Below are 57,671 nucleotides of genomic sequence, written 5' to 3'. Positions count from 1 at the left end.
TTTTAAAATAATTATTTTGCATTGAATCAGACATGATCCTCTCTAACTCATGCCATCTTGCTAGATTGACTGGTTTTTCCGATTCTAGGTATTTAAACGCACTCATGATTTTGCTCCGGTTTCACTCTTAGTGACTTATTATATTAAAGAGCAATTTACAGGCCATTTAAATACAAAAAAACAGAAATAAAAACCAATATATTCAGGTAGTTAAATTAGAATATTAAATGGATTTACTTCTCCCATTTCATTCGCATTTTGCAATTCAGTTTGCAATGCAGCTACATTGGCAATGTGAGCGCTTAATCGAGCTTATAAAACACAGATAAGCCAGTTAATAGATACTGACCAAAGCTAATATTAGCAATTGTATATGAGAAAAGAGAAAGCTTTGATAAAATCCTGTTTAGGTTAAGCACCATCTAAATTTAAGAGAAAATAAATAATTTTATGGGGAGGGATAAAAAATTAAATTGGTGGTAGGAACATAAAAAAACGCAGGCAACTATAAATAGTTACCTGCGCAAAAGTCTCTAGTTTGAAAGAGTGTCGTTATTTTCGTTTTTAGAAGCAGTTACATGTTGTGCATAGTTGGTATTTTGCGAGTCAAACGTATTACTCATCAACTGAGCGTTTTCAACATCAGCTTGTGTAAAAGTAATTGGCTGAATATCTGCCAGCGGTTCAATCGAATCGCTACCTCGTAAAACTGTTATACCTATTACTAAAGTGGCAACAAGCAAAATTGACAAAACCATAATTTCAGGTGTTAGTACCCAATTGTTACCTTTAGGCTGTTGTTTGGCTTTTGTGTTTGTTTGCATATTGCACCCCTTAAAAATTTAACTAAATTCGTCTTGATTTGATATTTAATATATTGCGAAAGTCGTGCCAACCAGATAACAACTTTACAAAAAAGTAAAAACCTTACAAAATCATGTCGTTAAAATAAATTAAAGGTATGATTGAGTATTTAAATAAAGTTCATAACATTTTATTTTTATTTTGAATTGCAATTTGCGAATCAAATTAAAAAAACACACACTAAAAACACTCATTAATTACTAAAAAATAAATTTAACTTACCCCTAAAATACTAGGTTAATTTCTCCGTTTATCAAGTTTTATGCAACACAAACCCACTTTTTATATTGTCTGTTGATCTTTGCGGATTAAAATTCGTTCAAACTACAGGCGGTTTAATCGCGGCGCGAGGTTTATAACCTAGCGGGATCGGTAACTGCTCCTGCGTTACCCTACTGACTTACATCGATGTAAGACCGAGCAAAGCTTCCGCGTTCTGCTCACGCCCCTTACCCCTTCCCTACATGCATGTTGGCAACAAAGAGTAAATAGCCCTTAGGAAGAAACCTTTGGGCAGCGCCTGTTTGGCATTAATGCTACGTTATCGCCCATTTATGGAAAATAACCACACTGCATAGGCTCAACTTTGCCTAAATACCAAACACACTGCTACAAACTTAACCCTAAACGTTTAACAAACCCTAGCCTTCATTGCTCAACTCAGCTTTTCCCACACTTGCGCTAAACGAGAGAGCTTTAAATGTTTAGATTCAATAACCTGCTCTGGGGCATATTTATCAAGTAATAAATAAAGTGTCTCACTTACAATTGGCTTAGCTAAATAGTCATTCATCCCCGCGTCTATAAATCGCTCTTTATCACCATGAATCGCATTTGCAGTGAGTGCTATTATGGGGGTGGTTATACCTAACTTTCTGATTGCTTTAGTTGCAGAAATCCCATCGAGTATTGGCATTTGGATATCCATAAAAATAATATCAATTTCATCGTTTTGCGCCTTTATTATTGCCTCTTGACCATCACTAACAATATGTACACGGCAACCTTTTTGTTCTAAAAACTGCCGAATTACAATTTGATTATTCGTATTATCTTCAGCAACTAATACCTTGGTTCCGCTTAACTGAGTTAACCCTAAGGGGCTTTCTAAAGTTTCTTTTTGCTCACGATTGGTAAATATAATATCCAAATGAAACAACTGCTCTTCTAATAAACTAATTGCCCGTAGTACATGGGATACTTTATAAGGGCCATTTAACCTAAGCTCTCTGTCGTTAATATTTTGCGGTAATAAGCTTTTACCTAGCAAATCTAGGATGAGTAAACACGGTGAATTAAGGGAGTTGTATGTATTTATACGCTCGCGTGTTTGGGCTAACATTTGAGGATCAGTTAGTACAATTGCATCAGGAAAACTATCGTACTTGGGTATATCTGGGCATACTTCGTAGTGTTCAAAAGTGATAGAAAACCGAGTGAGCGTATGCTCCAAGGCTGTTTTTAGAATTTCGTGACTTCCTACTATCCATACTTTTGGCTTTTTACTTCGTGCTGCAAACCCTTCTCTTAAAATTGAGTCAGTTGTGTCTATTTGCAGCGGGTAATTAACTATAAACTCGCTTCCTTTATTAAACTCAGAACTAACCGAAATATCTCCACCTACCACATCACAAATTTGCCTACATATCGCAAGCCCTAAGCCACTGCCACCATGCTTTCGAGTAATTGAATTATCGGATTGAATAAAAGGCATAAACATACTGTCAATTTTATTTTTTGCAATTCCCATACCCGTGTCTTTTACAGATATATAAAGGTTTAAATTATTACCTTCAATATGAGTGCACTTAACAGTAACCGTTATTACACCATGTTGAGTGAACTTAATCGCATTGGCTAATAAATTTATGACTATTTGTCTTATACGGGCATGATCACCAATTACTTGAGCTGGTACATCAGGATAAAAATCAAAAATAACCTCAAGCCCTTTTTGTAAAGCGCTTTGGGAAATTATATCTATTGCTTCTTCAATACACGTATCAATACTAAATGGCTGATTATTGAGTGTTATGGCTTGTGCTTCAAAACGTGAGTACGTTAATACATCGTCCAATACACTTAATAGCGCGTCAGAACTTGTTTTAATCATTTGTGTATAGCGCATTTGTTCAGAAGTTAAACCGGTATGATGCAAAATATCTGCAGATCCAATTACAGCATTTAATGGTGTGCGAATTTCATGACTAATATTTGCCATGAATCGGCTTTTTGACTCCGCTAGGGTTTCTGCCTGATGTTTAGCTTCAAGTAATATTTGCTCGCTTTCAATACGCTCTTGTATATCCACAAGTGTCGCAGCAATTGATGATAAATCACTTTCGTAGCCACCAACAATTGGAGTAAGTGTAATTTCGACCCAGTTATTTATACCTTGTGCATTAATTAAACGTATATCAAAGCGACGAATGTCACGCTTACCTTGTTTATAATCAAGTAAAGTGCTACTAATTTTTTCTACATCTTCTTTTGCTATAAACTTAATTATAGGTAAGCCAAGGCTCTCATCTACCTTGCTGTGTAGAACTCGCTGCCATGCTTGATTTATAAATAATAGATTGCCAAATGTATCAAGGCGTAAAACAATATCAGGGATATTATCAACGACAGAGTGATAATTATATTCTATCTCTGCCATTGCTTGTTCGGCTTTAACTCGCTGCGTAATATTAGTTTCTATAGCGATAAAGTGCTTTACTTGGCCTTCATCATCTCGCACTGGGTTTGCATCAATAGCAACCCAATAAATATTACCGTTTTTATCGTAATTTGTAGTTTCAACTTGAAAAGGAAGCCCATTTTTTACGGCATGAGACATGACCTTACGGCTTTTTTCACATGTTTTTGGCCCTTGCAGTAAATGACCAGGACTGGTGCCTATAACCTCATCACAGGTGTAACCTGTAAGTACTTCAAAACTATTGTTAACCCACTCAATTACGCCAAATTTATCTGTAATTATCACTAAGTTATTTGTATGGCTCGCAACAAGCGATAAGCGTTTTACATATTTTTGCTGTTGTGTAAGCAAAAGTTGTGAGTCTTTATGACGTTGAATGTCATAGAGTGAACCTATAAAACCGCTTTTTTCATCATAAACTAGCCTCAACTCAAACCAGTTTAAGAGTCCGTGACTATTTTTTATTTGTATTTCTACACTAGGAGTCTGCTTTCCTTCAAGCAAACAACAACTGTATGCAACAAAATGCATAATATCATCGCAATTCATTAACTTAGTAATATTAGAACCAATTAATGAATCGCTTGAGTAACCTAGTTTCTTCTCCCATGCTTCGTTAATATAGGTAAGATTTAAATGTTTACCACACTCAAAAATACATTCATCTAAAATAGCTAATAGCTTTGCTTGACGTCGATTACTATTGGAGAGCTTTTCGACCAATGCATATTGGATTTGCACTTGTAGTTCATCGTTGTTATCCATGCTCTCTCCAATGCTTAATAAAAGTTTTACTATCACAAACTCGCGCATAAAGAGGAAAAACCTCTTCACAGTAAAAAGTTTGTTCAAAAGGAGTGCGACTCGATGTACAGTCACTTAAAATAGTGACGTTAAAACCAAGTTCAACAGCCGTTCGCGCAGTTGAGTCAATACAAATAGAAGTCACCGTACCGGCTAAAATTACATTAGTGACACCATGTTCTTTGAGCTTTTGCGCTAGAGCAGTATGTGTAAAAGCATTTAAACCTCTTTTCCCAGGCACCACTTCTATAACATTGCTAAAAAAATCTAGCTGCTCAATGGTTTGAGCGCCGTACGAACCTGCTTTAAATGCGCCCACATCTGCAATAGCTTTTAATATGCCAATCGGATTTTTAAGCTCACTGTAGTTTTGTGTAAAATGAATGGGTGTATTAACAACTAGCGCAAAATGCTCTGCACAGGCGGTCAATAAAGAGAGTGTATTTTCTACCACGCCAGTAATTCTTGACGACTCTTCAACTACGTCATACAAAATACCTTTTGGTGAAAAGTAATCATTTTGAAAACCAATCAAAATAAGCGCTGTTTTAGAAAAGTCATGCATCATTGCCACCTTATTAACCAATTTAAGACGCTAATTGCCAAGGTTTAATAAACTTTTCAAGCACTGCTTTGGTCACTGGTTTTTGTAAATAGTGCGTAATACCTTTTTCAAATAACTCAGCTATCTGCTCATCCCCTGTTAGCCCAGTTAAAATAACTTTGGGTGTATCATTATTAGGGGTATTTTGACGCACCAATTGCTGTGCTACGTCACTGCCAAACATTCCTGGCATGCGCTCATCTAAGAGCAGTAAATCAAATGGTTCATTTTGAGCAAGCGTTAAGGCACTAGCGCCATTTTCTGCACATGTTACTAAGCAGCCCAGCATTTCGAGCATCACTTTTGTTGCAATTTGACTTGGTAAGCTATCATCCGCCACTAATACAGATAAACGTGTTTGCGTATGAAATGTTGTTAAAATGGTAATGAGGTCAGTATCAAAAAATGGCCAACCTAATATTTTTTTAGATAGTTTGTTCTCTTGGCTCAGCTCACTAATGTCGCTAATAGTGCATAACTTTATGTGTCTATTTATGCTGTCACCATTTAGTTTATCAGTTAGCGCATCACCACTAAGGTGACGTAAATCCTCAATCTGTACCGTTTCCTTAAAAGTGCTATTGAATAATTTAAAATTTAAGCCAAAGCGCTCATGGGTATTATCCGATGTTATTAAACAACTTTTAAATAACGCCTCACAATCAGTTAGAACGTCTATATTTTGGCTAATATCAAGTGCCAAACTAACAGACTCTTTTGTTGCTAAAAGCCCATGAAAATCCAGCGTGCTTACTTGCTCAGAATCATCAATCTGGTAATGAAGGCTAACCCCTTGTATATTTGCTTCTAGGTTAAGTAAAAAGCTCTGCTTTACAGATGCTAGCGCTGGAATCAGAAATTCCTCGCATTGCGCAATCATTTGCTCAAGAGGGATTTGCAAACAAACGTAGTTACATTGCAACTTGTTAATTAAAGTAACTGAAAAATTTCGATTTTGGGTTTTACAATATTTACCGATTACCCCTTGGATAATTTCTAAAACGTGACTATTAATATTCATAAAGTATTCTCGTTAACCCAATGTATACCTCTTAATCATCAAGTTATGTGCCACAAATTAGTTCTTGTAAACACACTTGCATTCATATACTTAAGTATTAGACAGACAGCGCTTTAGTTTCTCATTCGCATTTTGCAAATCATATTGATATGCAATATATGATTTATAGTTTTTATTAGAATGGTGTAATCGATTTTTTTTGCTTTAAATAATTTTTCAATCATTTAAACTGATTTTAATCAAATTGAGGAGAAAGCTATGTTAACTGTAATTTTTGGCCGTGAAGGTTGTCCATATTGTGTTCGTGCAAAAGATGTTGCGGAGCAACTATCAAATGAACGTGATGACTTTAAATTTCGCTACATCGATATAATTAAAGAAGGCATTAGTAAAGCCGACCTTGAAAAGTCAGCTGGTAAACCTTGCCCTACCGTTCCACAAATTTTTGTGGATCAAAATCACATCGGTGGATTTACAGAATTTGAAGCTTACGCAAAAGAAAACCTAGGCTTGTACAAATAAGCGTTGTATTAAATATGTTAACCAGTTTAATAAACCCCAAATCAAACTGGTTAAATTTCGACCAACATCAAACACATAGAAATTAGTTTCAATTTATACAAGCATTTGCCTCGCGAATCCTATATAATGCGCGCCTCTTTAAATTCGTTGAGGCGTATTAATGTCAGAACCAGTCACGTTTGAATCTCTAAATCTTTCTCCTGCAATTTTGAAGGCAGTTGAAGAGTTGGGTTACAAGACACCATCTGAAATCCAAGCTCAATGTATACCGTTATTGCTAGAAAGAAAGGACGTACTGGGACTAGCTCAAACGGGTACAGGTAAAACCGCAGCATTTGCACTGCCATTACTAAATAATATTGACCCGTCTGTGAAACAGCCACAGATCCTTGTACTCACACCAACACGTGAGCTTGCGATCCAAGTTGCTGAGGCATTCGAACAATATGCTAAACATGTTCGTGGTATTGAAGTATTGGCACTCTATGGTGGCCAAAGCTACAGTATCCAATTAAGCGCACTTCGTCGTGGCGCTCAGGTTATTGTTGCAACTCCAGGTCGTTTAATCGATCACATTAACCGTGGCACTATCAAGTTTGATGCTCTACAAGCACTTGTACTTGATGAAGCCGATGAAATGTTACGTATGGGCTTTATCGATGATGTAGAAAGCATCATGGAAAAAACACCGCGCGAAAAGCAAACATGTCTTTTCTCTGCGACTATGCCTAAGCAAATTCAAAACATCAGCAGCAAGTATATGAATAACCCTGAACAGGTTCATATTTCTGCGCGTAACTCTACAGTATCATCTGTTGAGCAAGTGTTTTGGAATGCAAGCGTACATAAAAATAAAGCAATTGTTCGCTTCTTAGAAGCTGAGCAATATGAAGGTGCTATTGTTTTCGTACGTACGCGTAACGATACAGTACAACTTGCTGAGTTATTAGAGCGCGAAGGTTTCTCTGCTGCTCCACTTAACGGTGACATGAACCAGCAAGCACGTGAACGCACTGTAGATCGCTTAAAAAGTGGCATGCTAAACATTGTTATTGCAACAGATGTAGCGGCACGTGGTCTTGATGTTGACCGTTTAAGCTTAGTTATCAACTACGATATCCCACAAGATTCTGAAGCCTACGTTCACCGTATCGGCCGTACAGGTCGTGCTGGTCGTACTGGTAAAGCAATCTTATTCGTAAAACATAACGAACGTTATTTACTTAAAAATATCATTCGTCATACGAAGTCTGAAATTGCTCAAGTTGAATTACCTACAGCAAAAATTGTTGAAGAAAAACGTATCGAAGCGTTACAAGCAAAATTAACTATTGCGCTTGAAAACAAAGACATCACGTTCTTCAATGAAGTAGCTACTAACATGGCCGAAAAACTTGATCTTCCTCTTGAAAGCTTAGCGGGTGCGTTACTGTGTTTAGCACAGCAACAATCGCCAATTAAAGTTGAAGAAGTTAAGATTCAACCTCGTGAACGTAACGAGCGTAACGACCGCAATTCACGCAACGATCGTGGTGACCGTGGACGTCGTAACGAACGTGGCGGCGAACGTGGTGGTGAACGCGCTGAGCGTAAACCTCGCGAACGTAACAGCCGTGATGCAGGTCCTATGGATACGTACCGTATCGAAGTAGGTCGTGAACATGGTGTTCAGGTTAAAAATATTGTTGGCGCTATCGCTAACGAAGCTGACATCTCAAGCAAGTTTATTGGTGATATTCGTCTACACGACAATCACAGCACGGTTCAATTACCGCAAAACATGCCTAAAGATGTACTTGATCACTTCCAAAAAGTGTTTATTTGTAAACGCCCTATGGGCTTAACAATTACAACTGATCAAGGTCCTGCTGAACCACGTGGCGAACGCTCTGAGCGTCCAGGTGGTGATAAGAAACGCAGCTTTAATAAAGATGACGGCGCACGCGGTGATAAGCGCAGCGGTCCTCGTAAAGAACGTCGCCCTGTAAGCTTCACAGCTAAATAAGCAACGACTCTTTAATAAAAAAACCTTGCCACGAAAGTGACAAGGTTTTTTTGTTTTTAAGCTGCTGCTACAGTGAAAACAAAGTAAACTTTCGCGTCAATTCAATAGCGGCTTGAGATAGTTTTTTTAGCCTGAGTTCGGGTTGCTTAATGCCTATAAATACATTTCTCTGATTTTTAAAATAACAAAAATTCTGTAAACTAGACAAAGGCTATAGTTCACGGACGAATTAAAAATTGAAAAAGATTTACGACAACTTGCTCTTTGTAGCAATAGTACTCCCCATTTTATTATGCATCACTATACCTATTTTAATGGACTTTACAGATCCACCATTCATCTCAAATGAACTATACGACGCTGTTTTCTTTATAACCCTCCCTATTATCTGTTGTGCACTATTTATCTATTTAAATATACTTATATTCAATAAATATAAACGCTGCAGTAAATATAGAGAATCACTTAAATACAATTTCTCAGATACTAAAATAAAATTAGCATCCATTTTCATGTACCCATTATCCCCTTTATTAATCTTTGGAATACTCTATGTTTTTATCTCTGATCCTATTAAATTATGGGCTTACTACACACAAGGCGACTATTGGTATAAAGAATACATCCTGACCGATGTACAAGAGTGTGGCACTGAGTATGAAGATAGCTGTACTCGTTTATACTTCAAAGACCCTAAAACGAATAAGATTCATGATTTTAGGTGGTATGACGATAAGTCTACAATAATGAACAACAAAAATGATTATGTGTATATTGTTGGAGAGGCCAGCTTATTTGGCTATATAGTGAGAGATTTAGAAAGATAACTTAGACTTACTTTTACATTACAGGACTTTTATTTAAAAACCTCACTCAAGTGAGTGAGGTTCATAAAGGTTTAGGCTAAGGCAATGCTGGATAAATGTAGCTTGCATCTAAACCTAAAGGAATACCAAGTGCCCAATAACCTAATAAAAAGATACTCCAGCCAATCATAAAGGCAATTGAGTACGGCAGCATAATAGCAATTAAAGTGCCTATACCGGTGCCTTTGACATACTTTTGACAGTACACCACCACTAATGGGAAGTATGGCATTAACGGTGTAATAATATTAGAGCTTGAGTCACCTACACGATAAGCGGCTTGAGTTAAGTCTGGCGAAATGCCAAGTTGCATTAACATCGGTACAAAAATGGGGCCAAGTAACGCCCATTTTGCTGAACTTGAACCTACAAACAAGTTAACAAAGCCAGTTAAAAAGATAATGCCTACAACCGTTACTGCACTTGGCAATTCCATCGCCTTTAATAACTGCGCACCTTCAATTGCGAGCAGTGCACCTAAATTTGATTTACTAAATGCAGCAATAAATAGCGAACAGAAAAACGCCATGACGATATAATATGCCATGCCGCTCATCGCTTTACTCATAGCATCAATCATATCTTTTGAAGTATTAAAGGTACCTACCGTAAAACCATATACAGTGCCTGGGATCCAAAAAAGTAAAAATATTAGTGGTACAATTGATTGCATTAAAGGAGAGCTAAAATTAGTAAGGGATCCGTCACTACTGCGCATTGCAGAATCGTCTGGAGCAGAGACAAATGCTAATAACGCAAGTCCAGCAATCATCACGGTACTGGCTATATAAAAGGCACGTTTTTCATCACTACGTGCATCTTCAAATACAGGTAAATCCTCTTTAGCACCATCAACTGCTGTTTTTTGTAAACGTGGTTCAATAATTTTATCGGTAATGTACCAGCCTAATGCCACAATAAATAAGCTAGATGCTGAAGCAAATGCCCAGTTATTTAACGGGTTAATTGTTATTGCAGGATTAATTATTTGCGCCGCACTTTGGGTAAAGCTTTGTAGTAATGGATCAATCCCTGATGGAATAAAGTTAGCCCCAAAACCACCACTGACTCCTGCAAATGCAGCTGCAATACCCGCAAGCGGATGGCGTCCTGCTGCATAAAATATAACACCGGCAAGTGGAATAACTAATACATAACCTGCGTCAGTAGCGGTATGGCTCACAATGGCCACTAAAATGATTGAAGGCGTTAATAGCTTTTTAGGAGTAACTTTAAGCATTAACTTAAGGCCGGTATTAATAAATCCCGAATGCTCTGCAACACCGACACCTAACATAGCTACTAAAACGACACCTAAGGGAGCAAAGCCAGTAAAGGTTTTTACCATAGAGGATAAAAAAGTAGCGAGCGAATCACTTGCCAGCATATTATTAATAATAATCGCTTCACCGGTACGTGGGTCTATTGCATCAAAGCTCACGCCTGAAAACCACCACGACAAAAACCAAATTAATAACATTGCAAATAGAAATATTACGGCTGGATCTGGAAGCTTATTTCCTACTCGCTCAACAAAATTTAAAAAACGCGCTACAACCCCTGAAGGTAAAGCGTCTTGATTATTATTCATTTTTATTGTTCCTAAAATTTATTTTAGTAACAATATCGCATAAAAACAAAACAGTAAATTAACATGGGAATGTGCTTTAAAAGTTTTGGGCACAAAAAAACACGATAGTGATAAACAAATCGTGTTTTTTTGCCACTTAGGGTTAAGCGAGGGCTTTAACTTCATCCCACAAGCGTGCAACTAATGCCTTGTCTTCTTCGTTAAGCTCGCCGTTGCGATATGCTTTAACTAAGCTTTGCTCTACAGTTTCATTTAGCTCATCTATACTGATTGTCAGCTTTTCTACTTCGGCATAACCAACTGCAAGATCAAAATGACCTCGTAAATAGCCGCCAGCAAATAACTCATCGTCAGTTGCTTTTATTACTAAATCATCGAAGTACTGCTGGGCTGCATCGATATAGTTCACTAAACTCATTTATTAATCTCCTGGTTTTGCAAAGCACCTGTATTTTCAAGGTTTTGGTGCCCTACTGCATACATAATATGGTCGTTAAATCCGGTGGTTACTTTAATATAACCGGTTAATTCATCATCTAATTCGCCATCGCCTGTATCACAAATAAGGGGGCGACCATTAAGCGCTAGTAGTTTTGTTTTTGTTGCTACTACAATAATATTTTCTTTGCCAATTGCGCGTATAAGCAAAGGACTCAATTGCTGGTTACCACGGCCAAATATATGCCCTTGCCCGCCAATGAGCGTAATGACTAACTTAGTACTTTGATCATGTGTAAGCTCAAGCAATTGCTTAGCCGTTAAATCTTGGGCAACTAAGGTTTGATCTTTTATTAAATCAACACCAAGTAACGTATTTTCAAGCCCCATTTCTTCCATTATGGCTTCAACCGTTGAGCCGCTACCCATAATATAAAATGTGTCTTCATCCATTTGCGATACAACATGCGCTGCAATGTCGGCAAGTACGAGTTCGTCGGTTTCTTTACCGCCATTTTTAACCGCTTGCATATAGCGTACTTCGCTAGGTGTTTGCATTTCGCCGTAGCGTTTGGCTTTTACTGTGCCTTGCCTGAAAGCATCTTCATCTATATCCATTACATCTGCATCGGCTAAGGTAACTAACTCCCCCTTAACCAGCATTTCGACTACGCGCCCTGCAGCCTTTGGCGTGATAGCGTAAACACCAGAATGAATTTTACAACCTGCGGGAATACCAAGTACGGGAATGGTATCCTCTATTGCATGGCAAATGTTACGTGCTGTACCGTCGCCTCCGGCAAATAAGACTAAATCAACACCAGAGTTTTTAAGTATTTTTGCGGCTTGTTCTGTGTCATCTGGGGTTGTTATTGCAGAAGTGTTATATACAACCTCTACATTAAAGCCCAAAGCTTTTGCTGTTTGCTCACCCATGTCACCGTTAACAGTGTAAATGGTTAAGCGTTCTTTATAAGGTAATAGCACCTCAAGCGCTGCTTTTGTTCGGCTATTTGCTTTTGGCTCTGCGCCTAACTCTATTGCTTTTGCCGCTGTGTGTGCGCCATCACTGCCTTTTAAAGCGACTGTGCCACCTAAACCTGCTACAGGGTTTACAATTAAGCCTAATTTAAACGCCATTACAAAGCTCCTTTGGATGTTGCCACTTAAATTGCTGCGCTGTTAAGGGCCACGGTGTATTGTAAAAATCACACACTGCTTTTAAAAGTGACTCTGTACGAGAGTTAAAGCCATTTTCGATTAGCGATAATACCCGTGCATATACTCGCTGCTGAAAATCAAACCGACACGTTTGCTCGCCGTTTAAATTATCCACCGACACATTAAAATTAAACCCTGCTGCTGTGCTTAATAACCACTCTATAGCTTGGGGCTTTATTTCTACCTTTTCAAACTCAGCTTGTTTTTGTTTGTCGCGCCCATCAGGGCAGTACCAATAGCCGTAGTCTTCTAATAACCGACGTGCATCACCGGCCACCAGCCAGTGTGCTATTTCATGTAATGCACTGGCATAAAAACCATGCGCAAATACAACCTGGTGATATGGCACCTGCTCTGTTGCTGGTAAATACACAGGCTCACAATCGCCTTTTATCAGTCGTGTATTGTGACTTTGATAAAAAGTGCGCTCAAAAATTGAAATTAGATCAGCTATTTGATGCATAAAAATTGATTAATTCGTCTCGGTTACAGCGCCATATTAGCGCACTAAAAACGAGACGAATTGTACGGGCTTTTACAACTAAAGTAAAAATAAGGCGTGATAGTAAAATATAAGCGGATTAATCTTTCACTTTATTGATATTTTTAATAATACCTAAACAGTAAAGCGTATTGGCAAGTTCTTTACGCTGTGTTTTTTCACTTGAGGTTTTATTGGCTAAGCTAGTTAACATATCGTACCGTTTACGTAGAGTTAGTATATATCTGGCATGCTTACGGCATTCAAAACAACGTGTACAGTGTGAATCGACCCAAAAATCAAGTACCTCAAACCAATATTGCTGCTCTTGAGCAAAAAAAATAAATGCCTTAGAGCAACTTTCGCACTTCTCTTCAATATCAACATAAAGTGCCCGAGGGTCAATGGCATAGTTTTGCTTTTTTCTATCTGCCAATATTACCGTATTAGGGAAGTATTTAAGCCTCGAGTAACGCCAGTGCGCATTCTCTATCGCCTCTATTGTCACTGAGGTATTGGTAGTTATCGGTTTATTGCCATACCTTGGGTGATTTAGATACATAAGCAGCCTAGTTTAAACTTATGATTTTAAGGCACATAACATGCCATATGAAAAACAATAATTATACAGGCGTTCCTGCTTCATCACACTCTACAATATCGGTTTCGGTTAATGCCTGAGTGATCCATGCTTGCAATACGGGGCAACGCATAACAAAGTCACAATATTGTTGCGCCTCTGGCGATAACGTAATTTGATACGTTTTTAAACGCAATACAATAGGTACGTACATAGCATCAGCAATACTAAAGTCACCAAAAAACCACTCGTTTGGAAACACATCTTGTTGCTGTGCAAATATCTCGTCTATACGGGCTATGTCTTTTAATGCTTCGCTCGATAGGACTACTTTACGGGTAGCTCTTATATTCATTGGCACTTCGCTGCGCAGCGCCATAAAGCCTGAATGCATTTCAGCGCTTAGCGCACGCGCTTTAGCTCTTTGGGTAATATATTTTGGCCATGCAGCGCCTGATAAGTAAGCATCGTTAATATATTCACAAATTGCTAGTGAATCCCAAACCTGTAAATCGCCATCAATTAACGCTGGAACTTTTTGCACAGCAAAGGTCTTTTTTAGTTCACTGTAAAAATCAGGGGTGTCGAGTACCAGCTGGGTTTCACTAAACTCAACATCAAATTTACTCATTAAATACCATGCGCGTAATGACCAGCTGGAGTAGTTTTTATTACCGATAAATAATTGCATATTGTAAATACCAAAGTGAATAGACGCTCCTACCTTACTAGGTGATTAAACAACCAACAACATTTTGTTTAAAGTCTCTTTGCTAACGGTTACTTAAAGCTATTAATTACTCACTTAACTGCTTGTTTAAATGTTTTTTTAATAGTTGTGTATTACGCGTATTAGCTTTAAAAAACGCATCAAATATATCGCCAAAAAACGGCACTAAGCCGCCCACAAAGTCAATGAGCATATTGATAATCATCTTAGTCTTTATACGTTTACTCACACCTAAACGCTGCGCTTCTATAAGCACATAGCTTGATAAAATTAGCCCTGCGGCATCACCTATAACGGGAATTAAACCAATCACAGCCTCTAGGCCTATATTAAATTTAGTAAAAGGAATACCAATGCTGCTATCCGTTAACTTACTGAAACGTTCTAAGCGGGCTATTGCAGCCTGGGCTTTTATTTGTGAGTGTTCATTAATATTATCGTTCATGATTACTACCCTCCTTCTTGCAGTATATAGGACCTACTTGAACAACTCCTGAAAGGCTTTAAACTAAATTACAGACATAAAAAAACGCGGTAATCCGCGTTTTTTATAATTATAAATACTTAAACAGAGCCGTTAATTGGGCCGTGCTGATGATTTACATGCGGATTTTGTCCGCGTTGACGCAGTAAATGGTCCATTAATGTAATAGCCATCATTGCCTCAGCAATCGGGATTGCACGAATACCCACACACGGATCGTGACGACCTTTAGTGATCATCTCAACCGCTTCGTTGCTTGTATTAATGCTGTTACCTGGAATAGTAATGCTCGACGTTGGTTTTAGCGCAATAGAAGCAATAATGTCTTGCCCTGTCGAAATACCCGCAAGTACACCACCTGCATGATTTGATGTAAAACCTTCAGGGGTTAGCTCGTCGCGATGCTCAGAGCCTTTTTGCTCAACCACATCAAAGCCATCACCAATTTCAACGCCTTTAACCGCGTTAATACTCATTAATGAGTGTGCAAGTTCGGCGTCAAGGCGGTCAAATACTGGCTCACCAAGACCAACAGGTACATTGCTTGCCACTACTTTTACTTTAGCGCCAACTGAGTCACCTTGCTTTTTAAGGTCACGCATATATTCGTCAAGCGCTTCAATCTTACTTGCATCAGGGAAGAAAAATAAGTTATTTTCCACTTCATCCCAGTCAAACGTTTCCGCCTTAATAGGGCCAAGCTGACTTAAACATGCTTTAACTTCAATACCATGAAATTGCTTTAAGTATTTTTTAGCAATAGCACCTGCCGCTACGCGAATCGCGGTTTCGCGTGCAGATGAACGACCGCCACCGCGATAATCGCGCAAGCCGTACTTATGCCAATACGTGTAATCGCCATGACCTGGGCGAAATACATCTTTAATTTTGCCGTAATCTTGCGAGCGTTGATCGGTATTTTCAATCAATAAACCAATGCTGGTTCCTGTGGTTTTACCTTCAAAAACGCCTGCTAATATTTTTATTTGATCGCTTTCACGGCGCTGCGTTGTATAACGGCTTTGGCCTGGTTTTCGGCGATCTAAATCAATTTGTAAGTCGGCCTCTGTGATTTCAAGACCTGCGGGAGTACCATCAACAACGCCGCCTAATGCAACGCCGTGGCTCTCACCAAAGGTGGACACTTTAAATAACTGCCCAATGCTATTACCTGCCATTAACTTTCCTCATTCCTAATGACTACCAACAGCCAAGCACAGGGCTTGGCTATTCATTTTTTACTTATTTTGCAAAATACTCATCTAGCTGCTTTTTACTAATTACAAATACACCTAAGCCGCCTTGTTCAAATTCAATCCATTCAAACGGCGCGCCCGGATACAGTGCATCCATATGTACCATAGAGTTACCAACTTCTACAAATAACAAACCGTTATCAGTTAGATGTTCACTCGCTTCGCTCAATATAGTACGGGTTACATCTAAACCATCGTGGCCTGATGCAAGCCCAAGCTCTGGCTCATGATGAAATTCGCGTGGTAAGTCAGCCATATCTTCTGCATCAACATATGGTGGGTTTGCTACTATTAGGTCGTATTTTTGACCTGGTACACCGCTAAATACATCAGACTGAATCGGTAACACGCGATCACTCAACATGTAATCGTTAATGTTAATGTCTGTGACTTCAAGCGCTTCATACGATATATCTACCGCATCAACTTGTGCCTGCTCAAAAGCTTGCGCAAGTGCAATTGCGATACAACCCGAACCCGTACATAAATCTAATATACGGTTTACCGATTGTGGCTCTTCAAGCCACGGCGTAAAGCGGTTACTAATAAGCTCGGCAAATGGTGAGCGAGGTATAAGTACACGTTCATCAACATAAAACGGCATACCCGCAAACCATGCAATGTTTGTTAAGTAAGGTACTGGTGTGCAGTCGTTAATACGTTCTGCAATAAGACCCGCAAGTCGGTTTTTTTCTGTGCTTGTTAAACGCGCGTGCATTAATTCTTTTGGCGCATCAACAGGCAAGCTAAGCGCAGGCAGTAATAAGCTTACAGCTTCATCCCATGCGTTATCTGTACCATGTCCAAAAAATATACTACTACTTGCAAATTGGCTTGTAGTCCAACGTAACCAGTCATGTAAAGTTGACAGTTCTGCAACGGCTTCTTCGAGTGTTGCTTCTTCTATTTGTAAATCGCTCATATATTTTTACCTGTATTAGCTTACTGACTGTTTTGAGTCTTTAAGACGATTGCATTGCCTATCTGCGCTGGGCAAATTACAATTGCCCCTCATTTAAGTATTGTACCGCCTTTTGCGCTGCGTTTTTACGTTTTTTTGTTTAGGTAATAGTTATGAAAAAAGACACTCCATCACATTCGTCCCTAAGCAATGACGACATAAGCTTATTTCGTCAAACGATCACAGGCGCCAAAGTATTTAAACAAGATACTCATCGTTTTGATACAAAGCCTAAGGTGTCACAAGCTAAGCAATTTGCCCAGCAAAAAAAGCAGGCTCAATCTGAATTTTTCTTCTCAGACGTTTATATTCCCGATATAGACACCCACGGCACGGTTAAATATGTAAAACCTGGCCAAGATACTTTCCTAGCTAAACAGCTTCGCCGTGGTGACTTTGCACCCGATTTGACGCTAGATTTACATGGCTTAAATAAAGAACTTGCTAAAGACGAACTCGCTGGACTCATTCACGAATGTAAAAAGCAGCATTATTATTGTGCATGTGTAGTGCACGGTATTGGTGGCGGCGTACTAAAGCACAAAGTGCCTCAGTACTTAGTACAGCACCCTGACGTAATAGCGATGCACCAAGCCCCTCTCGAATATGGTGGAAGAGGCGCTGTACTTATTTTAATTAATTTACCGCAAAGTGATGAATTTAGACGCTAACTTTAGCCATTACTAGGATGTAACTACGTGCATATTTTTTCAATTATTTTTCCGCTCATTTTTATTGTGGCACTGGGTTATGGATGTTGTAAGTTAAAGTTTTTTAACGAACAACACATTGCGGGTCTAAGTAGATTTACTTTTTATGTGAGTTTACCGGCCTTTTTAGTACTAAATATGTCGCAAATAAACTTACAGCAAAGTATTAGCCTTTTTGCATTTTTGAGCTTTTACATACCTGTTTTGAGTGTGTTTGGATTAGGCATTTTAATTGACCGCTTTTACTTAAATAAGCCATGTCTCAATAATAAAGCAATAAATTATCAACAACACAGCGTATTTGGTTTGGCAGGAAGTTATTCAAATATGGTGTTGGTAGGTATCCCAATTGTTATAGCGTCACTGGGTAAAGAGATGATTGCTATTGCATTTATGATCATCACCTTTCATAGCACATTGCTATTTGCCCTGACCTTTTTAATTGGGGCAAAAGGAAGTGCTGAAAACTTCTCATGGTATAACTTTAGCAAGAGTATGGTGCTAAACCCTATCGTACTGAGTATTGGTTGCGGGTTGATCATTAATGTATCTGGGCTTAGCTTATATGACAATTTAGTAAGCAGTATAGATTTACTCGCCAAACCCGCTATTCCGTGTGCTTTATTTGTACTAGGCGCAAACTTAGTATTTTATAAAATAGCCTCAAACTGGCAGCCCGCGCTTATATCTTCATTATTAAAAATTATTATATTACCGGCTGGGGTATTTGTTGCAGCAACTTATGTGTTTGAGTTAGATGAGCAAATAAGAAATGTGCTAGTTCTATTGAGTGCATCACCTGTAGGGGTAAATGCTTACTTAATTGCGTGTCAGTTAAAACAGCATCAAGCAACGCTTGCAGGGACGGTGGTACTTTCTACTATATTGTGTATGTTGAGTTTTAGCTTTTGGTTGGCTATTTTGCTTTAAACAACTATATAACTAACAAAACTGCCATGAGCTATATAATTGTTTAATCAAATTACTTTAAGGCCGCTACAACAGATATTTCTACGAGTAGTGCATCACGTGCCATTTTAGCTTCCACACAGGCACGTGCTGGTGTATAACCCTCGGGTACCCATGCATCCCATACTGTATTCATATCAGCAAAGTATTCCATGCTCTTTACATAAATAGTCGCGCTAAGCATATGTTCTTTTGAACTCCCTGCTTCATCAAGCAGCGCCTCTACTTTAACAAGCATAGTTTGAGTTTGCTCTTTAATACCTTTTTGCGCGTCGGCGCATACCTGCCCACATAAATACACAGTGCCATTATGTTTTACTATGCGGCTCATGCGCGCACCTGTTTGTAAGCGTTCTATCGTCATAATACTTTTCTCAATTATTTAAAGATTTTCTGGGGCATTTATACTTATATAACTACTACGCTGGGTTTGCTCATCATAACTAATAACAGCAACAGCACCTGTATTAAAAATTGGCATATTACCAGGGCTTAATTGGTCCACTAAATAACTTACAATAGGCATGTGTGCCACTATAAGCCATGTATTGCATTGGGGATGAGTAGCAATAAGCGTTTCAAGATAGTCAGCAGCAATTTGAGGTTTGCCTTCGGGGATAATATCGGACGTGGTTTCGCTAAATTTAAATACGTTATTTTTAGCTACACCTGCAGCTGTTTGCTGTGCACGAATGTAAGGACTAACTAACAGTGCATCAGGGCAATGTGCTTTACTGAGCCAAAGGCCCATTTTTTCAGCTTCATCGTGCCCTGCTTGGGTTAAATTTCTACCTGCATCATCAGCCTGCATGGGTGTTGCTTCGCCGTGGCGCATTATTAGGATTGTTTTCATAAAAAATCAACCGATTAAAGAATATAAAACAGTAGCCAGTTTGCCCATTTGTCAGCTATATTAACAACATAAATCTATTTATTTCTAAATAATTCTTTCATGAGATTCAGGTAAATCTTTAAGCTGTATTTCGCTTTCCTGAAGCCATCATCTGTTGTTAACAAGTAAACGTTTAGTTTCAGGAGCATCATTTGAATATCAGCCGCAATGATAACAGAGCATACCGCGCCTTTACACTGGACAATGGTCTAAAAGTACTATTAGTGCAAGATAAAGATTCTACAAAAGCGGCAGCATCAATGGCAGTTAACGCCGGGCATTTTGACGATCCTCTTGATAGGCAAGGCCTAGCACACTTTTTAGAGCACATGCTTTTTTTAGGCACAGACCAATACCCAGATTCAGGCAGTTTTAATAATTTTGTTTCGCAAGCTGGCGGGAACACTAATGCGTGGACTGGCACTGAGCATACCTGTTACTTTTTTGATATTAATAACCAAGAATTTGAACAGGCGCTTACCCAATTTAGCCGTTTTTTTATTGCGCCACTTTTAAATTCAGCCGAAACAGAAAAAGAACGCAACGCAATTGAAGCCGAGTTTAAACTAAAAATAAAAGACGATGGTCGCCGTATTTATCAAGCCCACAAAGAAACGGTAAATCCAGCTCATCCATTTGCTAAATTTTCTGTAGGAAACCTACAAACCTTAGCTGACAGAGAGCGCTGTATTAGTGATGAGCTTCGCGACTTTTTTAATAGTCAGTACCAAGCTCAGTGGATGACTTTAGTTATTTGCGCAAACGAAACATTAAACACACTACAAAGCTGGGCACAAACTTACTTTGGCGCAATTAAGGGTAATAAAAACCTCAAAAAGCCAGAGATCAGTGAGCCACTCTATCGCAAACAAGACATAGGAAAAATACTTCATATTGAGCCGCATAAGCATATGCAAAAACTTATCATAAGTTTTGCTATGCCTAATATTGACGACTTTTATCGCCACAAAACAGTGAGTTTTATTGCCCATTTACTTGGCTATGAAGGCGCGGGTTCTCTTTATTCTATTTTAAAAGAGCAAGGCTGGATAAACGCGCTTTCTGCTGGCGGTGGTATTAATGGCAGCAACTTTAAAGACTTTAATATTAGTTTAGCGCTTACCGATGAAGGTATTGAATACTTCGAAGACATTATTGAAATGGTGTTTGAATACATTTGCTTAATTAACGATAACACCGAAAAATTGCCGCGCTTATACCAAGATAAAAAAAATCTATTACAAATAGCATTCGATAACCAAGAAAAGTCACGCTTGATTGATTGGGTCAGTAATTTAAGCATTAATATGCAGCATTACGACGAAGCAAATTACGTGCAAGGCGACTATTTAATGGAAGGCTTTAAAAAAGCGACCCACGAAATGGCCATGCAGTGGTTAACGCCACATAATATGCGCATCGTACTTATACATCCAGATGTAGAGCCTGAACATAAAACCGCATGGTACAACACACCATATAAAGTAGAACATATTTCACCTAATTGGCTTGATGCACTTAGCGAGATAAATAAACCGCTGAGCGAAATGCTGCTGCCTACCGCTAATCCTTATTTGACAAAAGAAGTGGTGTTATTTGATGTCATAAAACCACAAACGAAACCCGAGTTATTAGTAAAAGAACCCGGTTTTGACTTTTGGTTTAAACAAGACAACACATTTCGTGTTGCTAAAGGTCATTTTTATTTGGCCATGGATTCTGATTTTGCCGTAAAAGATGTAAAGCATATGGCACTCACCCGCTTATTTACAGATTTATTTATGGATAGCGTAGGCGAGCAATTTTATCCTGCAGAACTTGCTGGACTTAGCTACCACTTAACCTCGCATCAAGGTGGATTAACTCTACATACCGCTGGGCTTTCATCCAGTCAGTTAGAGCTTGTTGATCAATTAATAGATGCTTTATTTAATGTAGAAATTTGTGCAAAACGCTTTGCTGAATATAAAAAACAACTTGTAAGGCATTGGCGCAATAGCAACCAAAACAAACCAGTCAGTGAGTTATTTAGTATTTTAGGCGCAAAAATAATGCCTTGGAACCCTCAACCTGGGGAGCTTGCATCGGCATTAAAAAACACCTGTTTTCAGCAATTTAATGAGTTCAGAACAGACTTTTTTAAAGCACTACATGTTGAATCATTTTTACATGGTAACTGGCAGCAAAGTGATGCATTAGCCTTTCAAAAAAAGGTCGCCGAACACCTAAAAAACGCAGCCATAATTGAAGATTTAAGACGCCCCCTTTTTGAAATTAAAAAAGTAACTCGCTACGAGTTAGAACTTCCTTGTAGCGACCATGCCATGGTAGTTTACTATCAGGCGCAAACGGATTGCGTGGCCGAAAAAGTAAAAATGATGGCGTTAAATCATTTAATTAATCAAGATTACTTTAACGAGTTACGAACAACACAACAGCTAGGTTATTTAGTGGGCGCAGGTTATGCACCTTTTAATACTCGTGCTGGAATAGCATTTTATGTGCAGTCACCTAAGTTTGATGCAAAAACATTATTGCATCGTCATAACAGCTTTATTAAAAAATACCTTGATAACATTGATGCACTTGATGAAAACGATTGGCAACAGCAAAAACATGGCCTTAGTACTCATATTGCAGAAAAAGATAAAAACTTGCGTCTGCGCTCACAACGGTTATGGCTTGCTATTGGTAACAGAGATCACGAATTTCATATGCAGCAGCGACTTTTAGATGCCCTAAACGCACTAACACTAAGAGAAGTAAAAGTTTATGCACTAAGCCTATTTGATGATAATAGACCAAGATATGAGCTTTTAAGCTCGGCGAAAGTCAGTAAATCTCAAAATATGCCCGTTTACTCTCAATCTCTTTGACTCTAGGTTTAGCTTGTTTTAAATTATCATTTGTAAATTAGAAGTAATCAAAAAATGATAAAAACAATAATAAAACTAAGCATGTTTGTAGTACTTGCTTACTCATTTGAGCTTTTTGCCTTTGAGTCATCACTTAATTACAACTCAGACAATATACTTATACTAGCAAGCGCCATTATATCGCTTGCTTTGCCCTACCTGTTATTTGTAATCCATAAACTTAGACGTTCACGCCGCCAACTTCGGCTTTCGGAAAAACGCCTTAAAAGTACCGTAGAAGGTAGCGGCGATACACTTTGGGACTGGAACATAAAAACAGGCGAAGTTATTCGTATTAACGATAAGTATTTAATGGACTCAACTACGTTAATGGGGTTTCCACCAAATAAAGGCCTTATCCATCCTCACGATATTAATAACGTTGAGCACTTGCTAAAAGTGCACTTTGCAGAGCAGTCTGCTTTTTTTGAAGCCACCTACCGAATCAAAGATACTTTTGGTCGTTGGCACTGGGTGCTCGATCGCGGAAAAATAATTGAAAAAGACGCCAACTTATCCCCCCTTAGAATGACGGGTACCGTTCGCGATATATCACAGTTAAAATCAACTGAAGAGCGCTTAAACCTTTTTGCAAAATGTGTTGAGTCGCTTACTGACGCCTTAGCAATTTACGATAAAAACTTTAAACTGGTTGATATAAACCCTAGCTTTTTAACCTTGTTTGGTGGCGTACGCGAACAATACTTAGGAAAAGATTTTAGCCTATCTGGGTATGAGCCAAGCTACACAAACAGAATTATTGAAATAGTAAAAGAGCGCGAACATATTCAACAAGAAGTGAAGCTTCGTAATAGTGAGCGTATTTTATTACCGATAGAAATATCCATAGATGAAATTAAAAACGATCAAAATCAAATAACTAATTATGTCGTTGTATATTCAGATTTAACAGAGCGTAAAAAAGCAGAATCGCAATTACATAACTTATCGAATCGAGATCGCACAACCAGTCTGCCTAACCGAAATTTATTTTTTACTGATTTGCATAAACTAGTAAAACTCAATTCGCATCACGCCTTGCTTGTATTCGATTTAGATAACTTTAAAAAAATAAATGACTCGTTAGGACATCAGCTAGGTGACAGCTTATTAGCTAAACTAGCAATGCGCTTAAATAAACTAACCCGCGAAAATGATGTGTTTTATCGTTTAGGCGGCGATGAGTTTGCTCTGGTAATGTCTGACACTAACGACATACATGTAATTACACGCATGGCTAAACAGTTTTTAGCAGCCATTGCTACACCATTTAAAATGGCAGGCCACGAACTGGCAATCACCTCAAGTGTAGGTATTGTATTATTCCCTGAAGACGGCAATACGCCTGAACTGCTTTTAAAAAATGCAGATACCGCCATGTATCATGCTAAAAAGAAAGGTAACAGCTACTTATTTTTTAACGACACGATGAACCGTCAAGCCGTTAAACGACTGCAAATTGAAAACCTCATGCGCTTTGGTTTAAAAGAAGACCATTTTGAAGTGTACTACCAACCAAAAATGAATATTCGCACAGGCAAGCTAACCGGAATGGAAGCGTTAGTGCGCTTTATTACACCCAAAAAAGGCATTATTAGCCCTGGTGTATTTATACCTATAGCCGAGGAAACGGGCCAAATAATTGAAATTGGTGAAGTGGTATTAAACAAAGCCTGCAGAGACGTAAAAGAATGGCTAGATAGCGGTTTATTTAGCGGTCGAGTAGCCGTTAACTTATCAGCAAAGCAATTTAGCCTCCCCGATTTAACCTCTCGTATTGACGTTATTTTGCAAAAAAACGAATTACCTTCATACTTTTTAGAGCTTGAAATAACAGAAGGTACTGTAATGGATGACCCTAAAGAAGCCATTGCAATTATGCGTTCGTTAAGTGCCCGAGGTATTCATTTAGCAATGGATGATTTTGGTACTGGTTATTCATCATTAGCGTATTTAAAGCAATTTCCGCTTAATACACTTAAAGTAGATAAAGCATTTATAGATGACATGACCAATGAACGTGGCCGTAATATGGTCGACTCAATAGTCACTATTGCACATAACCTTGATTTACATGTAGTGGCTGAAGGTGTAGAACAAGCCCATCAAATTGATATACTCAAAAAGCTTAATTGCGAAACAGTACAAGGTTATTACTATTCTAAGCCACTATCAAAAAGTGAATTTACTGAATTTTTAAAGCAGCAACAAACTAAAGCAGCCCCAAGCTTAATTAGAAAAAATAAAAATGTGGCATCGATAAATTAAGGGCGCCATATACACGCATTTATTCCTACATTTCTAACTAAAGCACGACGATAATGTAGATTAAACAAGCACCAGGCTACTGGTCCAAATAAACCGCCTAAAATCAGCCATCGTTTAATTGGCATGCCTTTTTTAATGGTTTCTAAATACATTAAAGCTATAAATGCACTGCTTAGTAAAACTATAAACAAAGCTACCCCTTAAAGTTGCTCAAAAATAAGGCGATTATTCTAACGCTAACGTGATTAAATTTAAAGCAACAAATCCCCGCGCACAAAAAAGCCGAACCTGTTAAACACAGATTCGGCTTTTAAAATTATAATTTACGCGTTACTTTTCAGCACGACCCATAAATTTGTGTTCAACAGTATTAATACGGATACGGTCACCTGTTGAAATATGCTCTGGCACAGAAATATTTAAGCCAGTAGACATACGTGCAGGTTTTGAACGAGCACTTGCAGATGCACCTTTAATAGATGGGTCTGTTTCTTCAACAACAAGTTCAACACTTGATGGTAAATCAAGTCCTACTGGCGCGCCATCAATAACAATGACGTGTACGCCTTGCGTTTCTTCATTAACAAATAAAATTTCTTCGCTAATAGCATCTTTGTTTAAGTTGTAAGGCGTGTAATCTTCATTATCCATGAACACATACTCGTCGCCATCAATGTACGATAGCATTACTTCACGGCGTGTTAAATCAGCCAGCGTTAGCATGTCACTGTCTTTAAATGTTTCGTCAACTTTACCACCGGTTACCACATCGTATAAACGCATACGGTATAAACTACCACCAGCACGACCTTGCGGCACAGAGCGCACAATATCTTTTACAACTAAAACGCGGCCATTGAAGTCAATAGCAGTACCTTTTTTAACATCACTCGCCTTTGGCATGTGTGAATTCCTATTATTTTTTTGATTGGCAGAAACATACCACGAACTGGATTTTGTTCAACTAAAATTACGTTGGTTTTACGCTACATGTTGTATTAGCTTGTAAAATTTTAATTTATACTAAAATACATATAATCAAATGTGAAAAAAACTGCTATGGTAGCTTTACCGAGTATGACTTCAAGGAATGGATCATGGACCAGAAAAAAGTACATGAGTATTTAGTTAAAAAACCACTTGTTCAGGTTACAAAACCATTTGCGCAAGAGGTTGATGTATATAAAGTGAATCATAAAATGTTTGCGACTCTTGCTATTGGCAATGACGGTCAAACTAATGATGATGGTGAGGTTATTTGGTGGCTTAACTTAAAATGCGATCCTGATGAAGCAATATCATTGCGTGATACTTTCCCGGCAGTGATCCCTGGTTACCATATGAATAAACGCTTATGGAACACAGTAATTTTAGACGGCACAATTGCACAAAGTGAAATTGAGAGAATGATTGATAACTCATTTAATTTAGTCGTAGAAAACATGCCAGAAAAAGACCGCAAAGCTATCGCACTTCACTTGTAGCACTTTTTGGGCTAGGCTACTAGCCCATTAAAACCTTAAACCTTAAGCGTATAAATTAAATCGTCATATAACTTTTCGCCTATTGTATGCACTTTAAAAAGTGTATCGGTATGGGTTAAGCCACACTTACTAAGCACCTTTTCAGAACCAATATTGCCACGCGTTACGACAGCTTTAAACTGCCTAATACCACATTCTTTCCAAGCCCAATCAATCACAGCTCTTAAAGACTCTGTCGCGTAGCCTTTATTAAAATACTCTGGCAATAATAAATAACCAAGCTCTGCGGTTTCTCCGTCATAGGCAAAGCCTGTAACACCCACTGGTTGTTTTGTTTTATTATTAATAATGACTAAGCACAGTGGGTGGCGTGATTTAGTATTCCACTTAGGTAAGCGTATCTCAAAGCGGTTTCTTATCAGTGACTCCATTGGCATATCAAAACAATACTTAAGGACTTGAGGATCGCGATGAAGCGCTAGAAAAAGAGGCCAATCAGATTCTTCCATTTGGTACATGCTCAATCTTTGTGTAAATAATGTCATTAAGCTCCTCATTTAAATATTAAAAATCATAAAAAAACCGCATCTAAATGCGGTTTTTATAAACAGTAGAAACTTTATTCTTTTGTTTCAATCTCTTTAGTAACTTCAGGCTCAGTGACACTTTGCTCTTGTGGCTCAGTGCTTTGTACTTCAGGAGCTACAACCTCAACAGTTGCTGCATTATAAAAAGTAGTACCAGAGCTTGCCATTGTTACCAGTGACTCACATGGAGCAAAGTTAGCATCGCTGTTAGCTAATGTAGACATATCAGAGCTTATTTTACTTGCGCCTAATTTATCCATATAGCTAAAGGGGCCACCTAAAAATGGTGGGAAACCAATACCAAATATTGCACCAATGTCGCCATCACGAGGGCTTGCAATAATGCCATCATCTAAACAGCGTACTGCTTCGTTAAGCATTTTCGATACACATCGCTTAGCAATTTCGCTTTTGTTTAAACGTGGAGCTGGGGTAACACCCAATAGTTCGTAAACTGACTCATCAACCTTTTTGCCTTTTTTGTCGTATTCATAAAAACCACGACCGGACTTACGGCCAAGGCGTTTTGAATCAATCATACGCATAAATGCATCAGGGCCTTTAAAACGCTCACCTAATTCTTTTTCAAGAATTGGAGCAATTTTAGAGCCAATATCAATCCCTACTTCATCAAGTAGAGCCAGCGGTCCTACCGGAAAGCCAAACTCAACTAGGGCTGCATCAATCTTTTCAATTGGCTCACCCGCAAGCATTAAATTAGCAGCTTCGTTTAAGTAAGGCGCTAAAATACGATTTACGTAAAAACCGGCCATGTCTTTTACAACAATTGGCGTTTTACCTTGCTTACGTGCAAAGTTAACAACGCGAGCAATAGTCTCTTTAGATGTACCTTCGTGTGGAATAATTTCCACTAATGGCATTTTTTCTACTGGTGAAAAGTAATGTAAGCCAATTACATTTTCAGGACGTGCTGCCTGCGCTGCAATTTGCGAAATTGGTAATGATGACGTGTTACTAGCAAAAATTGTATTTTCTTGGCATTGCTGCTCTACGTCGGCAACCATACCTTGCTTAAGCGCAAGATCTTCAAACACAGCTTCTATTACTAAATCAATGTGTTTAAAGCCGCTGTAGTCTGTTGTACCTGTAATACGGTTCATTGTTAACTGCATATCAGCTTTAGACATAATACGGCGCTTAAGGCGCTTGTCTAAAATTTTGTAGGTGTAGCTCATTGCATTACTAATGCCCTGCTCTGCTACATCTTTAATACGTACCGGTACTTTAGCTTTAACAGCACTTACGTGCGCAATACCTGCGCCCATTAGTCCACCACCTAAAACAGCAGTTTTGCTAATTGCGGGTGCGTCATCATTGCGCCACTCTTTTTTCATTTCAGTGGTTGCAAAGAAAATACCGCGAAGCGCTTTCGATTCGTCACTCATTACAAGTGTTGCAAAGCTTTCAGCTTCTGTTTTATACGCTTTTAGCTCATCAAGCTCTACACTAGCACGCACAGCTTTAATAATAGCGAGTGGTGCTGGGTAGTGCCCGCCCGTTTTTTTAAGTACGTTTTCTTTAGCTTTTTTAAAGATAAAGTTACGGCCAAACGGGTTTGACTCTAGTAATTTACTAATATTGTCGAGCTTTGGCTCTTTTGCTTGTGGCTTTTTCTTAGTCGCAAATTCTTTTGCAACTTTTAGCAGCACACTGTGTGGTACACAGTCATCAAGCACGCCTGCTTTTTTAGCTTGCTTAGGGCGAATTTGTTTACCTGTTAGCATCCACTCAAGTGCTTTTTGAATACCAACAATTTTAGTTAAGCGCTGCGTACCGCCGCCACCTGGTAGTAAACCAAGTTGCACTTCTGGTAAGCCAATTTTTGTTAAATCGCTGTCGGTACCAACACGGTAGTCACACGCTAAAGCAAACTCTAAACCACCACCTAATGCAGCGCCATGAATCGCACTTACTGTTGTGTATGGCAGTTTTGTCATATCAAAAAATGCTTGATGGCATAGTTCGCTAATAGCTAAAGCATCATCACGCTTTTGAACGCTATCAAGCATTTTTACATCGGCGCCCGCGATAAAGTTATCGGTTTTTCCGCTTATAAATACCATGCCTTTTACATTTTGCGACTTAGCGTCTTCTAATAATGCTTTTAAGTCATCGGCAAAACTACTGCGCAGGGTATTCATTTTCTCCCCTGGCACATCAATCGTTACTACGGCAATTTTGTTTTCATCTACCGCTAAATTAAATACTGAATCAGTCATTACGCGCTCTCCAATACAAAGGCTGCACCTAAACCACCAGCAGCACACGCTGTTGTTAATGCCAAACCGCCACCACGACGTTTAAGCTCGTGTAAGCTTTGCGTAATTAAGCGTGCACCTGTTGCTGCAAATGGGTGACCATATGCTAAAGAGCCGCCGTTAACGTTAAACTTATCCATGTTAATTTCGCCAATTGCTTTGCTGCGACCTAAATGCTCTTGTGCAAATTTGTCTGAGGCAAACATTTTCATATTGGCAAGTGTTTGCGATGCAAACGCTTCGTGCATTTCAATTAAATCTAAATCAGCAAGCGTAATACCCGCTCTATCTAGTGCAATAGGCGTTGAATGAGCTGGGCCCATTAACATGTCTTTTTCTACGCCAATTGCCGAAAATGCAAAGCTACGTACGTAACCTAGTATTTCATAGCCAAGTGCTTTTGCTTTGCTTTCGCTCATCATAAGTACGGCCGCTGCACCATCAGTTAATGGTGTTGCATTTGCAGCGGTAACAGTACCGTGCTGACGGTCAAAAACAGGTTTAAGCTTGGCGTAGCCTTCAACCGTTGAGTTTTTACGAATGTTGTTGTCTTCTGAAATAAAGCTTTTATATGGCGGTAAATGCGCCGTCATTACTTCATCTTTTAACTTACCATCAGCCCATGCTTGCGTTGCAAGTGAGTGAGAACGATGCGCTAACGCATCTTGATCTTCACGGCTAATGTTGTGTGTTTTAGCCATTTGCTCAGCAGTTTGCCCCATTGAAAGGCCTGTTGAGTACTCTGCAACTGCAGGAGGCACTGGTAATAAGTCTTTTAAACGCAGTTTTGAAAATATTTTTAAACGTTGACCAAGCGTACGCGCTTTATTTAAATCAACTAAGCTGCCTGCTAGCTTTTTACTTACACCAATTGGCAATACTGATGACGAATCTGCGCCACCTGCAATACCTACACTTACAGATCCCGCCATAATAGACTCAGCTACATTAGCAATAGCCTGAAAGCTGGTAGCACATGCGCGCGATACAGAATATGCATCAACCGATACAGGCATACCTGTGCCCAATACAATTTCACGTGCAATATTTGGCGCTTCTGGCATTTGTACTACTTGACCAAATACAAGTTGATCAATTTCTGACTTATTGAAATTTAATCGTTCAAGCATTTCGTTAACCACCAATTTCCCCATATCAAGTGCAGGTACATGGTGAAACGCTGTTGCTTGTTTTGCAAAAGGTGTACGTAAGCCGCTAACGATGGCAATACGGTCGCCCTTTGGTGTTTTTAGTATGTTTTGCTCAGACATTTATGCTCTCCCGCTGACAGGTCTGACCTGTTTGTTTTCCTCGATTCTAAACAACCCGTGCCCTAAAGCCAATAGATAAACACAAATTTATATAAACAGTGTTTAATTACGACTATCACAATAGGCTTTTTTAGACGCATTTACAAAGTTTTGTGGTACGCTAAAATTCGTTAAAAAATAACGAACTATTTTAAAAAATACAGTCTAACTCTTGAGTTACCCAATTATAAACCTTATAAATAGGTCAGTATTTATCACCTAACACTATTAGGTACAAACCCAGCTGACGAGGACAGTCCACTTATTATGGCAGCTAACGCATTTTCACAATTAAAAACGTACTTAGATACACAAATCATTGGCCAGCCAGAGCTTACTCAAGCGCTACTTATTGCTATTTTAGCTGATGGTCACTTATTAGTAGAAGGCCCTCCTGGGCTTGCAAAAACACGTGCAGTTAATGCACTTGCTAAAGGCATTGAAGGCTCATTTCAGCGCGTACAGTTTACGCCAGATTTATTACCAGCTGATGTAACAGGTACCGATATTTACCGCCAACAAACTAGCGAGTTTGTATTTGAAAAAGGCCCTCTTTTTCACAACCTAATTTTAGCTGACGAAATTAATCGTGCACCTGCCAAAGTACAATCAGCACTATTAGAAGCCATGGCAGAGCGACAAGTTACCGTGGGTAAAAATACCTATCCGCTTAGCGAACTGTTTTTAGTTATGGCAACGCAAAACCCGCTAGAGCAAGAAGGGACTTACCCGTTACCAGAAGCCCAGCTGGATCGCTTTTTACTGCACCTAAGTATTGACTACCCTGGCGCAGAGCATGAGCTTGATATACTGCGTTTAACACGCGGCGAAGCGCTTAACGAGCAACAACCAGTAATGCAAAAAATTAGTCAAAGCGATTTATTTGCAGCGCGTAAAGAAATATTAGGCCTTTATTTAGCAGAGCCACTTGAGCAATATTTAGTACAACTTATTATTGCCACTCGTGAAGGCGCTAAATTAGACGCGCAACTAGGTAGCTGGATTGAGTTTGGTGCAAGTCCGCGTGCAACAATAGCACTTGATAAATGTGCTCGTGCTCATGCATGGCTTCAAGGCCGTGACTTTGTAGCACCTGATGACATTCAAGCTGTTGTGCATAATGTACTGCGTCATCGCATTATTTTAAGTTACGAAGCCCAAGCCGATGGCATTACTAAAGATCAAGTAATAAGCCGTATAGTTGAACTTGTAGCCGTACCATAAGTTATGCAAAAACAATTAGAAACCCAAGCATGGCTCAAACAGAGCCATAGCCACGGTGTTAATTTAGCACTCAAAGAGCTGATGTATTACAAAGCCAAAGCGCAATTGCTTGAACTTGCCCCTAAGGTAAAAATAAAAAACACCTTAACAGGGCAATACCTTGCACCGCACAAAGGCCGAGGAATGGAATTTGCCGAAGTGCGACATTATCAGCAAGGTGACGATATTCGCTCTATTGATTGGCGAGTTACTGCGCGTACCGGCGAGACTCACACAAAGCTCTTTCAAGAAGAAAAAGAGCGCCCTGTGTTTGTGTTCACTGATTTTTCTAACTCAATGCTGTTTGGCTCAAAGTTACTGTTAAAGTCGGTGCAAGCTGCGCATATAAGCGCTCTTGTTGCATGGTCGGCGTGTCAGCGCGGCGATAGAATTGGCGGTATTGTGTTTAATCAGCACTCGCATTTAGAGCTAAAACCCAGCGCCCGTGAAAAAGCCGTGCTTAAGCTTTGTCATAATTTATGCGACAACCACCAGCAAGCGCTTAACAATATTGATAAAACAGCCACTAACAACTTTAGCGATAACCTAAAGCGCCTTAACCATTTAGCAAAACCAGGCAGCTTAGTGTATTTAGTGTCTGATTTTAATGCTCTGGATGATGCCAGCTTTAAGCAACTTGAAATATTAAGCCGCCACTGCGAGCTGATTGGTTGCCACATAAGCGATCCATTTGAGCATCAGTTACCTGCGTTTAAGCAAGCCGTTACCGTTAATGCAAATGGTCAAGACTTTGCCCTACCATTAATGGATAACAGCTTTAGAGAACGCTTTGCTAAAAATGCTGAGCAAGCATTTAGCGCGCGCTTTAATCGCCTAACTAAATCGGGTCTTAATTTAATATCATTCAATGCAGCAACACCGCTTGAGCTGCAATTAGTGAGAAAATAACCATGCAAACCAATCCACTCGATGGCCTGCACGATATAATAGCGCCAAGCCAAGTTAATTGGTGGCCACTCGCCCCTGCTTGGTGGGTTATTATTGCACTGCTGTTTTTAGCACTGTGCGCGGCTATTTATATATTTTATAAAAAACATAAATTTAAAAAGCCTAAACGCTACGCAATACAATTGAGCCAAAGTGAGCAAAACCCTCAGCAACTGCATATTATTTTAAAACGTTTAGTGATTGAATATTACGACAAGCGACTTGCTGCGCAATCTACCTCTAAATGGTGCACAACACTTAATACACTCACCGGTTTAAGCTTTACAGAACAAGAAATACTAAGCTTGTATAACCCCAGCCAAAAAGATACAACACAGTGCGAAAAATTTCGCCAAGGTATTAAGCAATTTAAAATAAAGGAGTCAGTAAATGTTTGAATTTAGCTGGCCATGGTTATTTTTATTACTACCCTTGCCTTTATTACTTTTACTATTAAAACCCGCTGCAAGTAATGCCAGTACGCGTTTACGTATACCCAGTTTTGCAAAGCACAATTTAACCAGTCAAAGCATTGAGCCACACGCACGACGTTTAAATCCCCTCGAGTGGATAATTTGGTTATTACTTGTTACTGCTGCTGCCAATCCAACATGGTTAGATGAGCCAATTTCATTACCAAATGAAGGACGCGATATAATGTTAGCAGTTGACTTATCAGGCTCGATGACCGAACAAGACATGGCTTATAATGGCCAATATGTTGACCGCCTTACCATGGTAAAAGCTGTACTCAGTGATTTTATAGAGCAACGTCAAGGCGACAGGCTTGGGCTAATATTATTTGGCGACACCGCGTTTTTACAAACCCCGCTCACCCGCGACGTTAAAACAGTAAGTAAAATGCTCAGCGAAGCGCAAATTGGTTTAGTGGGGCGCGCAACAGCCATTGGTGATGCATTGGGTCTTTCGGTAAAACGCTTTGCCAATAAAGATGAAAGTAACCGAATTGTGGTGCTATTAACCGACGGACAAAACACCGCGGGCAATCTAAACCCAGAAGATGCCCTACTGCTAGCTCGCGAAGAAGGTATTAAAGTGTACACCATTGGTGTTGGCTCAGATAATCCGCGCGGCTTTAGCCTCTTTAATGTGGGTGGCTCTAGTGGCAGTAATTTAGATGAAAGCTTACTTAAAAAGATTGCCGATCAAACTGGCGGATTATACTTTAGAGCCAAAGATGTAGCAGGCCTTCAACAAATTTACGCAGAGCTTGATAAACTTGAACCTATTAGCGCTGATGAACAAACATTTCGCCCACAAAGCTCATTATTTTACTACCCGTTACTTATCGCTATTTTACTTATTAGCTTAAAAGTAATGCTTAGTACACTGCGTGCATTAAAGGAGCCAAACTAATGGATTTTGAATTTATTCGCCCCGCTCTTTTATGGTTACTCATACCTGCTGTGGCATTATTTTTTGTTGCCTTAATTAAGCATAAAAAAACGACTAGTGAGCAGCTAATTGCACCTCATTTAGCACAATTTATAATGAGCGAAGCAAACACTAAAGCCAGCCAGCCACTTTGGTTAGTTGCTTTGTTTTGCAGCCTTGGCATTTTATTTAGTGCTGGGCCTAGTTTTGAGAAAAAACAAGTTCCTGTATTTCAAAGTAAAAGTGCCCGTGTAATTGTTATGGATATGTCGTACTCAATGTACAGCACCGATATTTTACCAAATCGTTTAATGCAATCACGCTTTAAAGCGCTTGATATGATTGAGCTATTTAAAGAAGGTGATACCGCGCTTGTAGCTTACGCAGGCACGGCCTATATAATTTCACCACTAACAAACGATGCCACAACACTCAGTAATTTAATTCCAAGCTTAAGCCCTGAAATAATGCCAGACAAAGGCTCAAACGTTTTAGCGGGTCTTGATATGGCCAAAGAGCTATTAACACAAGCAGGTTATATTGATGGCGACATTATTTTAGTGACCGACGGTATTGACCAACAAGAACAAAGCGACGTGAGTAGCTTTACCAGTAACAGCCAATATAGATTAAATATTTATGGTGTAGGTACCGCTCAAGGCGCACCAATTAAGTTACCTGAAGGCGGCTTTTTGAAAGACAGATACGGCCAAATTGTAGTACCTACAATTAATGCCTCTCAGCTTAAAAATTTAGCATCAAGCAGCGGCGGTAAATTTGCTAGTTACCAACCTAGCAATAACGACATAAATACGTTTGCCCCAAATGCGCAGAGTGAATTATTGAAAGACGAAAAACAAAGCCACGCGCTTTGGCGAATAGATGCAGGTATTTACGGACTCTTGTTATTACTGCCATTTGGCTTGTATTTATTTAGACGCGCTGCCTTGTTGGGGGCTTTTTTAGCTTTTGGTTTTTTACCGCAGCAAAATGCGTATGCCGTAGAGCTCCCTACTCTTTTGCAAAATGCAGATCAACGTGCATTAGAGGCTTACAATAATAAAGAATACGATGCAGCAACACAGGCGCAATCGAGTGAGTTAAAAGGCGCGGCGCTATACCAGCAAGGTAATTTTGATGCTGCACTTAATGAGTTTAGTAATGATAAGTCGGCTACCGGTTTATACAACTACGGTAATGCCCTTGCCAAAGCTGGCAAACTTGAGGACGCAATTGAAGCGTACAAACAAGCCCAAACCTTACAAGATGACTTTACGCAAGCAGCCGATAACCAAGCCTTAGTTGAGCAATTACTAAATCAACAAGAGCAACAAGACCAGCAAGATCAGCAAAGCGACGGCGACGACTCTCAAGACCAAGATGATAGTCAGAAAAAAGATGAGCAAAACCAAGGGCAAAATTCTGAACAGTCAAAACAGGATCAGCAACAAAATGGTGATAAAAGCAATTCTGAAAAAGGCGAAAACGAAAGTCAAAGCTCAAGCGATGAAAAATCAGATAAAGAGTCTGAACAACCCAAAGATCAACAAGGTGAGCCTGGCGAGCAATCAGATAAGCAAAATGAGCCTGATATGCAAGCCCAGCCACAAAGCGAACAAGGGCAAAATAAAGACGCTGACCAGCCTAAAGAGGATGAGCAGCAACAAAGTAAGCCACAAGCAATAAGTGAGCAACCTGCCACTGATGAGCAAAAACAAAATGCTCAGCAACAAGCGATGCAAGCCCAAGCAAGTGAGCTCACTAATGAAGAAAAAGAAAAAGCACAACAGCTTAATCAACTACTTAGAAAAGTCCCGGACGATCCGGCTATTTTATTACGGAATAAAATGCAATTAGAAGCCCAAAAAAGACAATACAAACGTCGCCCTACAGGAGTCGAAAAATCATGGTAATGCGATTATTTTGCTGTTTATTGCTATTAAGTGCGATGCCTTCGTGGGCTGCCACCAAATTAGAAGCCAGCGTAGATAAAAACCCTGTATTAGCGGGTGAATTTTTTATGCTTAATATATCGGTAGACGATACAGTTAAAGGCGAGCAACCAGACACCTCATCGCTGTTAAAAGACTTTGTTGTAGGCCCAACAAGCTTAAGCTCTCGTACCAACATTATTAATGGCAGCATTAATAAACAAACTACGTGGTCAGTTAAACTAATGACCCGTACAGAGGGTGATTACACGATACCAGCATTTAGCGTTGCAGGGTTAACCTCACAACCTATTAAGTTAAAAGTGGCAAAACGCTCAGTTGATGCAGATAAAAATAACGAAATATTTTTAAAAACGTCGCTCTCGAGTAATTCATTATTTGTGCAAGAAGCCGGTGTTTACACTGTTAAGCTCTACCTTGCCAAAGAACTGCTTGATGGCAGCTTAAGCACACCAAGTATGGAGGATGCTCAGCTAACCCAATTAGGTAAACAAACTGAGAGTTATGAGCTAGTTGATGGCAAACGCTACCTTGTTATTACTCGTGAGTATTTGATTCAGCCACAAAAAAGTGGTGCCTACACGATTGCAGGCCCCGCTTTTCAAGGGCGAGTACAGCAAAATTACCGCCAACTGGAGGTATCTGCTCTTGGCGATGATCAGCAAGTAGAAATAAAACCAATCCCGAGTGATTATAAAGGCGCATGGTTACCAAGCGAATTGGTTAACCTTGATGAAGAATGGCAACCTAACGACAACACAGTAGAAGTAGGTACGCCTATAACACGTACTATTACGCTTACCGCGCTTGGAGTTACAAAAGAGCAATTACCTGAAATCTCTATGCCTACTATTGATGGCATACGCAGCTACCCTGACCAAAAAGAAAATAACAATGCAGTGCGAGACGGACGCGTTGTGTCGCAGCAAACTGCATCGTATGCCTTACTGCCGCAAAAACCAGGTACTTATACTTTGCCTGAAATAAAGCTGCCTTGGTTTAATACCAAGATGAACCGTATTAGCGTAGCTACATTACCAAAGCGTACTATTACAGTAACGCCAAGTACTACCGCGCCTAATACAGCCATAGCAAACCCACAACCCAGTACAAATAATTCACCTACTCTTGAAAATATTTCGAATCAAGCAACTGGCACACAACCTATTGAAACTAAAAGTGATACTCCTCTTTGGTTAATAGTTTTTGCCGCTTTAGGGTATATTTTATGGATTGGTACTGTAATTTTTTACTTAATAAGCCGTTCTACTAAAAATACGACTGAAAAATTACAGCTAAACACCCGTGGTACTTCTCAGCCAAGCTTAAATGAGCTTAAAGCATTAGCGAAAACACACGATGTAAAAGCCTTTTACACCGCATTAAATAACTTTTCTGTAAAGGTGACCCATAAAAATGTTGGCGCGATTGATGAGCTCTGCATCCGCGTAAACAGCAGCGAGCTTAATGGTCTCATTAGCCAATTGCAGGCACAACTTTACAGTAATAAAGGCGCAAACACGGATCTTAATGCTATTATTAAAATTCTTGAGAACTATCAAACTCAGGCATCAAAGTCGCAACAAGCTGTATTAAAAGACCTTTATAATTAATAACTACGAACCTTAGGTCTTTTTTTGCAATAACTAATAATTTTTAATTAAAAAAGTGCTTATGCTTGGAAAGAAAAAATCAAACAATCAGGTCTTAATCGATATGGCAGAGAAACAAAAGCGTTATGAAGCCTTGGTCCACGTTTACAATAAAGAGCTTTATCGCTTTGCTTATTGGTTATGCCGTGATCCGCACATAGCAGATGATTTAGTACAGGAAACGTTTTTACGCGCATGGCGTTCACTCGACTCTTTACTTGATCAAAAGGCAGCTAAACCTTGGCTGCTTACTATATTACGAAGAGAAAACGCACGCCGATTTGAACGTAAACAGTTTGATTACAGCGACGTAGAAAACGATACGCTTGTTGATGAAACCAGCCATTCATTAGACGATGAAATGGAACAAACGGTAATTCAACGCCAGATTGCACTGCTATCTGATGAATACCGAGAGCCATTATTACTGCAAGTTGTAATGGGCTGCTCTGGTGAAGAAATTGCAGGCATACTTAATTTAAATAAAAACACGGTAATGACTCGTTTATACCGTGCCAGAAATCAACTTAAAGAGGCTTTAAGCCGTGATGATGAACAACTTAAAGGGGCATCAAAATAATGGATGAACTTGAGTTTCGTCGCCGCACTATTGCGCAGCCAAACGACATTGACAAGGAGCTTATGGAGTTTGCTGACAATAACCCAGAGCGACAAAGTTTTATTAACGATATGAAAGATTTTGATAAATTCATTCAAGATTCTTTAGACATACCTGTGCCTGAAAATCTTGCAGACCGCATTCTTTTAAACACATCGTTAAAAGAAAAAGCACTCCAAGAAGAACAAGCAACTGGTAAAAACATGGTTGATGCTCGATCGCGTTTTAAGTTTGATCGTGTACATCTTGCGTTAGCAGCGTCTTTTGTAGTGGCGATTAGTGCCTTCTTTTTTAGTACAGAGCAAAATATTGCACACGAAGCAGGTGAGCATGCGCTTGCCCATGTGTATTACGAAATTAATGCGCTTGATAAAAAAGAGCCCATTAGCCTACAAAGCGTTAACGACAAGCTTGCAGTATTAGGTGGTCATCTTGATGAACTTCCTGGCGCTGTAACTTATGCCATGTTTTGTGATTTTAAAGGCGAAAAAGGACTGCATTTAATATTTGAGTCTGACTTTGGTCCTATGACGGTATTTATAGTGCCTTCTGAAAATAAATCATTTGGTTTTGGGGATGACAACTTCCGCGATGAGCGCTTTGAAGGTCACATTAATCGTGGCTCACAAGCTGATACTATTTTAGTGGCAAGTCTTGGAGCACCTCTAGATACATACAATGAACGCGTTACTGGCGCAATTCGTTGGCTTTAAAATAGACAAATTTACCGCTTAGTTTCTACTGAGCGGTTTTTTGATTATATACTCACCAACAAAGCGTTTCTTCACTCCCCAAAACCTCTGATTTTTAAAGTAATTAATTAAATTCCTAAAGAAAGTAAATTATAATCGCGGCTCGATTTTAATTAGGGAATTTCATGAAGAACATCATCGTTATTTTTTCATTATTGGCATTATTATGTACTGCCAGTTTTGATGCACACGCACGTAAAAAATTTGGCAGTAGTAAACGCGGACAGACACCTGCAACACATCAAACAGCGCAAAAAAAACAAACAGATACAACAACACCTAACGCTACACCTAAAGCCACATCAAATAAAAAAGGCATTATGGCAGGCGTTTTTGGAGGGCTTTTAGCGGGTGGCTTAATTGCAGCAATGTTAGGCGACGATTTTGAAGGTTTTCAGCTATTAGATATGATTTTATTAGCTGGCGGACTCTTTATTTTATTTAAGCTAGTAACGGGCTTTTTACGTGCTAATCGTGCCCCACAACTTGCCAGTGCAAGTACAAGTGCTCAGCAAAATGCCTTTAAACAAGCACCTATCGAGCAACCAACAAGTACCGGCTTTGCAAGCAGCGCCCCACAAGGTGAAAGTGTGCCTTTTAATTTACCACCTAACTTTGACGTTAATGGCTTTTTGCAAGGTGCCCGTAGTCATTACCATACGCTACAAACTGCATGGAACAATGCCGATTACACCACAATGGCTGAATACTTAAGCCCTGCACTTGTTGCCGAGTTTAAAGCTGAACGTGAAGCTATACAAAGCGTAGAAACAGAAGTGATGTTTATTGATGCCGAACTTGTGCGCGCAGATACAAACGCGCAATCGTGGCAGGTTAGTGTTCGCTTTAAAGGTAAGTACCGTGATTTAGGCGATAAAAAAGAAGAGCCTATTTTAGAAATTTGGCACTTAGAGCGTCTAATTTCAGACGACGCTCCATGGCTAATAGTGGGTGTTGAAGATTTAATTGATACTCAATAATTTTGTATTGTTTAAAGCACCGCGCTTTTAGCGCGGTGTTTTTTATTTAAAAAACAATCGATTTTCCACGTCCTGATGCTTCAGAAGCGGCATCTAGTTGGCCCTCTTTATTAATAATAACGTGTAAGTCACCAAAGTGATTCTCATCTATGGTGTAACCAATTTTTGTAAGCTCTGCTTTTACGCTATCGGTTAAACCTATGTGTGTTCTAATTATATTTTTAGGCCACAGTTGATGATGAAAACGAGGGCTATTTACAACCTGCTCTGCAGTCATATCAAACTCTACCGCATTTAAAATAGATTCGTACACAGAGCTAATAATTGTTGTGCCACCAGGCGAGCCTGTCACCATTTTAACGGTGTTGCCTTTAAGGAGTATTGTAGGCGTCATAGAGCTAAGCATACGCTTGTGCGGCTGTATTTCGTTAGCTTTGCCGCCTATTGCACCAAACACATTCATAACGCCTGGTTTGGCACTAAAGTCGTCCATTTCATCATTTAAAATAAACCCTGCACCTTCAACAACTACACCGCTACCAAACCCTAAGTTTATTGTGGTGGTATTTGCGACAGCGTTACCCATTTTATCAACGATTGAAAAGTGTGTAGTTTGCTCACTTTCTTTAAGGCCCGGTTTAATATTTTTGGTAGTCGAGATAGCGGTTAACGAAATGCCATTACTGCGCTCTTTGAGGTAGTTAATATTAGTTAATGCGTTGACTGGTACATCAAAAAAATCAGGATCGCCTAAATACTCCGCCCTATCTGCAAATACACGTTTACCTATTTCAGAAAGTAAGTGTACATACTGAGTAGAGTTATGCGCTAAGCCCGCATCTGGTTTTTGTAGCTCATACATTTTAAGCCACTGTAAAATAGCAATACCACCTGAACTCGGCGGTGGAGAAGTAAGTACTTCATAACCATTCCAACTCGCTTTAATAGGTGTACGTGATTTAGCGGTGTAACCTTTTAAATCATCTTGATTAATTATACCGCCATGTTGGTGCATAAATTTAGCAATAATATTTGCAGTTTCGCCTTTATAAAACCCATCTTGGCCGTTATCACGGATACGCTTTAGCGTTGCCGCTAACTCGGGTTGCTTAAATACTTTATTAGCTTTTACATCAGCAAAGTATTTTTCGAAGTTTACATTTATTTTTTGCTCTTTTAGGTGGGCTATATAATTGCTCACACCTTTTGCTAACTTAGGCGGAACTACAAACCCTTGCTCAGCCAACGTTACCGCTGGTTGTACTAATTCTTCCCACTTTAAAGTGCCATGTTTTTTATGGGCAAGCCACATGCCCGCTACACTGCCAGGTACACCGCTTGCGTGAATACCATATATTGATTTGTTTGCAATAACATTACCTTGCTCATCTAAATACATATCACGATGAGCCGCTGTTGGCGCTGTTTCGCGATAATCTATAAAATCGCCCTTGCCATCTTTTTGAATAAGCATAAATCCCCCGCCGCCAATATTGCCGGCTTCAGGAAGCGTTACTGCTAGTACAAATTGTGCCGTAATAGCCGCATCAACAGCATTACCGCCTTGCTCTAATATACTTTTAGCAGCATCGGCACTGAACGAGTCAGGCATTGCTACCGCACTTTGCGATAAAGGCTGCGCTAAAACACTAAAAGCAGCGAACTGTAAAACCAGCACACTTTTGACAATTAATTTACGTGGTGAAAAAAGCAATCCCATACAACATCCTTAATTTATTATTTTTTAGTTACGCATTCTTATTAATGCACGTCACTTAAGGACAGGTCAATCTTTATACTGTTGATATTTAATCATCTTTAAACACTTTTTGAATAAAGCACCGCAGGTAAGTCGCCTTGCTCGTCTGTATGTGTATAATTTTTTATAAATTGCAGACCTAGCTTTTTCATTATATTTATAGAGGCCGTATTATCTTTTAGTGCCGTTGCACTTATCGCCTTAACGTCATCTTGCTTTATAAGTTCATCACATAATGCTAAAGCCGCCTCGGTTGCATAACCATGCCCCCAACTTGCTTGCTTAAAGCGCCAGCCTATTTCAATATCACTGTAGTTTGGTGCATCAGTAAAAAAGCCCATAGGCCTTATTAATACCCAACCTATAAATGTATTGGTTTGCTTTATAGTGATACTCCACAGCCCCCAGCCTTTAAGCTCATTTCGATATGCGAGCATACGAGGCACTCCCTCATTTTTTATTTGCTCTAAAGAGGTAGGTTCACCTCGTGTTAAATACTGCATTACAGCCGGGTCTTGGTCGAGTTCAAATAATTGAGGCCAATCATGCTCATTCATTAATTTAAAATTTAATCGTTTTGTTACGGGGGCGTTCATTTTCATTGTTGTATAGTCTGCCTCGAATTAATTATCAGTCTCTAAAGGAGATAGCACATGAATAAATTAGCAGGTTTAGCTTTATTAGGCACTTTAATTACATTAACTGGTTGTGAAGATGCCAACGAAGTTAAAGAAGATGCAAAAGATAAAAGCGCACAAATGCAAGAAAAGCTTGGTGATGCATGGAACGACGTTAAAGAGACAACTAACGATCTTAAAAATGACGAGTCTTTAAACGAGCTATTAGAGCAAAGTAAAGCAATGGGCTTAGACATGTACGACGACGGCAAAGAGATTGCGGTTGACGCATGGATTAAAAGCAAAGAAGCTGCTGGCGAGTTAACTGAAAAAACTAAGCAAAAAGCGCAAGAAATTGCAGACGAAATTGAGCAAGCGCGTCAAGAACATAACGAAGGTTAATTAAACTTTCGATAATAAAAAAGGAAAGCCTCGGCTTTCCTTTTTTGTTTTGGACTATTTAGCCCAGTTATGCGTTTGCATATAGGGCTTATAAGCTCAAATTAACCTTTGTACTTACTCATCACTAAAGTCGCGTTTGTGCCACCAAAGCCAAAGCTATTAGACATTACAGTATTTAACTCAACATCACGACGCTCAGTAATAATATCTAAACCTGTCGCTTGCTCATCTAGCTCATCAATATTAATTGAAGGTGCTACAAAGCTGTGCTCTAGCATTAATAATGAGAAGATAGCTTCGTGAACACCTGCAGCACCTAGGGCATGACCCGTCATTGCTTTAGTTGCGCTGATCATTGGTGATTTACCACCAAACACTTCTTGTATCGCACCTAGCTCTTTAACGTCACCTACTGGTGTAGATGTACCATGCGTGTTTAAGTAATCAATACTATCTACATCTTGCATAGCTTGGCGCATACAACGTGCTGCACCTTCGCCAGATGGAGCAACCATGTCGTAGCCATCTGATGTTGCACCGTAGCCAACAATTTCAGCGTAAATGTGCGCGCCACGTGCAAGTGCATGTTCAAGTTCTTCAACTACAACAATACCGCCGCCGCCAGAAATAACAAAACCATCGCGATTAGCATCGTATGTACGAGATGCTTTTTCAGGGGTTTCGTTGTATTTAGTAGAAAGTGCGCCCATAGCGTCAAATTCCATTGCCAATGTCCAGTGTAGCTCTTCACCACCACCAGCAAACACAACGTCTTGCTTGCCAAGCTGGATTTGCTCTACTGCATTACCAATACAATGCGCAGATGTTGCACATGCAGAGCTAATTGAATAGTTAACACCTTTAATTTTAAATGGTGTTGCTAAGCAAGCAGATGTAGTGCTCGCCATAGTGCGTGGCACCATATAAGGCCCTACACGTTTTACGCCTTTTTCACGTAAAATATCAGCAGCTGCTACTTGCCATTTAGACGAACCACCGCCAGAGCCAACAATAATACCCGTGCGCTCATTTGATACTTGGTCGTCAGACAAACCTGAGTCTTCAATTGCTTGCGTCATTGAAATATAAGAGTAAGCAGCAGCATCTCCCATAAAGCGCATTGCTTTGCGGTCAACGTGTGCTTTAACGTCAATATCAATTTTACCCGATACGTTACTACGTAACTTATAATCGGCAAATTCTTGATTAAAAGCGATGCCGCTTTTGCCCGTTTTTAACGATTCTAATACTTCTTCTTTGTTGTTACCTATACTTGATACAACACCGATACCTGTAATTACAGCTCTTCTCATGGGTAATTCCCTTAGCTTAATACTTAATTGCATTCTATTTTACGCGAATTTAATCACCTAAGTGGTCAGCTTTCTAGCGTACACTTGTACTCTGAACTGCTAGCTTATAAATAACGCCAGACTATTTCAAAGAAAACCCGTAAAATAATTAAAAAATATATCTATAAAATTAAAAAATCATGATCAAAAATGCACATATACACTTTAATAATTTAGGTACACCTTTCGCTAATGACTTCGGTGATATTTATTTTTCTAATGACGATGGCTTAGCTGAATCGCATTATGTGTATTATGAGCAAAATAATATAGATGCACGATTACAAAATCATGACCAGCCACATTTTGTTATTGCCGAAACCGGCTTTGGTACAGGTTTAAACTTTTTAAATACATGGCAACGCTTTACTGACCACCTTGCACGTCAACAAGTTCAAAATCAATTAGATAATGGTGTTAAACGCTTACACTTTATTTCATTTGAAAAATATCCACTGCACATAGACGATTTAAACAAAGCACTACAGGCATGGCCTTCATTAAGCACCTTTAGTAACAAATTATCTAAACAATACCCAATTAATTTAGAAGGATGCCACAGACTCGAATTTGACAATGGACTGGTTGTTCTCGATTTATACTTTGGTGATGCACTTGAATCAATACAAGCAATGAGCTATCCGCAAACAGGAATAGTTGACGCTTGGTATTTAGATGGTTTTGCGCCAAGTAAAAACCCCGAAATGTGGCAGCAAAGTTTATTTAATTCTATGGCCAATATATCAAGGGCGAGTGCAACCTTATCAACATTTACTTCAGCAGGCTTTGTTCGCCGTGGATTAATTGATGCAGGGTTTAATACTAAAAAAACCAAAGGCTTTGGCCAAAAAAGAGATATGCTTGTTGGCCAACTAGAGTGCGTAAATGATGCTCAATCAGCTCCTGCATATTTTCATCAAGATAGCAGTGCTTTAAAAAATGTAGCGGTCATTGGCGGCGGTATAGCCAGTAGCTGCATTTTATATAGCTTGGCTAAACGAGGCATAGCAAGCCAATTATTTTGCCAAGATGAAAAACCAGCTATGGGGGCATCGCACAATGTGCAAGGCGCTATTTACCCTCACCTACAAGCAAAAAATTCACCGCACAGTGAATTGTTCGCACATAGCTTTTTATACGCTAAGCGCCTATATAACAACTTACTTAGCAGTGGTTTTAATTTTGATTACGATTGGTGCGGCGTATTACAACACGCAGTAAAAAAGCCTCTGGCCGATAAACATGAAAACTTAGCACAAAAACAACTGTGGCCAACCCAGCTAATGCACAACGTAACCGCAGAGCAAGGCGTCGAAATAGCCGGCGTAGAAACAGGTTATTCGGGCGTGTTTTTTGAGCAAGGCGGCTGGGTTAACCCTCCGCAATTAGTAAACGCCATGTTAAGCGCTGCAAATAGCATAAACCCATTTAAAAGCGTATTTAACTGCAATATAAAACAGCTTAAAAAAACTGACAGCGGTTGGTTTTTATTAACGAATGATGAGCAGTTAGGTCCTTTTAGTGATGTAATTATTTGTGCGGGCGAGCACAGTGATGCATTTGAGCAAACAAAAGCGCTACCAATAGTAGGCGTACGCGGGCAAGTTTCACATATTGAGGCAAGTGAGCAATCACGCAAACTTAAAACAGTGCTGTGCCATAAAGGGTATTTTACCCCAGCCTATTTAGATCATCACTGTATGGGAGCCACGTTTGAAAAAAACACCAAAAGCCGTCAAGTTACAGCGCTCGACAACCAATTAAACCAAGAGCAACTACTTAGCTTTTATCAGCAAAGTGAATTTGCCTCAACCCTTGGCAATATTACCTCGGCAAAAGCAGCTGTACGATGCACATTTATAGATCACCTACCAATGGCAGGGCAATGGTGCGAACAAAGTGATTATACAATGGCCTTTGCTAACTTACGCTTAGGAAAACGCTATCAATATGAGAAACTTAATAAGCCACAACAAGGCCTGCATATTTTTACCGGCTTTGGCGCCCGCGCTTTATGTAGCGCACCGCTAAGTGCAGAACATCTCGTAAGCTGTTTAAATAACGAGCCTCGCCCATTAAGCGAACGTGTAAGCCAAGCTATTCACCCTGCTCGGTTTATAGTACGAGATTTAATTCGTAATAAAATTTAAATGAGGTATACACATTAAAATAATAGATCTAATGTGCATATAAATTAAAAACGTAAATTATTTTGAACTAGACAACCTTTCGACTAATTCAACACGGCGGTTTAGTTCACGACCTAAATCATTTTTATTAGTTGCAACGGGTGAATAAGGACCCGCTCCTTGAGCTAATAACCTTTCTTTAGCTACCCCATAATCAGCAATTAATGCGTTAACAACCGCATCAGCACGGCGCTTTGAAAGGTTTACATTATAATTAGGCGAACCTTTATCATCGGTATGACCAACAACATATAAACTCAATTTTTTATTTTTTTCCATAACTTGAGCAATAACATCTAACGCCTCTTTAGATTCAGCTTTAATAGTGGCTTTATCATAATCAAATAAAATACCGTAAATAGACGCCTTTCCTTTTTGCTCTAACTGCTCAAGAACTTTATCACTATTCGTTTCTATTAAGCCTGTCACTAAGGGCTCTGTACGAGCAACAACAAGCTGAATACGAGAATCGCCATTATAGTTACCTATAAAAAAGGCAACGTAGGTAGTTTGCTCATTTAGAGTGTTTTTCATAACTTGATATCTAGGTTGGTGAAAGTAGTTATAAACAGGTTTGATTGCCAGCTTATCGCCTAATGCTTGAATCTCTTTTCTTTTTGTACCGCATTCATTTTTTTGACAAGAAAATACGGTTTCAAAACCTTCTTTAGTCAAAGCACTCACATAGTTATGATAAATTTTTAACGTCGATACTTTATTCGCAATATAAGTAATTCGCGTTAAATCTCCTGTAACATCAAGCATAGGTGAAGTACTCGTTTTTTTATCAGACTTGCCAATTGGGATACTAAACTCCTCATAATCAATATTTTGATAATCCTCGATATAGCTACCAGGGTAACGACTTAATAAAGGATGATCTGCAGAACCTTTATAATCTCCATGTGTAGATTTTTTTATTTTATTATTAACTTTTTTCTTGAATGCTTCAAAATCAGCTTTTATTAGTCCAGTTTCAATTTCTTTAATATTGATCGTAGTCAAAAGCGCTTGTGTCGTATTTTTATATTGTCCAACAAATAACGAAATGGCAGCTTCAGGAACCTCTCCTTTTGCTGCGTAAATATAATGTGGTTGTCCGTAATAACTAGACACGTTGAAATAGCTCGACTCTTCAGCCAGCAATTTATCCTCTCGCTTTTCATAACAATCGTTTAAAGAACATATATACAAAACTTTAAATCCAGCATCATTTAAAGCGTCTTTGTAGTTTTCTATTACCTTTAAAGAAGCAACATTCTTTATTTGATAAGAAAAATGACTTACATCACCAATAAATGTCTTATATTCAAATTTTTGAGATTTTTTTAGCGCAGGATTAAAGGCTGATACAAACTGTGCTTCTTCACCCGCTAAAGTGACTTTTTCTTCTAATTTCGCATCGGGGTAAGCCGTTAGTAATAGCTTTGCTTGCAGGTTAAACGCGCAGCACAGGTAGGCAGTACAAATTAAAAGTACTTTGATAATACTATTTTTCATGGAAATTCCTTTTAAAGTATTAGTTTACATTAGCACTATGCCTAATGAGCAAACTTAATTCAACGATCCTTATTTGTGTAACTTTTTCACACTTCAACGTATAACTGAAGTGCAGCCATATTAAGAGTTGTATAATGCGTCGGTTAATAAGCTGTTTAAATAACGAGCCTCGCCCATTAAGCGAACGTGTAAGCCAAGCTATTCACTCTGCTCGGTTTATAGTACGAGATTTAATTCGTAATAAAATTTAAATGACAAAGGTGCTTATTGAGGTAAAATGAGTACCAATAAATGGAATTTATTATTTAAAGGACTTTAATGAAAATTTTAGCATTTTTAATAATACTGCTATGCACTCTATCGTTTAATGTACTTAGCCAAAACGTCACTGAAATCCCACTTCCTGAAGAGTTTGTTACAACAATGGATGTAGCCGGCGAATACCCAATGGTTCGCACTGGTTATTTAACAGATTCAATTTCTGATATCGCTCGCTTTTATCAGCAAAAATTAGGAGAGCCGTTAAAAACAAGCGGCAATAATACATATCGCACTTTGTTTTATAATTACCAAGAACATAAAGTTCGTATTAGTCTATATCGCCGTAGTTATGTGACCGAAGTGAGTATAATGGTTGAATAAAAAGTTCTAAAAAACACGCCAAAAGCAGCTAATTTTAATACTCAGTTAAGTATTGAATTTTAATTAAAGTATTTTTTGAAATTAGCTCATTTAAACTCTTTTTTACCCTTTAAAAATTATCCCCTACCCCAAGGTCTGTTTATAAGCACATTACTTTTACTATTTATTGGAAGGAGTTAATTATGAGTAAGACCCTAATTATTGGCGCAAGCGGACAAATAGGTAAAATGGCAACTGAGCTACTTTTAAAAAATGAGCAAAATGTTGTGGCATTAGTGCGTGACAAAAATAAGCTAAGTGATTTAAACAGCTCTTTTTTAACTATTGTTGAGCAAGATCTTGAAGGCGATTTTGGCAAAGCAATAAAAGGCTGTGACCAAGTGATTTTTGCTGCAGGTTCTGGCGGAAATACGGGCGATGATAAAACTGTACTTATTGATTTATGGGCTGCAACTAAAGCAGCTACCTTTGCAAAAGAGCATGGCGTTAGACACTTTATTATGGTCAGTTCGATTGGTGCTGACGATCCAGATTCGATTCAAGGTGATTTAAAACCTTACTTAGTTGCCAAGCACATGGCTGATGAGCACCTAATAAATAGTGGTTTAAATTACACCATTGTTCGCCCTGGTACACTGACTGATGATAGCGCTTCAATGCAAGTAACGACGCAGCAACCAAGTGATCGTTCTGAGGCTAAAATTAGCCGCGAAAACGTAGCCAATGCATTATTACATATTGCGACTAACTCATTTATTAGTAACCGCATTTTTGAGTTATTTGATGGCGACAAACCAATTAAAGCCGCTGTTAAATAAGCTTTAATACCAATTTAATTAAACGTATGAACAATTATTGCAGGTTGGTATAGTTCATGGATAAGGCAAAAAATTACAGTGTAGTCGCTCTATATCAGTAACTTTTTGGCGCAATGAATTATTTAATCCGCTTAAGTGATTTATGTTTAATAAAATTAAATTTACTCCACTAAGTAAATTAGTGGAGTAATATTTTAATACCTTGCCAACCGAGTTGTAGCGTTAATAACGTTAAAACGACTCTAAAAATACGCTTAAATTTATCCCCAGACATACTTTTAAGTAATTTAATTCCAAACCAAGTCCCTACAGCACCACTTATTACCATAGCAATTACAAGCGGCATCCATTGCCAAAAGCTAAAGCCAACAGCACCATAAATTACCGCTTTTAATAAATGCTGCACACTCATAATGCTCGAAAACGTTGCCGTAAATTTTAACTTTTCGTAATTATTTATATATAAACAGCTACCAACTAATGGCCCGCTCGCCCCCACAAACATAGAAACAAAAGTTGTTATGCCACCGGCGACCATGCGCCATAGCTTAGAGGTTAGTTTTACTGGCGGCGTTTTACCCCACAGTAAATAAATAACAAAAATAGCGACCACTAACTTCATAGCATCAAGCGATATATCATCAATAACAAAACTTGATAACCCCGCCCCTACTAAGCCGCCTAACGCAAAATATACAAACATGCTTTTATCAATATGCTTAAAGCTGAGTAAAAACCTATTTGCATTAGAGCCAAGCTGTACTAAACCATGCACAGGCACAACAACTGCCATAGGCATAAACGACGCCATAACAACAAGCAACATTAGCCCGCCACCCGCACCAAATGCAGCAGATATAAAAGAAGTAAAGCCCGCGGTGATCATCATTAATAAAAACAAAAATAAAGACATACTGTCGGGAAGTAAAAAGTCCATAAAACTCCACTGCCTATTTAGGTACTTTAAAGTCGCACAATAAAAGGTACAACATACACCTATAGCAAGTGTTATAAGCCTCTATTTCAGGCAATGTATTATGTTGCGTTGTTTTTGCACTTTGTTTGCACATTTAACAAATATTATACATTCAACTTCATTACCGGATATTTCTGATGAGAAAACTTAACGCACCAATTTTAGCACCGCTTGCAGTGTGCATACTTGCACTGAGTTTAGCTGCCTGTAACGGTAGCGATACTCAAAGTAGCGTCGTAACTGAAACAACCACCGATGAGGGCACTACAACAGATACTTCAACCGATTTTGTTGTAGAAGTTGACCCTTTTAACTTTGAAAGCGATGCGCTCATTTCATCAATTACCACTCAAACATGTACGCTAAGTAATGGCGATGAAACTTCATGCTACAAAATTGATATTGCAGGTGCGCCTTCAAATTACGAGATTGGTGTATTTTGCCCTAGAAATATCACATCAACAGCAGACGAAGCCGGTATTTGGTTTGATGGCACCGGTGAGGTTTACGATATAACTGGCGACTTTATTTTAAATCTACCAACATTATATAACGATAACCATTGGCAGCTATACGACGAAGGTACAGGCCTGGTAAATGTAACAGACACACAAGAATCGTGTGATGGTGCTGCACGTCCAAACGTAGAGGAGCAATACCAAAATCACTGCGTAGAATGCTCTATTGATTATGTTGATGGCGGTATATCAGAATCATTTTTAATACCAATAACGCCTGTTGCAACCACTCAAAATAGCAGTATTGGTAACACTAATGTAGGTGTTGCTCTCAATGGTGTTGTACTTGCTGCACCCGCCCCTGTTGAGGCTATTTTAGGCGCATACACTATTGCAGCCTTTGATGATTGCGCTGGGCATATTAACTTAGTAGCAGGTTATCACTACCACGGTGAAGCAGGCTGTAGCCAAACACAAATCCAATCAGATGGTCATGCCGCCATGATGGGTTATGCACTCGATGGATTTGGTATATTTGGCATGCTTAACGAAGATGGATTAGAACCCACTGATTTAGATGAATGTAGAGGCCACACCGACGATACACGCGGATACCACTACCATGCAGCCGATGTATCTGAAAACATGTTTATTGGTTGTTTTAAAGGTGCTACCGCAAGATAACTCGCATTCTGGCCAAATAATTAACTGAGATACTAATGAAAATATTTAACGTAATAAAAGCACTAACCACTGGCTTTTTACTTGCTACCTCATGCTCAGCGCTAAGTCATGCAGGCCACGGCTCAAACGCGCCTTGGGAAGCATGTGAAGAAAAAGCCATTAATGAAGGTTGTAGCTACACAAGCCATGATAAAAAAGCGACAGGCACATGCCAAGCAATGAACAAAGTACTTATGTGCGTTCGAAATAAACCACTTGAAACATTAATAGACAAAGCAACCCAACCTGCCAGTGATCAAAAGCAATCTGTAAAATCACTCGCAAAACGATAAAGTAAAGTAACAGCTACACGCCAAAGTCTTAACGCTGTTTGTTAAGGCTTTTTTAATCACAAATCATTAGAAAGCATACCCTTTATCTGTTAAATTAGCTTTGTGTATCAAATAATAAAAATAAAATTCCAAAAATGGAATTACACAAGCAAGGTACTAACGTGAGCGCTACATTTAAAATTGTTTTTAATGGTCAGTTATATCAAAATACTGACCTTACCTCTGCCCAAGAAAAACTTAGCCAACTTCTAAATATTCCTCATAATATTGTTGTTCAGTTATTTGATGGAAAAGCTTACGCTTTAAAAAAAGACTTATCGAGTATTGATGCTGTTAAAACAGAATCCTCACTAAAAAAGCTAGGATTAATTACTAAAGTAGAACCGCAACTCTCTACTGTAACCTCTCAATCTAAAAATAATCAAATAGCACTCACTGAGCACAACAAAAATACAGATAAACACATTAGTGAAATTACTGACGGCAAAAGTATTTCAATACAAAACGAACGCCTAGATACAAACGAAGCCCCAAATACAGCTGCAGCTATTAAGCAAAGTTATAATAAATATAAATTACTGCGTAACACTTTAAAAAGCGGATTGTACTTTTGCTATTGCGCACTTTGTATTATTACCATAATAGGCGTAGGGATCAGTGTTAATGCACTTAAAAACAATTTTGGCACTCTAAATAACGGAACTACAAATAACACAACTACAAATAACACAACTACAAACAACTTAAGTTACCAAAATTATAAACAATATTTGATTGATCAAAATAGCCTAAATCAACCAGCAAAAAAAGTAACAAACGAGCAAGCAGCTAGCCCTACACAGCAAAAAAGTAATGAGTACTTTAGACGCTTTTCATCGCTAATAAATAGCTACGCGCAAAGTACAGGACAAGCTGATATAAAAACGATGGGGGGCGATAAATTACAACAGCACCTGCAAGAAATAGATGACCTAGGCCCTAAAAATGAATTTTGGCAGCAACTGGTACAACTTTCAAAAGGCTTAGATAACGATAAGCATGTAATAGGGATGCTACACAATACTGATCCCGCCAAAGTACAATGGATAAACGCGGTAGATTGGATCAGCCAAAGCTATATTAGGCAACAGCAAAACTCGCAAACTACAAACAATTCTCCTGTCACTACCTACGAGCCAAGTAACCCTATACTTAACCTAACGTTGTTAATAAGTATGCTGTCGTTATTTAGCCTGCTTGTGATTGCAATAAAAATGAAGCTACGCGCAATAAGACATTCTTAAACTTTATTTTATAAACTCCATAAAAAAACCCGCAAATTTGAATTAACAAATTTGCGGGTTTCTTATGGTTTTCGAATAACGAGTTCAAAAACCTTTATTGGTGGAGCTGGGGGGATTTGAACCCCCGTCCGAAAAGCCTCGACCGTCGGTACTACATGTTTAGTATTGTCATTTAATTAACCTTTAAGTCCCGGACAAACACGGTAAATAAAGGCGAGGCCGCTTAGTTTTAACGCTTCAACCCCGGCCAGGGTTTCCGTCGCGATCAGGTGTTAGGGTGACACTCCAAAATCCAGTCCACAAGAATACATGGAAGGAGCGCTAGCCAGCCTAAGCTGCTAGAGAGTAGTTATCGTCGTTTGCGATTACTTTAGGTTGCGGCTGTTTAACGAGGCAAACCGCACCTCGACATGCACCTTGGGCTTCTTGAATTCCGTCGAATCCTAATCAGCCCCTGAATTAGTAACTCAATTCAGAGCGTGCAAACAGTATAACTGAGTAAAGTACTGATACTCAAGGCCTAGTAACGCTTTATTTTAATTGCGTGCACTAACCGAGCATTAAGTAACCAAAATTTAGTTTATGCAAGCCCATATAAACATTTGCTTAACAATGTGTTTAACCTGTGTTCAAATAAGGAGTTAAGGTTTTTGTCATTTCTAAACCTTTAGTTGTAAAAAACAAAAATAATAACAGGCATAGAGTAGGGAATTAATAAATGTCGGTTTTTTCATTTGATCAAAATACAGGGTTTGTCTCTTTAGTTAGTCACCCTATTGATAGTGGCTTTCCTGTTACGAGTACTCAGCTTACGCAAATGCTCGAACAATCTGAGTTTAGTGAGTACGAAGCTGTCATTGCCAATATTGGAAAGCTTTTTGCGCCAACTAAAAACTATCAGGAAGTATCACTTGTCGTTGCTAAAGCGGTAGATGCGTCGCTTGTCATTAATATTGATGAAAAAAACATGGTCGCAGAAGCAACATTAACTACCGCTAAAGGTGGTGCGCTTTTGTCTATGGAAGGTGCGCAAAAAGCGCTTGCTGATGCAGGTGTTAAAAAAGGAATAAGCCCACGCGCGCTTGATACCTTTTTAGGCCAGCAGTTTGAAAAACCAGCAGGAAGCTCTTATAGCGCCATAATTGCACATGGGCGTAATCCTAAAAAAGGCAGCGATGCTAAATTTGTGCGCTTATGCTCAACAGCCCAAGACCGTGTGCTTAGCCCACAAGCTAAGGAAGGTGGTAAGGTTGATATGAAAAATCTTGGCGCTATTATCACCGTAAAACCTGGTACTCCCTTAATGCAGCGTATTGCCGCTACTCCTGGAGAAGATGGCTATACGGTATTTGGCGATTCAATTAGTGCAAAACCAGGTACAGATCACCAACTCCAGCCTTTCGAAGGTACAAAAGTAGATCCTAATAATCCTAATATGCTTATTGCCGACTGCAAAGGTGTGCCCGTTGCCCTACCCCGAGGTATGCGTGTAGATGACGTTTTATGCTTTGATAACGTAGATGTAAGTACAGGCCACGTTGATTTTGATGGTAGCGTAATTATTACTGGCGATATTAAAGACGGCATGCGTGTAAAAGCCAATGGTGATATTACGGTACTGGGTTTTGTAGAATCAGGAGCTGTTGAAAGTAAAAGTGCGGTAACCATTATGCTTGGCGCAATTGGTAGAAAACGTGAAGGCGAGGAAGCATTTACATGCTCTATAACCGCTCTGCGAACTATTTCTATTGGTTATGCTCAGTACTGCAATATTAAATCCGAACAAGATTTATTTATTGAACGCCAAGCTCTACATTGTGATTTAAGTGCTAGGCGGTTAATACGTGTAGGCAAAGCAAACGATCCGCGAGGTAAAATTATTGGCGGTAATATTTTAGATGCTATGCGCATTGAAACAGGTGAGCTAGGCGCGCCAGCCGGTACTAAAACGCGCGTATTTTTAGCGCAACTCTGGTTTGAGCTTCGCCAAAAGCAAACACAAATAACCGATTTTGAAAAAGTACTTGCGACTAAAGTAACCGCTTTACAACAGGCTCGTGAAAAAGCGAGTAAAATTGCGGGGGCTGCTCAGCGCCAGCAATTCATGAATAAGATAACTGAAAATGAAAAGCATATAAAAATACGCTCTGCACATATTCATCGTCAAAAACTACTTATTAAGCAAAAAATAGTGCAATTACTTGCCAGTAGTCGTTTAAAAGTAAATGAATTAATGCACCCTGGTGTGGAGCTTAAAATAGCGAAAGATTCTAAACAATTTTCGCGTATTTACCCGCCCCACCTAGTTAAGCTAACTGAGGGTAAAATTACTCAGACGTTTTAGTTTCTTCGTTATTTTGTGTATCAGTTTCAACTTCGCCATTTGCGTCGCAATCGTCGGTTGGCGCTAATGGCCAACCACCTAATTGCTGCCAGCGGTTTACTATTAAGCAATAAAGCTCAGCTGTACGTTCTGTGTCGTAAAGCGCTGAGTGTGCTTGGCTGTTATCAAACTCGATACCTGCCGCTCTACATGCTTTTGCTAATACAGTCTGCCCTAACGCTAAACCCGCTAAAGATGTTGTATCAAAGCTTACGAACGGATGAAATGGCGTACGCTTAATGTTATTACGCTCTATTGCTGCATTTAAAAAGCCATGATCGAATGCGGCATTATGCGCCACAATAACTGAGCGTTGGCACCCTGCGGCCTTTTGCGCTTTGCGTACTACTTTACATATTTCTTTAATTACTTCGTCTTCAGGTACTGCGCCACGTAATGGTGAAAACGGGTCTATACCGTTAAAGTCGATGGCTGCTTGTTCTATATTAGCGCCTTCGAATGGCTGAACATGAAAATGAACAGTATGATCTATGCTGAGCAGTCCTTCGTCATCCATTTTTAAAACAGAAGCTGCTATTTCTAACAAGGCATCTGTCTCTTTGTTAAAACCTGCAGTTTCAACATCAATAACAACAGGAAAAAATCCACGAAAGCGTTTTGCGAAAGGTGTTTGCTCAGTATTTGCCATAGTCTTCTTTGTTTATACGTGTAAGCTGACTATTATGTCAAAATTGATGCCCCCTAGGCTAGGAGATTTAAGTATTTATTGCTTTAAAATTGTAGGCACATAACTTGCTTTAACTTATAAGTTAGTTACGTAGAGAACAAACTAATCATTGCAGTCGTTAATTTGCCAAATTATTGGCATTCCCGGATAGCTGGAGAGCACCATGAAGTATAAGTTGTTATTTATTAGCCTTAGTATAAGTGCAGTGCTTTGCAGTACTCACTCGCAAGCTGCTATGCGCCAATACACAGCAACCCAAGACAACTCCAACTGGGAAGTCGTTAAAACAACGCGCTTACAATGCCAATTAAATCATGAAGTTCCTTATTATGGGGAAGCTATTTTTAAAGCTTCAGCAAGTAAAAATAAAAACTTAACGTTTAATTTAGATATGGTTGTACGCCCAGATAATTACGCAATTGCTGGTTTAAAAGCCGTGCCACCGTCTTGGCGAGCAGGCTTACCGGCCCGTGATATTGCAAATATGAAATTACTTAAAAAGTTTGATGGTGAGCTGGGCAATAAAACCGCATGGGAGATGCTTAGTGAGCTTGAAAAAGGCTACTACCCTACTTTTTATTATCAAGACTGGCAAAACAGTGCCGATAAAATTGCCGTTGGTATATCGAGTGTAAACTTTAAACAAGCTTACTGGGCTTTTTTACAATGCCGTGATGAGCTACTCCCTTACAGCTTTGAAGATATTTCGTTTACTGTAATGAACTATCAATCTAACAGCAGTAAATTAACTAAATCGTCGCAACAACGTCTTGATAAGATTGCTGAGTATCTAAAAAATGACGCAAGCATAGAGTCCATTAGCATTGACTCATACACCGATAGTTATGGCGGACGCTGGAATAACTTAGATTTATCGCGCAAGCGCGCCAAAACTATAAAAGATTATATGGTGAGCTTGGGTGTTGATGAAGCAAAAGTGCAAACCACCGGTTTAGGCGAAAAACGCTTTGTTGATAATAACGATAACATTTTAGGCCGAGACAAAAACCGTCGTTTAATTATTCAAATAGAGAAAATGTAGTAAAACTAATTTGCGCTTACTCTCTTTCGCTTTAAAAATTTATCACCAAATTGGAAAAACCCCAGACTAATTAAAATAATAACCGCACCAATTATTAGCTCTTGGCTTAATGGCTCATTGTTTAGCCAAGCTCCTAAGCCTAACGCAAAGCTAGGAGTTATGAGCGTAGTAAGTGATACCGTACTCGCATTTAGATTTTGCAGTACATGAAAATACGCTAAAGCCCCAACTAAAGATCCAAACACACCTAGATAACCAATTGCCCACAATGATTTTGCACTCCAGTTTTGTATATGCAACTGACCATCTAATAACCACCAAGCAATAAAAAAGAGTGGAGTTACAAAAACTAAGGCACCAAATGTTGTTGCCATAGGGTGAATCGCAATTTGTACGCGCTTAATCATCACACCACTTAAGCTAAAAAAGCAAACAGCCATAA

Annotated in this window: 54 protein-coding genes and 1 other RNA gene (2 of these 55 only partly in view); 26 read left to right on the top strand and 29 right to left on the bottom strand. The window is 39.1% G+C overall.

Going from position 1 to position 57,671, the window contains the following annotated elements; all coding sequences use genetic code 11:
* From H5117_RS01640 to H5117_RS01620, 5 genes are all read right to left on the bottom strand, one after another.
* Positions 1–34: the 5' portion of a bifunctional diguanylate cyclase/phosphodiesterase gene (locus H5117_RS01640; protein ID WP_024595976.1), read on the bottom strand. Its footprint begins 707 nt before the window's first position; only the first 34 of its 741 coding nucleotides appear in the window; the start codon lies at positions 32–34; its stop codon lies off the left edge, out of view.
* Positions 35–533: 499 nt separating this feature from the next.
* Positions 534–824: a hypothetical protein gene (locus H5117_RS01635; protein WP_182695800.1), complete on the bottom strand. Its 291-nt coding sequence runs from the start codon at positions 822–824 to the stop codon at positions 534–536.
* 695 nt (positions 825–1,519) lie between these two features.
* On the bottom strand, positions 1,520–4,330 hold the full coding sequence (locus H5117_RS01630) for a PAS domain-containing hybrid sensor histidine kinase/response regulator (protein ID WP_182736013.1): 2,811 nt from the start codon (positions 4,328–4,330) through the stop codon (positions 1,520–1,522).
* On the bottom strand, positions 4,323–4,934 hold the full coding sequence (locus H5117_RS01625; RefSeq protein ID WP_024595979.1) for an isochorismatase family cysteine hydrolase: 612 nt from the start codon (positions 4,932–4,934) through the stop codon (positions 4,323–4,325). The genes H5117_RS01630 and H5117_RS01625 overlap by 8 nt, the downstream gene beginning before the upstream one ends.
* Positions 4,935–4,956: 22 nt before the next feature.
* The gene (locus H5117_RS01620) at positions 4,957–5,994 is read right to left on the bottom strand and encodes a response regulator (RefSeq protein ID WP_024595980.1); all 1,038 of its coding nucleotides are present in this window, start codon (positions 5,992–5,994) and stop codon (positions 4,957–4,959) included.
* Positions 5,995–6,252: 258 nt separating this feature from the next.
* Here H5117_RS01620 and H5117_RS01615 point away from each other — a divergent pair, with 258 nt between their 5' ends.
* The 3 genes from H5117_RS01615 to H5117_RS01605 all read left to right on the top strand — a co-directional run bounded on the left by H5117_RS01615 (position 6,253) and on the right by H5117_RS01605 (position 9,348).
* Positions 6,253–6,516 carry a GrxA family glutaredoxin gene (locus H5117_RS01615; protein ID WP_024595981.1) on the top strand — a complete coding sequence of 88 codons (264 nt, stop codon included), beginning with the start codon at positions 6,253–6,255 and terminating at the stop codon, positions 6,514–6,516.
* Between the two features lie 160 nt (positions 6,517–6,676).
* A complete protein-coding gene (locus tag H5117_RS01610) occupies positions 6,677–8,521 on the top strand; it encodes a DEAD/DEAH box helicase (RefSeq protein WP_182736012.1) in 1,845 nt (614 codons plus the stop codon).
* A 236-nt stretch (positions 8,522–8,757) separates the two neighbouring features.
* On the top strand, positions 8,758–9,348 hold the full coding sequence (locus tag H5117_RS01605; RefSeq protein ID WP_024596511.1) for a membrane protein: 591 nt from the start codon (positions 8,758–8,760) through the stop codon (positions 9,346–9,348).
* A gap of 76 nt (positions 9,349–9,424) precedes the next feature.
* Here H5117_RS01605 and H5117_RS01600 read toward each other — a convergent pair whose 3' ends face one another.
* The 9 genes from H5117_RS01600 to prmB all read right to left on the bottom strand — a co-directional run bounded on the left by H5117_RS01600 (position 9,425) and on the right by prmB (position 17,090).
* A complete protein-coding gene (locus H5117_RS01600; RefSeq protein WP_182693393.1) occupies positions 9,425–10,978 on the bottom strand; it encodes an AbgT family transporter in 1,554 nt (517 codons plus the stop codon).
* A gap of 142 nt (positions 10,979–11,120) precedes the next feature.
* Positions 11,121–11,396: a YfcL family protein gene (locus tag H5117_RS01595; protein ID WP_024596509.1), complete on the bottom strand. Its 276-nt coding sequence runs from the start codon at positions 11,394–11,396 to the stop codon at positions 11,121–11,123.
* Positions 11,393–12,556, bottom strand: coding sequence for an ATP-NAD kinase family protein (locus H5117_RS01590; protein ID WP_154903375.1), 1,164 nt, complete (start codon positions 12,554–12,556; stop codon positions 11,393–11,395). The genes H5117_RS01595 and H5117_RS01590 overlap by 4 nt, the downstream gene beginning before the upstream one ends.
* A complete protein-coding gene (locus H5117_RS01585) occupies positions 12,546–13,100 on the bottom strand; it encodes an elongation factor P hydroxylase (protein ID WP_182695803.1) in 555 nt (184 codons plus the stop codon). The genes H5117_RS01590 and H5117_RS01585 overlap by 11 nt, the downstream gene beginning before the upstream one ends.
* A gap of 118 nt (positions 13,101–13,218) precedes the next feature.
* Positions 13,219–13,554, bottom strand: coding sequence for a zinc-ribbon domain-containing protein (locus H5117_RS01580; RefSeq protein ID WP_259404207.1), 336 nt, complete (start codon positions 13,552–13,554; stop codon positions 13,219–13,221).
* A gap of 187 nt (positions 13,555–13,741) precedes the next feature.
* Positions 13,742–14,389, bottom strand: coding sequence for a glutathione S-transferase family protein (locus H5117_RS01575; protein ID WP_182695804.1), 648 nt, complete (start codon positions 14,387–14,389; stop codon positions 13,742–13,744).
* A 106-nt stretch (positions 14,390–14,495) separates the two neighbouring features.
* Positions 14,496–14,873, bottom strand: a complete 378-nt coding sequence (locus H5117_RS01570; protein WP_024591638.1) for a DUF4112 domain-containing protein — start codon at positions 14,871–14,873, stop codon at positions 14,496–14,498.
* 119 nt (positions 14,874–14,992) lie between these two features.
* Positions 14,993–16,090, bottom strand: a complete 1,098-nt coding sequence (gene aroC / locus H5117_RS01565) for a chorismate synthase (RefSeq protein WP_182736010.1) — start codon at positions 16,088–16,090, stop codon at positions 14,993–14,995.
* A 64-nt stretch (positions 16,091–16,154) separates the two neighbouring features.
* On the bottom strand, positions 16,155–17,090 hold the full coding sequence (gene prmB / locus H5117_RS01560; RefSeq protein WP_007377743.1) for a 50S ribosomal protein L3 N(5)-glutamine methyltransferase: 936 nt from the start codon (positions 17,088–17,090) through the stop codon (positions 16,155–16,157).
* Between the two features lie 152 nt (positions 17,091–17,242).
* Here prmB and smrB point away from each other — a divergent pair, with 152 nt between their 5' ends.
* Together smrB and H5117_RS01550 are read left to right on the top strand one after the other, a co-directional pair.
* A complete protein-coding gene (smrB, locus tag H5117_RS01555; RefSeq protein WP_007377742.1) occupies positions 17,243–17,800 on the top strand; it encodes an endonuclease SmrB in 558 nt (185 codons plus the stop codon).
* Between the two features lie 27 nt (positions 17,801–17,827).
* The gene (locus H5117_RS01550) at positions 17,828–18,769 is read left to right on the top strand and encodes an AEC family transporter (protein WP_182736009.1); all 942 of its coding nucleotides are present in this window, start codon (positions 17,828–17,830) and stop codon (positions 18,767–18,769) included.
* A gap of 52 nt (positions 18,770–18,821) precedes the next feature.
* Here H5117_RS01550 and H5117_RS01545 read toward each other — a convergent pair whose 3' ends face one another.
* Complete coding sequence (locus H5117_RS01545; RefSeq protein WP_182736008.1) at positions 18,822–19,172, bottom strand: RidA family protein; 351 nt, start codon at positions 19,170–19,172, stop codon at positions 18,822–18,824.
* An 18-nt stretch (positions 19,173–19,190) separates the two neighbouring features.
* Positions 19,191–19,661: a phosphohistidine phosphatase SixA gene (gene sixA, locus H5117_RS01540; protein ID WP_024593905.1), complete on the bottom strand. Its 471-nt coding sequence runs from the start codon at positions 19,659–19,661 to the stop codon at positions 19,191–19,193.
* A gap of 191 nt (positions 19,662–19,852) precedes the next feature.
* Here sixA and H5117_RS01535 point away from each other — a divergent pair, with 191 nt between their 5' ends.
* Together H5117_RS01535 and H5117_RS01530 are read left to right on the top strand one after the other, a co-directional pair.
* Positions 19,853–22,576 (top strand): insulinase family protein, encoded by a 2,724-nt coding sequence (locus H5117_RS01535; protein WP_182695806.1) that lies wholly within the window; start codon positions 19,853–19,855, stop codon positions 22,574–22,576.
* 54 nt (positions 22,577–22,630) lie between these two features.
* Positions 22,631–24,883 (top strand): EAL domain-containing protein, encoded by a 2,253-nt coding sequence (locus H5117_RS01530; RefSeq protein ID WP_182736007.1) that lies wholly within the window; start codon positions 22,631–22,633, stop codon positions 24,881–24,883.
* On the opposite strand, the gene H5117_RS01525 is transcribed toward H5117_RS01530, so the two are convergent.
* A complete protein-coding gene (locus H5117_RS01525; protein ID WP_182695843.1) occupies positions 24,880–25,074 on the bottom strand; it encodes a hypothetical protein in 195 nt (64 codons plus the stop codon). The genes H5117_RS01530 and H5117_RS01525 overlap by 4 nt on opposite strands.
* Positions 25,075–25,213: 139 nt before the next feature.
* Positions 25,214–25,786, bottom strand: coding sequence for an elongation factor P-like protein YeiP (gene yeiP, locus H5117_RS01520; protein WP_002962153.1), 573 nt, complete (start codon positions 25,784–25,786; stop codon positions 25,214–25,216).
* Between the two features lie 194 nt (positions 25,787–25,980).
* Between yeiP and H5117_RS01515 the strand changes: the two genes are divergently transcribed.
* Entirely contained in the window at positions 25,981–26,367 is a 387-nt protein-coding gene (locus H5117_RS01515; RefSeq protein WP_024596739.1) for an MmcQ/YjbR family DNA-binding protein, read from the top strand.
* Positions 26,368–26,402: 35 nt separating this feature from the next.
* Here H5117_RS01515 and H5117_RS01510 read toward each other — a convergent pair whose 3' ends face one another.
* The 3 genes from H5117_RS01510 to fadI all read right to left on the bottom strand — a co-directional run bounded on the left by H5117_RS01510 (position 26,403) and on the right by fadI (position 30,504).
* Complete coding sequence (locus H5117_RS01510; protein WP_182736006.1) at positions 26,403–26,912, bottom strand: GNAT family N-acetyltransferase; 510 nt, start codon at positions 26,910–26,912, stop codon at positions 26,403–26,405.
* Positions 26,913–26,986: 74 nt separating this feature from the next.
* Positions 26,987–29,194: a fatty acid oxidation complex subunit alpha FadJ gene (fadJ, locus tag H5117_RS01505; protein WP_182693123.1), complete on the bottom strand. Its 2,208-nt coding sequence runs from the start codon at positions 29,192–29,194 to the stop codon at positions 26,987–26,989.
* Positions 29,194–30,504 (bottom strand): acetyl-CoA C-acyltransferase FadI, encoded by a 1,311-nt coding sequence (fadI, locus tag H5117_RS01500; protein ID WP_004335629.1) that lies wholly within the window; start codon positions 30,502–30,504, stop codon positions 29,194–29,196. Before fadI ends, fadJ begins: the two co-directional genes overlap by 1 nt.
* Positions 30,505–30,810: 306 nt before the next feature.
* On the opposite strand from fadI, the gene H5117_RS01495 reads away from it, so the two are divergent.
* The 9 genes from H5117_RS01495 (at position 30,811) to H5117_RS01455 (ending at position 40,104) form a co-directional block, all read left to right on the top strand.
* Positions 30,811–31,767 carry a MoxR family ATPase gene (locus tag H5117_RS01495; RefSeq protein ID WP_007377762.1) on the top strand — a complete coding sequence of 319 codons (957 nt, stop codon included), beginning with the start codon at positions 30,811–30,813 and terminating at the stop codon, positions 31,765–31,767.
* Positions 31,768–31,770: 3 nt separating this feature from the next.
* A complete protein-coding gene (locus tag H5117_RS01490; protein WP_004335626.1) occupies positions 31,771–32,715 on the top strand; it encodes a DUF58 domain-containing protein in 945 nt (314 codons plus the stop codon).
* A gap of 2 nt (positions 32,716–32,717) precedes the next feature.
* Positions 32,718–33,152, top strand: a complete 435-nt coding sequence (locus tag H5117_RS01485; protein ID WP_182736005.1) for a DUF4381 domain-containing protein — start codon at positions 32,718–32,720, stop codon at positions 33,150–33,152.
* A complete protein-coding gene (locus H5117_RS01480) occupies positions 33,145–34,131 on the top strand; it encodes a VWA domain-containing protein (protein WP_182736004.1) in 987 nt (328 codons plus the stop codon). Before H5117_RS01485 ends, H5117_RS01480 begins: the two co-directional genes overlap by 8 nt.
* Positions 34,131–36,062, top strand: coding sequence for a VWA domain-containing protein (locus H5117_RS01475; protein ID WP_182736003.1), 1,932 nt, complete (start codon positions 34,131–34,133; stop codon positions 36,060–36,062). Before H5117_RS01480 ends, H5117_RS01475 begins: the two co-directional genes overlap by 1 nt.
* On the top strand, positions 36,056–37,714 hold the full coding sequence (locus tag H5117_RS01470; protein WP_182736002.1) for a BatD family protein: 1,659 nt from the start codon (positions 36,056–36,058) through the stop codon (positions 37,712–37,714). The genes H5117_RS01475 and H5117_RS01470 overlap by 7 nt, the downstream gene beginning before the upstream one ends.
* Positions 37,715–37,775: 61 nt before the next feature.
* Positions 37,776–38,333 (top strand): sigma-70 family RNA polymerase sigma factor, encoded by a 558-nt coding sequence (locus H5117_RS01465; protein WP_032827217.1) that lies wholly within the window; start codon positions 37,776–37,778, stop codon positions 38,331–38,333.
* Complete coding sequence (locus tag H5117_RS01460) at positions 38,333–39,085, top strand: DUF3379 family protein (RefSeq protein ID WP_024596746.1); 753 nt, start codon at positions 38,333–38,335, stop codon at positions 39,083–39,085. The genes H5117_RS01465 and H5117_RS01460 overlap by 1 nt, the downstream gene beginning before the upstream one ends.
* A gap of 164 nt (positions 39,086–39,249) precedes the next feature.
* On the top strand, positions 39,250–40,104 hold the full coding sequence (locus H5117_RS01455) for a Tim44 domain-containing protein (protein WP_182736001.1): 855 nt from the start codon (positions 39,250–39,252) through the stop codon (positions 40,102–40,104).
* A 46-nt stretch (positions 40,105–40,150) separates the two neighbouring features.
* On the opposite strand, the gene ggt is transcribed toward H5117_RS01455, so the two are convergent.
* The gene (ggt, locus tag H5117_RS01450) at positions 40,151–41,824 is read right to left on the bottom strand and encodes a gamma-glutamyltransferase (RefSeq protein WP_182736000.1); all 1,674 of its coding nucleotides are present in this window, start codon (positions 41,822–41,824) and stop codon (positions 40,151–40,153) included.
* A gap of 98 nt (positions 41,825–41,922) precedes the next feature.
* Positions 41,923–42,465 carry a GNAT family N-acetyltransferase gene (locus H5117_RS01445; RefSeq protein ID WP_004335610.1) on the bottom strand — a complete coding sequence of 181 codons (543 nt, stop codon included), beginning with the start codon at positions 42,463–42,465 and terminating at the stop codon, positions 41,923–41,925.
* 51 nt (positions 42,466–42,516) lie between these two features.
* On the opposite strand from H5117_RS01445, the gene H5117_RS01440 reads away from it, so the two are divergent.
* Complete coding sequence (locus H5117_RS01440; RefSeq protein ID WP_024596750.1) at positions 42,517–42,882, top strand: hypothetical protein; 366 nt, start codon at positions 42,517–42,519, stop codon at positions 42,880–42,882.
* 101 nt (positions 42,883–42,983) lie between these two features.
* Here H5117_RS01440 and fabB read toward each other — a convergent pair whose 3' ends face one another.
* Positions 42,984–44,195 (bottom strand): beta-ketoacyl-ACP synthase I, encoded by a 1,212-nt coding sequence (gene fabB / locus H5117_RS01435; RefSeq protein ID WP_182735999.1) that lies wholly within the window; start codon positions 44,193–44,195, stop codon positions 42,984–42,986.
* A 179-nt stretch (positions 44,196–44,374) separates the two neighbouring features.
* Between fabB and mnmC the strand changes: the two genes are divergently transcribed.
* Positions 44,375–46,384, top strand: coding sequence for a bifunctional tRNA (5-methylaminomethyl-2-thiouridine)(34)-methyltransferase MnmD/FAD-dependent 5-carboxymethylaminomethyl-2-thiouridine(34) oxidoreductase MnmC (gene mnmC / locus H5117_RS01430; protein WP_182735998.1), 2,010 nt, complete (start codon positions 44,375–44,377; stop codon positions 46,382–46,384).
* A gap of 57 nt (positions 46,385–46,441) precedes the next feature.
* On the opposite strand, the gene H5117_RS01425 is transcribed toward mnmC, so the two are convergent.
* On the bottom strand, positions 46,442–47,923 hold the full coding sequence (locus H5117_RS01425) for an OmpA family protein (protein WP_182693587.1): 1,482 nt from the start codon (positions 47,921–47,923) through the stop codon (positions 46,442–46,444).
* A gap of 318 nt (positions 47,924–48,241) precedes the next feature.
* Here H5117_RS01425 and H5117_RS01420 point away from each other — a divergent pair, with 318 nt between their 5' ends.
* Both H5117_RS01420 and H5117_RS01415 read left to right on the top strand, forming a co-directional pair.
* A complete protein-coding gene (locus H5117_RS01420; protein ID WP_182735997.1) occupies positions 48,242–48,565 on the top strand; it encodes a hypothetical protein in 324 nt (107 codons plus the stop codon).
* 182 nt (positions 48,566–48,747) lie between these two features.
* Positions 48,748–49,383 (top strand): NAD(P)-binding oxidoreductase, encoded by a 636-nt coding sequence (locus H5117_RS01415; protein WP_182693585.1) that lies wholly within the window; start codon positions 48,748–48,750, stop codon positions 49,381–49,383.
* Positions 49,384–49,561: 178 nt separating this feature from the next.
* On the opposite strand, the gene H5117_RS01410 is transcribed toward H5117_RS01415, so the two are convergent.
* Positions 49,562–50,320, bottom strand: coding sequence for a sulfite exporter TauE/SafE family protein (locus H5117_RS01410; RefSeq protein ID WP_182735996.1), 759 nt, complete (start codon positions 50,318–50,320; stop codon positions 49,562–49,564).
* A gap of 176 nt (positions 50,321–50,496) precedes the next feature.
* Between H5117_RS01410 and H5117_RS01405 the strand changes: the two genes are divergently transcribed.
* The 3 genes from H5117_RS01405 to H5117_RS01395 all read left to right on the top strand — a co-directional run bounded on the left by H5117_RS01405 (position 50,497) and on the right by H5117_RS01395 (position 53,116).
* Positions 50,497–51,501 (top strand): YHYH protein, encoded by a 1,005-nt coding sequence (locus H5117_RS01405; protein ID WP_182692896.1) that lies wholly within the window; start codon positions 50,497–50,499, stop codon positions 51,499–51,501.
* A 35-nt stretch (positions 51,502–51,536) separates the two neighbouring features.
* A complete protein-coding gene (locus tag H5117_RS01400; RefSeq protein WP_024596756.1) occupies positions 51,537–51,833 on the top strand; it encodes a hypothetical protein in 297 nt (98 codons plus the stop codon).
* Between the two features lie 161 nt (positions 51,834–51,994).
* Positions 51,995–53,116: a hypothetical protein gene (locus tag H5117_RS01395; RefSeq protein WP_310737160.1), complete on the top strand. Its 1,122-nt coding sequence runs from the start codon at positions 51,995–51,997 to the stop codon at positions 53,114–53,116.
* A gap of 98 nt (positions 53,117–53,214) precedes the next feature.
* Here H5117_RS01395 and ssrA read toward each other — a convergent pair.
* Positions 53,215–53,571: a transfer-messenger RNA gene (gene ssrA, locus H5117_RS01390) on the bottom strand.
* Between the two features lie 263 nt (positions 53,572–53,834).
* Here ssrA and H5117_RS01385 point away from each other — a divergent pair.
* Positions 53,835–55,460 (top strand): DUF342 domain-containing protein, encoded by a 1,626-nt coding sequence (locus H5117_RS01385; protein WP_154903370.1) that lies wholly within the window; start codon positions 53,835–53,837, stop codon positions 55,458–55,460.
* Here the strand turns inward: H5117_RS01385 and rnt are convergent.
* A complete protein-coding gene (rnt, locus tag H5117_RS01380; RefSeq protein WP_138489440.1) occupies positions 55,444–56,148 on the bottom strand; it encodes a ribonuclease T in 705 nt (234 codons plus the stop codon). The genes H5117_RS01385 and rnt overlap by 17 nt on opposite strands.
* 202 nt (positions 56,149–56,350) lie before the next feature.
* Here rnt and H5117_RS01375 point away from each other — a divergent pair, with 202 nt between their 5' ends.
* Positions 56,351–57,229 (top strand): OmpA family protein, encoded by an 879-nt coding sequence (locus tag H5117_RS01375; RefSeq protein ID WP_024595663.1) that lies wholly within the window; start codon positions 56,351–56,353, stop codon positions 57,227–57,229.
* Positions 57,230–57,234: 5 nt separating this feature from the next.
* Here H5117_RS01375 and H5117_RS01370 read toward each other — a convergent pair whose 3' ends face one another.
* Positions 57,235–57,671, bottom strand: partial view of a DMT family transporter gene (locus tag H5117_RS01370; RefSeq protein ID WP_182735994.1) — the final stretch only. 457 nt of this gene lie beyond the right edge of the window; the window shows 437 of its 894 coding nt (coding positions 458–894); its start codon lies off the right edge, out of view; it ends in the stop codon at positions 57,235–57,237.

The sequence above is a fragment of the Pseudoalteromonas sp. SG45-1 genome (assembly GCF_014164135.1).
Classification (GTDB): Bacteria; Pseudomonadota; Gammaproteobacteria; order Enterobacterales; family Alteromonadaceae; genus Pseudoalteromonas; species Pseudoalteromonas distincta.
The sequence above is the reverse complement of the archived record's forward strand: the minus strand, read 5'-3'. Positions and strand labels throughout refer to the sequence as shown.

Excerpts from the sequence above, each read along its gene's own strand:
- H5117_RS01635 (WP_182695800.1), bottom strand. The coding sequence starts at position 824 with ATGCAAACAAACACAAAAGCCAAACAACAGCCTAAAGGTAACAATTGG.
- H5117_RS01630 (WP_182736013.1), bottom strand. The coding sequence starts at position 4,330 with ATGGATAACAACGATGAACTACAAGTGCAAATCCAATATGCATTGGTC.
- H5117_RS01625 (WP_024595979.1), bottom strand. The coding sequence starts at position 4,934 with ATGCATGACTTTTCTAAAACAGCGCTTATTTTGATTGGTTTTCAAAAT.
- H5117_RS01620 (WP_024595980.1), bottom strand. The coding sequence starts at position 5,994 with ATGAATATTAATAGTCACGTTTTAGAAATTATCCAAGGGGTAATCGGT.
- H5117_RS01615 (WP_024595981.1), top strand. The coding sequence starts at position 6,253 with ATGTTAACTGTAATTTTTGGCCGTGAAGGTTGTCCATATTGTGTTCGT.
- H5117_RS01610 (WP_182736012.1), top strand. The coding sequence starts at position 6,677 with ATGTCAGAACCAGTCACGTTTGAATCTCTAAATCTTTCTCCTGCAATT.
- H5117_RS01600 (WP_182693393.1), bottom strand. The coding sequence starts at position 10,978 with ATGAATAATAATCAAGACGCTTTACCTTCAGGGGTTGTAGCGCGTTTT.
- H5117_RS01595 (WP_024596509.1), bottom strand. The coding sequence starts at position 11,396 with ATGAGTTTAGTGAACTATATCGATGCAGCCCAGCAGTACTTCGATGAT.
- H5117_RS01590 (WP_154903375.1), bottom strand. The coding sequence starts at position 12,556 with ATGGCGTTTAAATTAGGCTTAATTGTAAACCCTGTAGCAGGTTTAGGT.
- H5117_RS01585 (WP_182695803.1), bottom strand. The coding sequence starts at position 13,100 with ATGCATCAAATAGCTGATCTAATTTCAATTTTTGAGCGCACTTTTTAT.
- H5117_RS01575 (WP_182695804.1), bottom strand. The coding sequence starts at position 14,389 with ATGCAATTATTTATCGGTAATAAAAACTACTCCAGCTGGTCATTACGC.
- H5117_RS01570 (WP_024591638.1), bottom strand. The coding sequence starts at position 14,873 with ATGAACGATAATATTAATGAACACTCACAAATAAAAGCCCAGGCTGCA.
- aroC (WP_182736010.1), bottom strand. The coding sequence starts at position 16,090 with ATGGCAGGTAATAGCATTGGGCAGTTATTTAAAGTGTCCACCTTTGGT.
- prmB (WP_007377743.1), bottom strand. The coding sequence starts at position 17,090 with ATGAGCGATTTACAAATAGAAGAAGCAACACTCGAAGAAGCCGTTGCA.
- smrB (WP_007377742.1), top strand. The coding sequence starts at position 17,243 with ATGAAAAAAGACACTCCATCACATTCGTCCCTAAGCAATGACGACATA.
- H5117_RS01545 (WP_182736008.1), bottom strand. The coding sequence starts at position 19,172 with ATGACGATAGAACGCTTACAAACAGGTGCGCGCATGAGCCGCATAGTA.
- sixA (WP_024593905.1), bottom strand. The coding sequence starts at position 19,661 with ATGAAAACAATCCTAATAATGCGCCACGGCGAAGCAACACCCATGCAG.
- H5117_RS01530 (WP_182736007.1), top strand. The coding sequence starts at position 22,631 with ATGATAAAAACAATAATAAAACTAAGCATGTTTGTAGTACTTGCTTAC.
- yeiP (WP_002962153.1), bottom strand. The coding sequence starts at position 25,786 with ATGCCAAAGGCGAGTGATGTTAAAAAAGGTACTGCTATTGACTTCAAT.
- H5117_RS01515 (WP_024596739.1), top strand. The coding sequence starts at position 25,981 with ATGGACCAGAAAAAAGTACATGAGTATTTAGTTAAAAAACCACTTGTT.
- H5117_RS01510 (WP_182736006.1), bottom strand. The coding sequence starts at position 26,912 with ATGACATTATTTACACAAAGATTGAGCATGTACCAAATGGAAGAATCT.
- fadJ (WP_182693123.1), bottom strand. The coding sequence starts at position 29,194 with ATGACTGATTCAGTATTTAATTTAGCGGTAGATGAAAACAAAATTGCC.
- fadI (WP_004335629.1), bottom strand. The coding sequence starts at position 30,504 with ATGTCTGAGCAAAACATACTAAAAACACCAAAGGGCGACCGTATTGCC.
- H5117_RS01495 (WP_007377762.1), top strand. The coding sequence starts at position 30,811 with ATGGCAGCTAACGCATTTTCACAATTAAAAACGTACTTAGATACACAA.
- H5117_RS01490 (WP_004335626.1), top strand. The coding sequence starts at position 31,771 with ATGCAAAAACAATTAGAAACCCAAGCATGGCTCAAACAGAGCCATAGC.
- H5117_RS01485 (WP_182736005.1), top strand. The coding sequence starts at position 32,718 with ATGCAAACCAATCCACTCGATGGCCTGCACGATATAATAGCGCCAAGC.
- H5117_RS01480 (WP_182736004.1), top strand. The coding sequence starts at position 33,145 with ATGTTTGAATTTAGCTGGCCATGGTTATTTTTATTACTACCCTTGCCT.
- H5117_RS01475 (WP_182736003.1), top strand. The coding sequence starts at position 34,131 with ATGGATTTTGAATTTATTCGCCCCGCTCTTTTATGGTTACTCATACCT.
- H5117_RS01470 (WP_182736002.1), top strand. The coding sequence starts at position 36,056 with ATGGTAATGCGATTATTTTGCTGTTTATTGCTATTAAGTGCGATGCCT.
- H5117_RS01465 (WP_032827217.1), top strand. The coding sequence starts at position 37,776 with ATGCTTGGAAAGAAAAAATCAAACAATCAGGTCTTAATCGATATGGCA.
- H5117_RS01460 (WP_024596746.1), top strand. The coding sequence starts at position 38,333 with ATGGATGAACTTGAGTTTCGTCGCCGCACTATTGCGCAGCCAAACGAC.
- H5117_RS01455 (WP_182736001.1), top strand. The coding sequence starts at position 39,250 with ATGAAGAACATCATCGTTATTTTTTCATTATTGGCATTATTATGTACT.
- ggt (WP_182736000.1), bottom strand. The coding sequence starts at position 41,824 with ATGGGATTGCTTTTTTCACCACGTAAATTAATTGTCAAAAGTGTGCTG.
- H5117_RS01445 (WP_004335610.1), bottom strand. The coding sequence starts at position 42,465 with ATGAAAATGAACGCCCCCGTAACAAAACGATTAAATTTTAAATTAATG.
- H5117_RS01440 (WP_024596750.1), top strand. The coding sequence starts at position 42,517 with ATGAATAAATTAGCAGGTTTAGCTTTATTAGGCACTTTAATTACATTA.
- fabB (WP_182735999.1), bottom strand. The coding sequence starts at position 44,195 with ATGAGAAGAGCTGTAATTACAGGTATCGGTGTTGTATCAAGTATAGGT.
- mnmC (WP_182735998.1), top strand. The coding sequence starts at position 44,375 with ATGATCAAAAATGCACATATACACTTTAATAATTTAGGTACACCTTTC.
- H5117_RS01425 (WP_182693587.1), bottom strand. The coding sequence starts at position 47,923 with ATGAAAAATAGTATTATCAAAGTACTTTTAATTTGTACTGCCTACCTG.
- H5117_RS01420 (WP_182735997.1), top strand. The coding sequence starts at position 48,242 with ATGAAAATTTTAGCATTTTTAATAATACTGCTATGCACTCTATCGTTT.
- H5117_RS01415 (WP_182693585.1), top strand. The coding sequence starts at position 48,748 with ATGAGTAAGACCCTAATTATTGGCGCAAGCGGACAAATAGGTAAAATG.
- H5117_RS01410 (WP_182735996.1), bottom strand. The coding sequence starts at position 50,320 with ATGGACTTTTTACTTCCCGACAGTATGTCTTTATTTTTGTTTTTATTA.
- H5117_RS01405 (WP_182692896.1), top strand. The coding sequence starts at position 50,497 with ATGAGAAAACTTAACGCACCAATTTTAGCACCGCTTGCAGTGTGCATA.
- H5117_RS01400 (WP_024596756.1), top strand. The coding sequence starts at position 51,537 with ATGAAAATATTTAACGTAATAAAAGCACTAACCACTGGCTTTTTACTT.
- H5117_RS01385 (WP_154903370.1), top strand. The coding sequence starts at position 53,835 with ATGTCGGTTTTTTCATTTGATCAAAATACAGGGTTTGTCTCTTTAGTT.
- rnt (WP_138489440.1), bottom strand. The coding sequence starts at position 56,148 with ATGGCAAATACTGAGCAAACACCTTTCGCAAAACGCTTTCGTGGATTT.
- H5117_RS01375 (WP_024595663.1), top strand. The coding sequence starts at position 56,351 with ATGAAGTATAAGTTGTTATTTATTAGCCTTAGTATAAGTGCAGTGCTT.